This is a genomic window from Gaetbulibacter aquiaggeris (assembly GCF_044003965.1).
Classification (GTDB): Bacteria; Bacteroidota; Bacteroidia; order Flavobacteriales; family Flavobacteriaceae; genus Yeosuana; species Yeosuana aquiaggeris.
The window spans coordinates 288,358-346,028 of the sequence record NZ_JBAWKC010000004.1; the positions used below are offsets into that span (position 1 = coordinate 288,358).

The window sequence follows — 57,671 nt, forward strand, 5'->3', positions numbered from 1 at the left end:
AACTAACTATTAATTTTTTTGATTCAAAACCTTCATAAAATGCTCGACAACAGTCTTTGTCACAATTAATATGAGGAAATCCGGCATCTTGAGCCACGCCTAAAACAGTAATATATTGATTACTATGTTTTGAAGCCTTTTTATACTTTTTTGAATCGCAGCTAACTAATAAAAAACTTAATGTTAAGAAATAAAAAAAAACTCTCATTTGTAAAACTTATATTTACCTAAATATATTAAAAACGTCATGATGTTAAGAAAACTATTCGCTTTTGTTCTCTTTTTTAATTTAATGTCTTGTGCAGAACTGCAACAAGTAGTGAACCAAATGCCACAAGGAAATCCCATTATAAGTAATGCTGATATGGCTGCAGGATTGCGTCAGGCTTTAGATTTTGGAATAGAAAAACAAGTAAGTAAACTTACGCAAACTGATGGTTTCTATAAAAATGAATTAGTGAAAATTTTATTACCGGAAGAACTACAAAAAGTTGATAAAGCCTTAAGAGATATTGGTTTGAGCAGTTTGGCTGATGAAGGAATAAAAGCGCTTAACAGAGCTGCTGAAGATGCCGTAAAAGAAGCCACCCCTATTTTTGTAGATGCTGTCAAGGGAATTACTTTTTCTGATGCTAAAAACATATTACTTGGAAATGATGATGCTGCCACACAATATTTATCGAGCAAAACACAAACAGCTTTATATGCCAAGTTTAATCCTGTGATTAAAAACTCATTCAATAAAGTCGGCGCTGATCAAATTTGGAGCAATTTAATAACTAAATACAATAATATCCCCTTTACAAGCAATGTCAATCCTGATTTAACAGATTATGTTACCAATCAAGCATTAAAAGGTGTTTACACTATGATTGCGGTTGAAGAAAAAGATATCAGAACTAAGTTTAATTCAAGGACAACAGATTTGCTCAAGAAGGTATTTGCATTACAAGATTAAATAACAGATTGCCCTTAAAAGAATAACTTACTCTACATTTTTGTAAAATCTATCAAAAGCTATAGTCACGTCCTTATTATTGCTTATCGTTTCCCATAATTGACGTACAGAACCATCATCGTTTAAAGTCCATGAAATACGATGATAAAATGGTTGCCCTTTTTATCAATTGACTCTTCAGATTGTAAAATCATTTGATCCTCTTTCCCGCTTCCTTTTAAATGCAGGTTCCCTCCCTGATTATCAATCCATAATTGCTCCCACTGATTACTAGTATCATTGTAAAAATTAAAACTAGTTCCAGTAAAATTCCCTTTTGCACTTATCCAATTTTCTTTCAGAATACAATTGTCATGAATTTTTTGAATACTATTTGTACCGGCTAAAGACCATCTTTATTTATAACTTGCCACGAACCTATCCAAAAATCAAAATCATCACGATTTCTTGTGCAACAAGAACAACTAGATTCTTGAGCAAAAAATGAAGCAGAAAAACTTAAGAATAATAAAATAATTAATGAAAACTTCATTTCTTATTAATTGTTTTATTTATGAAATTTATTAAATAACTAACAATACTTATAATAATTAACATAATTTAATACGATATTATTCATTATAATTTGGTTTTATGAAAAATTAATGTATATTTAATTACCTGAAAGTCAACTAGTAAATGAGCAGAATTGACACGATAAAATCCAATCAAGTAAAACTTAATAAGCAATACAAACAGCTTATTGAACAAGCCTACAATGTCCGTCAAACAGATTCTGCCTTAAGTGATATTACTGAATTCAAAGCATTAAAGCTTCTTAATAAACTTAACAGGTTAAAATTCCTTTGCAGAGAACAAATAAATACTCTGATTTAAATTTATCAATTCTTTAACTTTTATATTACATCTGATTCATCTTACTGCTCGTATTTAATATTAAAAAGGATTATGAGCACACAACATTATTGTCGCGTTGGAAAAGTTATTTCAGTAATAGAAATAGAAACAGAATTACATGAGGATCCTATGCTTTTATCAAATATGCCGGATTTGAATAATTAATCAGAAGAGACTTATTAAAGTTGATTAAGAATAAGCTCCATTTGAGTTTGCAATTGCAAGGCTTTTAAACTTGCCTCAGAAGAAAAGTTTTCCTTATTTGAAGCATAAATAATGCTTCTTGAAGAATTTATAAGTAACCCAATATTTTTTGTAATCCCATATTTACACACGTCTTCCAAACTGCCCCCTTGAGCTCCTACTCCAGGAACCAACAAGAAATTATGTGGTATAATTTGTCTTATCTCAACCAGATATTCTGCCTTTGTAGCACCAACCACATACATTAAGTTTTCTGAATTATTCCAAGATTTTGAAGTTGCTAAAACCGTTTTATATAATTCTAACCCTTCAATACTTTTAGTTTGAAAATCATAAGCCCCTTCATTTGAAGTTAATGCTAAAAGAATAGTGTGCTTATTTTTAAAGGCTAAAAATGGCTCCACAGAATCTTTACCCATATAAGGCGCCACCGTGACGCTATCAAAGCCTAAATCTTCAAAAAAAGCTTTAGCATACATGCTACTGGTATTTCCAATATCCCCACGTTTCGCATCGGCAATGGTAAAGATGTCTGGGTAATTATTATTTAAATAGTCAATTGTTTTCTCTAAGGCTTTCCAACCCTTTAGACCATAAGCTTCATAAAACGCGGTATTAGGTTTGTAGGCAACACACAAATGATGGGTAGCATCAATGATAGCTTTATTGAATTCAAAAATAGGATCTTCCTTTTTTAATAAATGTTGTGGAATTTTATTCAAATCAACATCTAAACCAATACAAAGAAAGGATTTCTTTTTATGAATTTCTTTAACTAATTGTTGTGTTGTCATAATTCAAAAAGCCTCAATTAAGAGGCTAAGTATTTTAAATCACATCACTATTTGCTTTCAACTTTTCTGTGTTTTCAGCTAATTGTAACTCGTCAATTATTCTTTGAATATCGCCATTTACAATATTTGATAAATCATAAAGTGTCAGACCAATTCTATGATCAGTGACGCGACCTTGAGAGTAATTATAAGTTCTGATCTTAGCACTTCTGTCTCCCGAAGTTACCATGGATCCCCGTTTTGCAGCATCAGCTTCATTCTTTTTAGCAAGCTCAATCTCATAAAGTCTTGAACGTAAAACTCTAAAAGCCTTTTCCTTATTTTTATGCTGTGATTTTTGATCCTGACATTGTGCTACTAATCCAGTAGGTACGTGGGTTAAACGGACTGCAGAATAAGTAGTGTTTACTGATTGACCACCTGGACCAGAAGAACAGAAAAAGTCTATTCTCACATCTTTTGGATTGATTTCCACGTCAAACTCTTCAGCTTCTGGAAAAACCATAACCGTTGCAGCACTGGTATGAACACGTCCTTGTGTTTCCGTTTGCGGCACGCGCTGCACACGATGGACGCCAGCTTCAAATTTTAACGTACCGTAAACATCCTCACCACTAACCTCAAATTGAATTTCCTTAAACCCACCGTTAGTTCCTTCACTAAAATCTACCACATCAACTTTCCAACCTCTACTTTCACAATATTTTGAGTACATTCTAAACAAGTCTCCTGCAAAAATACTGGCTTCATCGCCTCCAGTTCCAGCTCTTAATTCAACTACTGCATTTTTAGTGTCCTCAGGATCTCTAGGTATTAACAGAAATTTTATTTCATCTTCCAGTTTAGGAATTCTGGTTTTAACTTCATCATATTGCATTTTTGCCATATCGACCATCTCGGGATCACCTCCTTCTGAAATAATTTCTTCGGCTTCAGCCAAATTATCCATCAGTGTCATGTATTCCTCACGCTTTTCAACAAGCACTTTCAAATCTTTGTATTCTTTATTTAAAGCTATATAGCGCTTTTGATCTGTCATGATATCTGGCTGAATGATTAAATCACTTACCTCATCAAAACGCTGCTTTACTATTTGCAATTTCTCTAACATTACTTTTATTACTTGTTGGACAAAAATACGATAATTTATGAATTTTTATAGACTACAAAGTTTGCATTACTACTAATTTTTAAATCCACTATTCTCACTAATATGATTAAAATACTCAGAAAACTTTGAAAAGGATTTTTTAAAAATTATGCACAAAACCAATTGCTAAAATTTGTTTCCATTGAATTTTGGCTCCTGCTTTATCAAATTCTCCTTCAACATCCGTTGGTTTTTTAGTTTTTACATCATCATCATAGATTATATGGGAACCAAAAGTTGCTTTGACGAAATGATTGACTTTAAAATCAAAGTTAATCTGCCAATCCACATCAATGTTTCCAAAGCTGTTAATATAATCTGTATACAAACTAATCAGATTTCTTAAAGAAATATTCTCAACCACAGCCATTTCATAACTGTTTGTGATCAAAATACCAACCTCTTTATGAATACGATTACCGGGGATGATCACATTCCCATCTACATCCAAGACTGCAGGCGTGACACCAAAGGCGCCAGCATTGGCCAGATCTTCATCTAATACAAAGGTTGTTTTTACAGTTAGAGGCGAAAAATAAAAAGATAATTCATCAATGCGTTTACCATATTCCATACCACCGCCAAAAAATAAATATCCTGGAGCCATGAAACCCGAAATTGGTTTACTGGTATCAGGGTATTGATAACCATTGGTCAATTGTGTTTTAAAATTAAGCCTGGCAGAATAAAACCAGTTTGATAATCCATCTGGTCTGTAACCTAAATTTGAATTAATTTCAAATAAATCTTCAGTCTTTCTTAATTCTTGCTCTTGCTGCTTATTGATACCATATCTAATAGTTAGCCTGTTTTTCCAAGAAAAATATTTATCTTTATAATTCATGTTAGATTCCGCATTGGCTAATGCCGAAATGGAATTACTCCCCCCAGAATTCCAGTTAACAAAAGTCACTTCACTGACATCTATTCCTACTTTATTATTTTTAATCCATTCGGGCCGATAAGAAAAATCCTCATCCGGTTTATTTCTCATAAAGACTGAGATTGGCTGAGCCAATAAAGAATGACACAATAAATAAAAAGGGATCAATAAAAACTTTTTCATGCTAATTATTCTAAAATAAATTTAGTACCTAAACTCACCAAACTCACTGTTTATTGTAAGCTCTGTTTTGTTTGAAGGCAGAACGCGTCCAATAATTTGCGCATCCACATTAAAAGATTTTGAAATTTCAATAATATCCTCAGCAATTTCAGAAGTCACATAGAGTTCCATTCTATGTCCACAATTAAAGACCTGATACATTTCTTTCCAGTCTGTTTTAGATTGTTCCTGTATCAATTTAAATAAAGGTGGAATTGGAAACATATTATCCTTTATGATGTGTAAATTTTTTATAAAATGCAAGATTTTAGTCTGAGCACCACCAGAACAATGAACCATCCCATGAACCGAATCACTTTTATATTTTGATAATATTGTTTTTATAATGGGAGCATAGGTTCTGGTTGGTGATAGTACTAATTGGCCCGCATCAATTGGCGAGCCTTCAACTTCATCAGTCAATTTCATATTACCAGAATACACTAAATCTTTAGGCACAGAAGCATCAAAACTTTCAGGATATTTTTCTGCTAAATACTTGCTAAACACATCATGTCTTGCCGATGTTAACCCATTACTGCCCATACCGCCATTATAAGATTTCTCATAAGTTGCCTGACCTGATGAGGACAAACCTACAATAACATCACCAGCTTTTATATTTGCATTATTAATCACGTCTGCACGTTTCATTCTTGCAGTAACCGTTGAGTCTACAATAATTGTTCGCACCAAATCACCAACATCAGCCGTTTCACCACCTGTGGAATGAATAGTAACTCCAAAAGATTTCAAATCTGAAATAAGTTCTTCAGTTCCATTAATAATTGCTGAGATCACCTCACCAGGAATAATATTTTTATTTCTTCCAATGGTAGATGACAACATAATATGATCCACCGCTCCAACGCATAATAAATCGTCAATATTCATAATTAAAGCATCTTGAGCAATCCCTTTCCACACTGAAACGTCTCCAGTCTCTTTCCAATACATATAAGCCAAAGATGATTTCGTGCCAGCACCATCAGCATGCATAATCAAACAATAATCGTCATCATTTGTTAAATAATCAGGAACAATTTTACAAAATGCCTGAGGAAACAATCCTTTATCAACGTTTTTTATGGCGTTATGAACATCTTCTTTTGAAGCTGAAACCCCTCTAAGTGCATAACGTTTACTAATTTCTTGACTCATGAATCTATTTTCTGTTATGAAATGCAAAAGTAAGGATTGTTTACTTTTTACTTTCACTTTTTATAATTGAATTTAATTTATCCATTATAAATTAAAAAGACCTGAAAAACAGGTCTTTTTAATCATTTTCAAAAATTATCTAGCAAATAATAATTCTCTATATTTCGCAAGTGGCCAAATTTCATCATCAACCAACAATTCAAGTTTATCACAATGGTAACGGATATCATCAAATAATGGTTTTACGTTAAAACAGTAAGCATGAGCTCTTTTTTCAATATCAGTCATAGTATTTGCTTTTTTTCTTTCATTAGTCATTTTGGTAACATTGGCATTAATTCCTTCAATATGACCCGAAATTTCTTCAATTAAACCTATCTGCTCTTGAGATACACTATGATATTTTTCTTCAAAAATCTCCTTTAGTCCTTTTACATTTTTGATTAAAACATTTTGATATTTTACCGCTGTTGGCACAATATGATTGCGGGCAATATCTCCAAGGACCCTTCCCTCAATTTGAATGTGCATAATATATTCTTCAATTTCAATTTCATATCGAGCTTCTACTTCCACCTTACTCATAACATTCATCTCCTCAAACAACGCAATGGTCTTTTTAGAAATTCTTGCTTTTAAAGCTTCAGGAGTCGTTTTATTATTGCTTAATCCTCGCTTCTTTGCTTCAATAGCCCATGCTTCGCCATAACCATTACCTTCAAATAAAATATTTCTTGAAGCCTTAATGTATTCTCTTAAAATATTAAAAATAGCTTCATCTTTTTTCAATCCTTTGGAATCAATCAACTTATCAACTTCTATTTTAAAATCCATTAATTGCTTAGCCACAATGGTGTTTAAAACAGTCATTGGATTTCCGCAATTTGCCAATGATCCAACAGCTCTAAATTCAAATTTATTACCTGTAAAGGCAAATGGAGAGGTTCTGTTTCTATCGGTATTATCAAGTAATACATCTGGGATTTTACCAACTACATTTAACTTTAAATCTGTTTTCTCTTCAGGACTTAATTTTCCTTTTGTTACCCCTTCAAGTTCTTCTAATACTTTTGTTAATTGCTGACCAATAAAAACCGAAATAATGGCAGGTGGCGCTTCATTGGCTCCTAATCTGTGATCATTACTTGCAGAAGCAATGGCTGCTCTTAGCAGTTCTTCATTATCGTGAACTGCCTTAATTGTATTAATGAAAAAGGTTAAAAACTGTAAATTACTCATTGGTGTTTTTCCTGGTCCCAATAAATTGATTCCAGTGTCTGAAGACAATGACCAGTTATTATGTTTCCCCGAACCATTGATGCCAGCAAATGGTTTCTCGTGCAATAACACTTTAAAATTATGACGAGAAGCGACACGACCCATAATATCCATTAATAAAGAATTATGATCAACTGCTAAATTAACTTCTTCATAAATAGGTGCCAATTCAAATTGATTAGGAGCTACTTCATTATGCCTGGTTTTGACTGGAATTCCTAAAAGCATACATTCTTTCTCTAAATCACGCATAAAATTCAATGCTCTTGTAGGGATCGATCCAAAATAATGGTCATCCAATTGTTGCCCTTTGGCAGAAGAATGACCTAACAACGTTCTTCCTGTAAGAATAATATCAGGACGTGACGCCGCCAAGGCTTTGTCAATTAAAAAATATTCTTGTTCCCAACCTAAAGAGGAGGTTACTTTTTTAACATTTTTATCAAAATATTTACATACCGCTGTGGCCGCATTATCAACTGCATGAAGGGCTCTTAATAATGGTGTTTTATAATCAAGTGCTTCCCCTGTATAAGCGACAAAAATAGTTGGAATACATAAAGTAGTCCCATATATAAAAGCTGGGGAAGTCGGGTCCCAAGCAGTATAACCTCTTGCTTCAAAGGTGTTTCTGATGCCACCATTAGGAAAACTAGAAGCATCTGGTTCCTGTTGTACCAATTGATCACCCCCAAATTTTTCAACAGACAAGCCGCCGCCTATTGTTTCAAAAAAAGCATCATGCTTTTCGGCAGTAATGCCTGTTAATGGTTGAAACCAATGTGTATAATGGGTCACACCCTTAGATAACGCCCAATCTTTCATTGAAGAAGCTACTTGATCAGCTATATTACGGTCTATTTTAGTACCATGCTCTATGGCACTCTTAACACCTTTATAAGCATCTTTTGACAAGTGCTGACGCATAGCGGTTTCATCAAATACATTTTTTCCAAATAGATCAGATCGTCGCTCTTTTTCCTCTACGGGAATAGGTGTGTGAGACATGGATTCTTTTAACGCGTGAAATCTTAAAATTGACATTTCTTATAAATATTAAAAAGGTTAAAATCGTGCAACAAAAATAAAAATCAAAATCATCATAGAACCAATTTAAAAAAATATCTTATTAACAATTTTGCAATATTTGTACAAAAAACTATATTTTTTATAATAGATACCCTAAATAAATAGGGCATAAATAAAAATAACATCAAATCTTATTAAAATACCCCTATATATTATAGAGAATAAAGAAATAATTTATATTTGCCTCACAAATAATTTTTATATCTATTTAAAATATTCATTATGGCAAAAATAAAACTAGAGTACATTTGGTTAGATGGTTATTTACCAACTCAAAACCTTAGAAGTAAGACTAAAGTTGAAGAGCATGAAAACTTCAAAGGAACCCTTGAAGAAATTGGAAATTGGTCATTTGATGGTTCATCAACAAAACAAGCTGAAGGAGGTTCTTCTGATTGTGTTTTAAAACCCGTTGCTATTTATCCAGATCCGCAACGTATCAATGGCTATTTGGTTATGACCGAAGTAATGAATGCCGATGGTACTCCGCACGTTTCAAACGGCAGAGTAACTATTGATGATGATAATGAGGATTTCTGGTTTGGTTTTGAGCAGGAATATTTTATAATGGATGTGACAACTGAATTACCATTAGGATTTCCAAGAGGTGGATACCCAAAACCACAAGGAATGTATTACTGTTCTGTAGGAGGTTTAAATACACATGGTCGAGTACTAGTTGAAGAACATGCCGATTTATGTATTAAAGCTGGCTTAAACTTTGAAGGCATCAATCAAGAAGTTGCCTGTGGTCAATGGGAATTCCAATTATTTGCAAAAGGTGCGAAAAGAGCTGGTGATGAAATTTGGGTTGCAAGATATTTGTTAGACAGATTAACTGAAAAATATAATTATTATATAGAATACCATCCAAAACCACTTGGTGATACTGATTGGAACGGATCTGGTATGCATGCTAACTTCTCAAACACTACTATAAGAACTAGTGGTTCTGAAGCAACTATAAGAAAAATCTGTGAAGCTTTCAGACCTGTGACCAAAGAACATATTGAAGTATATGGTGCATTTAATGACCAAAGATTAACCGGAAAACATGAAACAGCTTCTATTCATGATTTCTCCTTTGGAATCTCAGACAGAGGTGCTTCAATCCGTATACCTCATTACACAGTATCAAAAGGTTGGAAAGGGTATTTAGAAGATCGTAGACCAGCATCAAATGCTGATCCATACAAAGTTGCAGCTAGAATTATTAAAACTGTTAAGTCCGCAAAAATTTAATAATAACTCTGTAATATTGTTCATAAAAAAAGTGCTGTTGCAAATTGTAACAGCACTTTTTTTATTTATTAGGACAATTTCTCTATTTATGACTGAATATCATAACCATAAAAATACTATACCCTAAAACTAATAGAAACCCTTTAAACTTATTAATTTCATAACGTTTCTTAACATAGGATAACGGCAACAGTATGAGAGCAAACCCCATCATCCATAAAATATCATTGGACAGTATTTGAGGTTCTGTAACCGGTATTGGATGAATCATTGCGGTCAATCCTAATACGGACCCGATATTGAAAATATTTGAACCAATTAAATTTCCTAATGAAATGGCTTTTTCCTGCTTAGCAGCTGCAATAATTGAAGCGGCAAGCTCTGGAACACTAGTACCAACCGCTATTAACGAAACACCAATTACTGCTTCGCTGACACCTACTGTCACTGCTATTTGTTTAGCGCCATCAAGCAACCACTCACTGCCAAAGAAAAGTGCTAATGCACCTATCAACAACCAAATAGTAATTTTAAAATTGGAGACCACTGCCAAAGAATCATCAACTTCATCTGAAATATCGCTCTCTCTAGAATTTCTCATTAAAAAAATAATGAAGAGAATAATTGCTACAAATAATATGAGCCCTTCAGCAAAGCTTAATAGATTATCATTATACAAGAAATAATACAAGGCAAAAGAAAAAATGATCAATGCCGGCCAATTCATTTTATAAAATGATTTATCAACCACAATAGTACCAACCACAGCTGTTAACCCTAAAACTAACCCAATATTAGCAATATTAGACCCTATGACATTATTTATAGCAATGGCTGGAGAACCTGTTAGGGCAGCTTGCAAACTCACAATTAATTCAGGTACTGATGTTGCAAATGAAACAACGGTCATACCGATAACCATTTTTGAAATATTAAACTTAAATGATAAAGCAACTGATGATCTTACTAAAAACTCACCTCCAATTACTAATAATATAAAACCAAAAATCACCAATACTACACTCATAGAAAAATATTTTTTGCGAAGATAACATATTTCTTTTCTAAGGTTTAAAAATATTAAATTACCAAATTAAGATTAACACTAATAACCTTTTAAAACTTAAAATTTAGTTAAATAACTATACTTATAGTTGTATAACTAAAAATATAGTTATATGTTTAACTCGAAGTTAAAAAGTATATATTACTTTCATTTCATTATATGCTAAACTATGTCTATGGAAAAATTAACAAACAAAGAAGAAGAAATCATGCATATTTTATGGAAACTTGAAAAAGCCTTTGTAAAAGATGTATTAGCAGAGATAAAAGAAGACAAACCCCATTACAATACCTTATCTACCATTATTAGAAATTTAGAAGAGAAAGGATATGTTAGCTATAATGCCTATGGCAAAACCCACCAGTACTTCCCTATTGTAAGTAAGGAAGATTATAGAAAACGATTTATGACTATCGCTATAGATAATTATTTTAATAACTCCTATAAAAATATGGTTTCCTTTTTTGCGAAAGAAGAAAAAATAAGCGTTGACGAGTTAAAAGAAATTATTGCACTCATTGAAAAAAACAAATAACCATGGAATATTTACTTAAAGCCAGTGCGGTTACCATTATTTTTTATGTATTCTATAAAATATTCTTACAAAGGGACACCTTTTTTGAATCAAATAGATGGTTTTTATTGATTGGATTAATAACGTCCGGTTTCATTCCTCTTGTTGTCATCCCAATTTACATGGAACAAACACCGGTTTCATTAGATTATTTTGTTTTTACAGAAGATCCTGTTACAACAAATAATAATAGTCCCTTTAATTTATTATCACTTTTAAAGACTATTTATTTTTTAGGAATGATAATTTTCGCTTTAAGATTTACGCTTCAGTTGAGGTCATTAATACCTCTATTAATCAAAAGTGAAGCTCATCAATTAGGACACTTAAAGTTATTAAAAACTGATGAAAATATTTCCCCTTTTTCATTTTTCAATTACATCGTTTATAATCCAAACCCATTTAATGAAACGGAATTGAATCAAATTATTACACATGAAAAAGTTCATGTACAACAATATCACACCATCGATGTTATGTTGGCACAAATAGCCTGTGTTGTCTTTTGGTTTAACCCTTTTATTTGGCTTTATAACAAAGACCTAAAACAAAACCTAGAATTTATTGCTGATAAAACCGCTATAAACTATACTCACTGTAAAAAAAGTTATCAATACACTTTATTAAAAACAAGCTTGCCAAATCATCAATTGGCATTAACCAATAATTTTTATAATTCATTAATCAAAAAACGAATCGTTATGTTACACAAATCAAAATCCAAAAAAATCAATTTATTGAAGTACGCCTTAATCATTCCTGCTTTAGCTTTATTTTTAATGAGCTTTAACACCAAGGAAGTGATTATTGAGAAGGAAATTAATCCTGTTAAAACAGAGTTCCAAATTGCAAAAAAGTTAAAGACCAATTCAATAGAAGTTGTTATTACAAAAGATTATTCTGATAGCGACTTTGAAAAATTAAAAACAAAATTTAAAAATGAAGGTCTTACTTTAAAAATCAAAGGCATTAAACGAAACCAACAAGGTGAAATTACAGCTATAAAAATAGATGTAAGTTCAAAATCATCAAATGCAAACTATAGTATTGATGCTGATGAAGCAATAAATCCTATTAAAATTAGTGTAGATGAAGACGGAAAAAATATATCTATTGGAAATGCACATTTAAAAAAAGAACATAACATGGTTTTTATATCTGAAGATGGACAAAAACATGAAATAAATAATTCGGATTCTGATGATCATGTATTTGTTATTTCAACAGATGATGGCAGCGAAGAACATATAAAAATTAAAAAATTCATTGTTAAAACTGGTGACTCCCTTCATGTTAAAAAAATCCATAAAAGAATGGATGGAGATGAGAAAGTCATTTTAATCACAAAGGATGGAGACGACAAAAAAAATCATAAACTTATAAAAATAAAAACGGATGGGAATGACGATGATTTAACCTGGACTATGGAAGAAGAAGATGAAGAAATTGTAATGATTGCAAAAGATGATGATGCCGTAAAAAAACATAAAGTGGTTAAAATAAAAACTGATGGAAAAGACCCATTATATATGGTTGATGGAAAAGAAATTACCAGAGAAGAAATGAACAACATCAGTCCAGAAACCATTGATAAAGTGGAGGTTTTAAAAGGAGATAGTGCCACAGAAAAATATGGTGATAAAGGAAAAAACGGCGTGATACTTATTACTACAAAAAATAAAAACTAAGCGAATTAATTAATACTTGTTTTAAAGGTTGGGCCCTATTGCTCAACCTTTATTTTTTTATATTATTTGATAATAATTTTTTTTAAGCTTGATTGACGGTCAGAGGTTATTTTTAATAAATACATCCCTGCTGATAAATTATAATTGACATAGATGTCTTGATCTACTTTGAAGGATTTAATTTTTCTGCCATCAATAGAAAATAAATCTAGTACCGTTTCATTTTGAATGCCCTTAAGATAAAATCCATCCTGAGTCGGATTTGGAAAAATTTTTATCTGAGTTTCATAATTATCGGATAAACCTAAAGACGCACTCCAGATATCACCAACGTGAATTCCCCACAAAAACTCTACTAAATCAGGCTCATCAATAAAAGGGTTTCTATTGTATTGCCAGGTATAAACCACATTATTTCTATTCATCTCGTAATCATCTGGCGGATCATTTCTATGCCATTCCAATAACGTTGCTAAATCACCAAACTGACCTGTTAACCCATCTGGATAACCATTAACAACATCTAATCCATTATAACGTACAGCCATATAAAAGATACTTCTAGCGACATCTCCTTTAAACTTTCCTAAAGTACCAGATGGCCCAGTATACTCGCCATAAAACTGATTTCCTCTACTGCTATTTTCTGGACCGTCAACAGCACGCAAAGCATGAGCATCAGAATTACCATGACGTAGAGAATCTGCCGTTGTATTCCAGTATACCTCTTTTCCGTCAGCAATATCGTCTAAGTCGATACTATTAAAACCACCACGCGACCTTGGAAAGGTATGCTCTCTATTCCATTTATCAATATTACTTGAAGTAAATTGATAGTCTAGTTTTGCTCTTCCAATTTCTTTATAAACTAACCAAACCTGATTACTATTTGCAGGATTTTGATCAGCTTCCTTTAAAATATCTACAATATCGGCATAGGTTTGTGTTCTAACCACGCCTTCTTCCGCAATAATATTTTGTATAGCCTGTTTTAAGGCAGCATCAGACTTATTATCAAGACTGTCATAATAGCCAATTGGTTGCGTGCTTATAACAATACCATAGGTTGGATTTATTGGTGTTCCAAAAGCAGCGATTTGAAAATCATCATCGACCACCCTGATGCGCAAATTATTATTTAATGAATTAAATGTGGTAGGAAGACCTGACAACTTAATAATCATCTCTTCATCTCCTTCATCAAAACTATCATCCACTAAAGTTATATTTGTTGATGTGGTATTGGTGCCATTAGGAATGGTAATAGCTGTATTTCCTGTATAGTCTGCATTATTGAATGTACCATTATTAAAGACAATGGTAAAATTAAGATCTGAAGTGACACTTTGTTCCGAGGTAAATACAATATCAAAAGTATCCCCTTCATTATAACTAATCTGAGACAATGTTATTAAGATACCATTAAGCACTATGCCACTCCCATCATTTAGCTGTCTTGGTGTTGGCGTTTTCACAGTATAAGAACCATCTGTATTTCTTTGAATGGAGTTTGTATTATTTCCAGAGCCTTCATTAATGATTTGAATGCTTGGATTAAAAGCTGAAAATATAGGGATTAATCCCGTACCGTCCGTATCGGTTGTTTGATATAACAATACATCAACAAGCGTATCGTCTACATAAGCCGTGGTTGGCTCTTCAAAATCTAAGTCATCAGCTTTATAAATAGCAACAGCATCTGCTCCGTTTTGAATCAGATTTGGCGCAATTACATATTGAGGAAATGGCGTAACCGTTGTACTTCCAATTAATAATAACCCATTAATATCTGTTTCGTAGCCATCTAAATCCAAAGCCAAATAGCTTTGGTTTGCTCCGGATGCTGAGCCATTAAAAAAAACCACTACATAACCATCTAAGGGAAAATTAGCAGTGTCTGATAATAACTCTACAAATTCCTTATCGTCAACTCCAGGTGTATCACAATCTAATTCATTAATAACAATTTGACTAAACACAATTGGGCTAATTAATAAAAATAGTCCAAATAAAAATTGACTTTTCATTAAAAATATTTTTACTAATGTACGTTAGTATATTGTAAAATTATAAAGACTATTTCTTTAATATTTTAAAGTTAAGTTAGATTTAGAAAAAAGTAAAACCAGTAGGACTAAGTCTAGAATAAGTTTTATTAATTTTGTGAAATGAAAAAACAACTCTTTAAAACCTTAGCCAAGATAAACAAGGTGGTATTTCCCAGTTATTCTAAAAAACAATTAGATTTATCAAAAGCCACAAAATTTCAATTAATAATTATTGGCTGGCGGTATTACATAACGGCCCGAGCCTTAGATTAATTTATGTTTTAAAGGAAGAATCATGTAACTGTGTTTCAAAAAAAAAAAAGAGAACTATCCTTTTGTAGAATTACTCCCTTTTTTTTGTTATCAACCAACCAATAAATAACATTACAAATAAACGTTATGTTTATCTTTTAAAACATGACTTTTGTTAGGTTTTAAAGAAAAATCTATTTTTTTAAAAATTATTTTTTGATAGTACCTTAATAATCAGTAGTTTTTTGTAATAAAAAAGGGCTGATAAAATCAACCCTTTTTTATCTATATTGTATTTGTTTAACTCCAAAAGGAGGCATATAAAGCTGCCACAATCAGCATGACTGCAAAAGCGCCAATATTAAATAACGGACTGGTTTTAAATGATTCTTTGGTAATTGGAATTCCTTTTTCATCATCTGCACCCTTAAGTTGCATATAACTAACCAGTGCAATAACACCCATAGTTAATATTAAAGTATATCCCATTTGATCCATAAAAGGGGACATCAACAAAAAACGAACTGGTAGACCATCCATTTGGTGCCACTTTAAAATATAAGGCTATTGGAATAGAGACCAAGGCACCAATAATAGCTGCTTTATTTGTTGTTTTCTTCCAGAATAATCCTAACATAAATACCGCTAAGATACCTGGGCTTACAATACCTGTATATTCTTGTATAAATTGAAACGCCTGGTCTATGCCCCCTAAAAGTGGTGCCATAATACCTGCTATCACCAAAGCTACTGCTGCAGATATTCTTCCAACATTTACAGTTGTTTTATCATTCGCCGTAGGATTGATATATTGTTTATAAATATCCATGGTAAAAATAGTTGAAGTTGAATTCAACATAGAAGCCAATGAAGACACAATAGCCGCAGCAAGAGCCGCAAAAGCAATTCCTTTCATTCCTGTTGGTAAAAATTGTAACAACCATGGATAAGCCTTATCTGCTTGTTCTAGTGATGGTAAATTATGCAAGGATGAATCTCCTAATCGTGCCATAATTTCAGGATCATTAATCATAACATAGGCTGCAATTCCAGGAATGACTACTATTAACGGAATGATCAACTTTAAAAATGCCGCTAATAAAATCCCTTTTTGAGCCTCCTTTAATGATTTGGCTGCCAAGGTTCTTTGAATGATGTATTGATTGAATCCCCAGTAATATAAATTTGCAACCCACATACCTCCTAATAAAACACCTATACCCGGCAACATATCGTAGTAGGCATTCGATTCATCAAAAATCATTGCAAATCGCTCTGGAGTGGCATCATACACTGTTTTTAGTCCAGCCATAACACCAGCTCCATCTGAAACCGTATTTAAAGCAATATAGGTAGTCACCAAACCACCTAATACTAAAAATATCACTTGGATAACGTCGGTCCACGCTACTGCTGACAAACCTCCATACAAAGAATAGGCTGCTGCAAACAATGCTAATCCTATAACGCCATACATCATTGGAATTCCCATAATAGTTTCTAAAGCTAAACTACCTAAGTAAAGTACCGAAGCAAGGTTTACAAACACATATAATGCTATCCAAAAGACTGCTAAAATGGTTTTTAAATTAGTCGAAAATCGTTTTTCAACAAATTCAGGAATGGTATATAGCCCTTTTTCAATAAAAATGGGTAAAAAGTATTTACCAACAATTATTAAAGTGATTGCAGCCATCCACTCATAAGATGCAATGGCCAGTCCTAATGCAAAACCAGAACCAGACATGCCTATAAATTGTTCAGCTGAAATATTTGCCGCGATTAGTGAGGCTCCGATAGCCCACCATGGTAATGATTTGCTAGCTAAAAAATAATCTTCAGCATTTTTTTGATGTCCTTCTTTATCTCTTGATACCCATAAACCAACACCCAATATTAAAACGGCATAAGTAATAAAAACAAAGTAATCCCAAAATTCAAAATGTGTAGTCATAATTAGTTTGATGTATAATTAAGTTAGTTAGTCATATTTTATTCCCTAATTGTAATTCAAAGAATGTAAATCTAAATATTATTTTTAATAATTAAAGTATTAATGAAAAAATAAAAACGCTAACAAAGCCTGTTACAGAAAGTATTGTTGTCATCAGCGTCCAGCTTTTAAATGTTTGTGTTTCATTAATACCCAAATATTTACTCACCAGCCAAAAACCACTATCATTAACATGTGATAGTATGGATGCACCGGAAGCAATGGCAATGACCAATAAAGCTTTATCAATTTCTGAGATATCTGCGGCCAAAAGCGGAGCTGTAATTCCCGCAGCCGTAATCATAGCGACCGTAGAAGAGCCTTGCAAAACCCTCACAATGACTGCCGCTAAGAAAGCAAACAGTAAAATACTAACCCCTTCATTAGCAAAATAATTTGCTAACATTTCACCAGTGCCGGTATTCACTAATACCTGTTTAAAAACACCACCGGCTCCAGTAAGTAAAATGATGATTCCGGCAGGCTCCATTGATTTTGTGGTGATTTTTAATAAGTTCTCTTTTGTAAAATTTCTTCTGGTACCCAACACATACCAAGCCACCATATTAGCAATAATTAACGCTGTAAATGGATGCCCTATCATTTTAAGCCAGGATTTCACTTCAAAAGGGATAAGACCTTCACTAAATAAGGTACTGTTAAGAACGGTGTTGCTGACAATTAGTAAAATGGGTATGCCAATAATTGAAAAAATAACGCCGACGGGAGGAAATTCTTCGCTTATTAATTTATCAAGAGTTAGTTGAGGAGCCTCAACAAAAATTTTATTAGCAATATATTTTCCAAAAATAGGACCACTGATGACGGCTGTAGGAATTCCTATAATAAATCCAAATAATATAACCCATCCTAAATCGGCTTTTAAAATATCAGCGACTGCAACAGGACCTGGAGTTGGTGGAATAAATGCATGCGTTATAGCTAATCCGGCAAGAAGTGGTATACCATAAAGTAAAAGAGATTTCTTCGTTTTCCTTTGAAGCGAATAAATAATAGGCACTAGAATAATAAAGGCCACATCAAAAAAAACAGGAATAGCAATAAAAAACCCGGCAATAACTAACGCCCAGGAGGCATTTTTTTCTCCGAATTTATTGACTAAAAAATTAGCTAATGCTTCAGCGCCACCTGAATGTTCCAATATAGCGCCAAACATAGCACCTAATCCCACCACCATAGCTACAAAACCCAAGGTATTGCCCATCCCTTCTTGCATGGTTTTAATAATCTCTGAAGGATTCATCCCGGAAATAACACCAACAGCTATACTAGCAATAAGTAAGGCAATAAAGGCCTGAACTCGCAATTTTAATATCAAAAACAGTAAAACAATAATACCTATGACAACTGCGGAAATGAGTGTATAATCTATCATTTTTCTAACCAGTTTGTGTGATAAAAACTTAAAAATGAGTCGTTCTTTCTTTGGTAGGTATGTGCACCAAAATAATCACGTTGTGCCTGTATTAAATTTGCAGATAAATTTTCAGTAGTTATAGAGATCCAATAATTATAAGCAGCCCAAAAGACATCAATCGGAATGCGATATTTTAGACTGTAAGAGATACACTCTGTTATGCTACTTTCTGAAGACATCAGACTTTGAAAAATTGTTTGATCCTCAAAATAATTCTCATATGACTTAAAAGTGTCAACAGATTCTTCCATAAAGTGAGACCTGATAATGCAACCATTGGTCCAAATCCTTGCAATTTCAGAAAGATTAAGTTGCCATTTATAATCTTTTGATGCCAAACGCATCAGTTCAAAACCTTGATGGTGGTTAATGATTTTTGCAAAACGATAGGCCTTTTCCAAAGCTTTTATATTAAGCTCTTCTATTTCTTTTTTATCCTTTTTTAATAGAGCGGATAGTGTTTCTCTTTTCTGTTTAAAGGCTGACAGATACCTTGCGAAAACGGCTGAACTCATCATAGTATTTACGGAGCCTAGATCAAAAGCAGCCTTGCTTGACCATGAGCCCGTACCTTTATTGCCAGCGGTATCTAAAATGCTGTCTAAAACATATTGATTTCCCTCTTTCTTTTGAAGAATATCAATGGTAATTTCTAACAAATAGCTTGATAAATCTGTTGATTTCCAATCGGATAAAATTTGAGCTATTTTCTCGTTATTCATGGAAAGCCTCATGATGGCATACACTTCAGCCAGCAATTGCATTTCAGCATATTCAATACCATTATGAACCATTTTAACAAAATGACCTGCGCCATCTGGACCTATATAAGTACAACATGGTTTACCGGTTGTATCTTTAGCAGAAATTGCTTCTAAAATTGGGGCTATACTTTGATAACTCTCCCAGGAACCACCCGGCATCATGGAAGGTCCTTTCCTGGCTCCTTCTTCTCCTCCGGAAATGCCACATCCCACAAAATATAACTCTTTGCCCGCCAAATAATCGCTTCTTTTTGCGGTATCCGTATAATGTGAGTTACCGCCGTCAATAATGATATCTCCTTTTGATAAAAACGGTATTAATTGATCAATAACCGTGTCAATAGCCTTTCCCGCCTTTATAATGATCAATATTTTTCTTGGGGTGGCCAAAGAGGCTACAAATGGCTGTAAATCAGTAAATCCTAAAATATTTTTAAACGCATGATTGTCTTTAAGAAAATTTGAAACGACCAGCTCTTCTCCATACTCTGCTCTGTTATATACAGAAATATCAAATCCCTTTTCGGCAATATTTAAACTCAGGCTTTTACCCATAACACCTAATCCAATAACACCAAAGACTGATTGATTCATATGTTTTAATTTTGAATTGATACCTTTAATAATGTCATCAATACTATTCTCAATATTCACATGCAAGCCATAATTTGGAACTTCTAATGTATCAAACTGAGATTGTAAAAGAGCGCTTTTCATGTAATGATTACGTCTTTTTTTAAGCCTATTACTAATCAACTCCAAAGTACCCGATAGAAAAACCCATAAAATGTTTGATTGTTTAGAAGCTAAAATAGCTCTATAGGATTCTTTTAAGGCCGAACACGCTAAAACGGCGCCTTCATTGTTTTCCCATTCATGAATTTTTTCTGCCAGGGTATTTAGCCATGGTAACCTGTCTGAATCATTTAAGGCCAGGTTATTTTTCATTTTTTCAATATTAGCCTTAGGATGAAAATCATCAGCATCAAAAAAAGGCAGACCTTGTTCTAAAGCTAGTTGCTTACCAATGGTTGTTTTTCCACAACCACTCACACCCATGAGAATAATTATCATGAAAATTTGATTTAAACTACTGCAATATTGTTAAAAATGTTCAATACCTAAAAGAAATCTCAAATTTATTGGTAATAAATAAAAATCAAACGATTCTATTAGTTGTGAAATAACTAAAAGTAATATCTTTATTGTTTACTTTATTTTTTTTAAAAAATTAATATTATGAGCTATTTGGCAAACCCCAACAGATATGAAAACATGCAATTTAATCGCTGTGGAAAAAGCGGTTTACTTTTACCAAAAATTTCTTTAGGGCTATGGCATAACTTTGGCCACGTTGATGTTTATGAAAATGCAAGAAGAATGGTCCTTAAAGCATTTGATTTAGGCATTACGCATTTTGACTTAGCTAATAATTATGGACCACCTCCTGGTTCTGCAGAAAGCGTATTTGGTACTATATTAAAATCAGATTTAAAAGCATACAGAGACGAATTAATAATCACCTCAAAAGCTGGTTATTTGATGTGGCCAGGGCCATACGGAGATTGGGGTTCAAAAAAATATCTAATTTCCAGTTGTGATCAAAGTTTAAAACGCATGGGACTTGAATATGTTGATATATTCTATAGTCACAGACCAGATCCAAATACGCCTATTGAAGAAACCATGATGGCTTTAGACCAAATTGTGCGCTCAGGGAAAGCCCTTTATGCTGGTATATCATCTTACAGCCCCAAAGATTCACAAACTGCCATTGACATTCTTAAATCACTTGGAACACCTTGCCTGGTGCACCAACCATCCTATAGTATGTTTAACAGATGGATTAAAGATGGATTGCTGGATACTTTAGAAAAAAATGGTGTAGGTTCCGTTGTTTTTAGTCCACTTTTTCAAGGGTTATTAACAGATAAATATTTAAATAATATTCCGGAAGATTCAAGAGTAGCTAAATCTCATGGGTTTTTGAAAAATTCAGATTTAACTCCTGACAAAATTGAAAAAGTTAAACTCTTAAATGAGATGGCGATAAAAAGGGGTCAAAAATTATCACAAATGGCATTGGCTTGGGTTTTAAGAGACCCACGAGTTACTTCAGTAATCATTGGAGCCAGTAAAGTTTCACATATTGAAGACGCTGTTGGTATTCAAAATAAGCTAGATTTTACCTCAGAAGAACTCAATAAAATAGATTCCATATTAAAAAATTAAAATGGTTAGCATCTTTCAATATTGATAAGTTAAGAAGTCCAAAAAAATTATTATTTATTTTCACAATTCAATAGGCATCATTATTAAATGAATAAAAACCTCTTTTTAAAATTAAGCTTTCTATTAATTACCATAGTTTTTATTTTTTCGTGTAAAGAAAAAACGAAATATGAAAGTGTTAATCAAAAGGAAAATGTTTTTATTTCTGCCAAAGAAATTCCAGACAGCTATTTTTTAGGCGATAACAATTGTAAAGAATGTCATCAAGAAGAATTTAAAGACTGGCAAGGCTCTCACCATGATAAAGCAATGCAGAAAGCAGATAGCTTAACAATATTGGCCGACTTTAACAATAAGACATTTACAAGCCAAGGCGTCACTTCCCTATTTTATAAAAGGGGTCAAGATTATTTTGTTAATACAGAAGGTCCTGACGGAACCAATCAAGATTATAAAATCATCTATACCTTTGGGATCACACCACTGCAACAATACATTGTGGCATTTCCTAATGGCCATTTTCAATGCTTAAGAACGGCCTGGGACACCCTAAAAAAGGAATGGTTTGATCTGTATCCTGATTTTAAGGTGGTGCATTCTGAATGGCTGCATTGGTCCAGAGGCGGCTTAAACTGGAATAATATGTGTTCAGATTGCCACTCAACCAATGTGAGACAAAATTATGATGACAAAACAGATCGTTATGATACAAAATATGCCTTAATCAATGTAAGTTGTGAGGCTTGCCACGGACCCGGAAAGCAACATGTAGAAGATGTAAAGCGATTAGGAGATGACTATAAGGCTACTGGAACCATGCATATGACATTAAAAACATCTCCTAAAGAATTAGTTGACCAATGTGCTAGGTGCCATATGAGACGAGAACAATTTTCTGAAGTTTTTAATTTCGAAGGTACGATGGTAGATCATTATTTTCCTCAGTTAATTGAAGAACCTATTTATTATCCAGACGGACAAATCTTAGATGAAGATTACGTGTATGGGTCATTTGTGCAAAGTAAAATGTATCGCAACAATATAGCCTGTAATAATTGTCACAACTCGCATTCATTAAAATTAAAATTTGACGGTAATGCCTTGTGTGCACAATGTCATATTCCTGCAAAATATGACACATCTGAACACCACTTTCACAAACAAGACACAGAAGGCGCTATGTGTATCAATTGTCATATGCCAGGCAGGTATTATATGGGGAACGATTTTAGAAGAGATCACAGTTTTAGAGTCCCAAGACCTGATTTAACTTTAAAGTATGGCACACCTAATGCCTGTGCTGGCTGCCATAAAGATAAAAGTAATCAATGGGCCTGGGACGAATTTAAAAATTTATTTGGAACCGTTGATTCCATACATTTTTCTGATAAACTGGTACCAGGAATTATAGGCGAACCAGGTGCCGATAAAGGGTTATTTGAATTGATAAATGATATGAAACAGCCGGAAATTGTGAGAGCTTCTGCTGTAAAGGCCTTATCTAAATACGATTCGGAAGACTTAATAAATAAATTCATTCTTTTATTGAACGATGACTCACCTATAGTTAGAGGAACTACCTTAGATGTTTTAAGCCAAATAAATACCACGGATTATGTAAATTATTTTTTACCGCTTTTAAATGATAGCAAAAGAAGTGTTAGAGTCAAAACATTTTATGGGCTTGCTGGTTTAACAGAATCTCAAATACCTGAGAAATATAAAGAGTCTTATCAAAAGGTGAAAAAGGAATTTTTTGATTACCTCAATATTAATTTAGATTTTCTTGGTGGACAAGTAAAAAGAGCCAATTTTTATTTAAAACAAGGCAATCTTCAAAAAGCGATAGAAGGCTATGAAAAAGCTTTGAAGATTGATAATATTAATAATCAAGTTCGCTTAGATTTGGCAAACTTATATTATAGGAACCAAGACTATCAAAAAACAGAAGATGCTTACAAAACGGTTATTTCTCAAGAACCAAAATATGGTCCCGTTTATTATTCATTAGGTTTATTATATGCTGAACTGGAACGAACAGAAGAAGCTATTGAACAAATGAAAAAAGCCAATAAATTGATGCCTGAAAACATTAGAGTGTACTATAATTTAAGTTTATTATACAGTAAAAATAAAGAAAGTTTAGAAGCAGAAAAAACACTTTTAAATGGATTAAAAATTGATGCAAATAATGAAAATTTACTATATGCACTGGCCTTTCAATATGCCAATATAAATCAGGTGGACAAAGCGAAAACTATTTTAATCAAGCTCATTCAATTGTATCCTAATAATACTGATTATCAACGGTTTTTACAACAAATATCTTTAAACAAAAATAACTAATCTAAAAAATAGGTCTTTTATGTTTCTTTGGCCAAAGGCTGATACCACTTATTTTCAGGCACAACTTTAGGTATATCAGGATCATTTCTATAAGATGGTGTCATAATTTGCACATCATTTTCATTAAAAACATCCAGAATATTGTCATGTAATTTTGAGTAAATGCTTTTTATATTTGACACGTCTTTACAATATCCATTAATTTCAAAACTAACAGCATAATCATCTAATGATTTTTTTAGTACAAACGGAGGAGGTTCCTTTAAGATGCCCTCTGTACGATCTGCTGCCAGTTTAAGCATGGCATCAACTAAGCGCCACGGCGTTTCATAGCCAATACCCACCGTTGTATGAATAAGTATTCCTAAACCATCCGCCTTTACCGAATAATTCATTATTTTACTATTGATCAAAATAGAATTCGGAATAATAATTTCTTCATTTTTAAGAGTTCGTAAACGGGTAACCTGTAACTTTTGTTCCTCCACAAATCCCATTTGATCATCTACTTTAATAAGGTCGCCTTTTTTAAAAGCGCCTCTATAAATCATAGAATATCCGGCCATGGTATTCCCTATAAGGGAAGAAGACCCTAATGAAACCAGAACACCCATAAAAACAGAAACGCCTTTAAAAGCTACAGATTCAGAACCAGGGATATATGGATATGAAATGATTACGGCAAATGCGATAATAAATAATTTGATGATCTTAAAGGTTGGTATAGACCATTCAGGTCGGAAATCCTTTAAAACAATGCCTCCCTTTTCAACCCCAATAAAAAATAATTTTAATAATTTTAGGATGTATTTGGTAATAAAAAATATAACTATAAGAAATATTAATTCCGGTAAATAATTAAACAATTCAATTGCAATAGTTTTTAGTGGATCTAAAATTAATTTTAAGGCATAAATTGAAAAAGATTTGGTCCATGGAAATAATTTGAGCACATAATCAATAAAAAAGATACTGGCGACTGCTATTAAAATTATTTTGAGTGACTTAAATAATGCATGGAAAATATTCCAAATCTGATTGGATCTTATCAGATTAAATGAAATATTTTCAACGGCTTCAATCCTTGCTTTAATCCTTTTTTGAATGCTTCTATCAATTCTTTTTATAATCCATAAAAGCACTAGCAAAATGATGACCATCACCACAGTTGCCATTACTGCATGTATAGCGTTATTTCTTATAACTGGAGCACTTCGCTCATATCTGTAGGTTGTAATTGCTTCAATTATTTTTAAATGTATTGATTTTGCAACCAATTTATAACTCACCCCTTCTAAATCACCGTCTGGCTCGTATAATTGCACAATGATGTCATTTCCTGCATAAATTGAAACATGATCATCATTTTCAACAATTCTAACATCTTCTATTGAGATGTCCTCATTTGAAGCAGTAATTTGAATACGTTTGCTAATATTATCAGCTCTCTTTTGTGCCGGTAAGGCAGAGATTCCCCTCACTTTAAATAAGTTAACCCCATCAACGGTGACCCATGCCACATCATAAATTGATTGTTGTACATTCAGGTCTGCGCTATTAGATTGTTGCGAATAATTGTTATTAGTAAACCCAATAAGCATCAATACAGACAATAAATAGTTAAAACCCTTCTTACTGCCTTTTAACCAAAATTTTAACTTTTTTTTCATAGAAATGAAATTAAGGAATTTAGTACAATATTAAAGATAGTAACTGCTTCTAATTTGGTTGCTATTTGTATTAAAATTTATCACTTGAATGTAAAAATTAAAATTGATATATATATTTCAATTCAACCAATTAATAGCGCCTTTACCATAATTTTTTATACTTCGAGAAAAAACATTTGCTGAAACATTCAGTTTCTTTATTAATTTGGTCGGGATAATTCTTACTTCACCTGCATCATACCTCGGTGCATCAGGAATAAATACGGTGCTCAATTCAACTCCTTCTTCAACTAAAAATGCAAGGTTCCAAGAGTTCTCGTCTTTTATTAAAATTGGTGTCATTTTATGATCAATTTGTTCACCAATAGAATCTGCCGTAATAGACTTGATCAAGGCGTATCCCGGAACATAATCAAGAACATTTTCTTCTAATTTTACAATATTTTTTTTAACCCATGATGAACGAAATAATAAGCCGCTTATAAAACAAATAATAATTAGTAAAAAAAGGGTTATGATGATTGCACCTTTCAATCCAAAAATAATCGTAGGTAATTTATGAGAAATAGGTTCTGAAATCTTTAAAATCACATTGAAAACTTTATTGAATAAAATGATTAATAAACCTATGGGCAGTAAAAACAAAATGCCACCTGTTATTGTTGTTCTAATAAATAAAACTATAGTTTTCATATAATTAAAGGTTTTTCTATTAACTGTTAATGAGACGTAAATCCCTCACATCCCAGTACAAATTAACAAAATTTAACCAATTAACATAAGGGAATTAATATATTGATGTGTTTTATTTTATTAGAGAATGCCTTAATTTTATGTTTATTAAAACTAAACAAAATTCCCTTTTATAAAATTATAAATTAAAAAGTGTAACCCACTGAAATGCCATATCTAAAGGAAAGTGTTGAAAATTTAGATCTCAGCCTATTATCATTAAATTTAAAATCTGCATTAATAAGATCTAAAATACTGTATTTATTAAGTGCCTCATTTAAATCATCATAAAATTCGTCAGGTGGTGGGATAATATTCTTCAACTTAAAATTATAAGATCCTGAACCTGGACCTGCTATTAGTAAATCGATATTAAAGTGTTTTGAAACGGGTAACTTATAACCAATCATTAAACCAATAGAAGTAACGGTAATATCTCCCTTATATTTAAAGAAATGCGAAACATCTTGACTATCAATATAGGTCCCTTCAAGATCAGAACCAAAATCTGAATATTTTAAATAAGCTCCAAAATAAAAACCATTGAGCATGGCACCATTAGTTCATTCATGAAGATAATATCTAAATTCTGGTATTAATTTATAACCAGAATAGGTAATATCATTTGTTTTTATTCTATCAGAATCAATACCTGAAAATTTTATTAATCCATCATCAGATTTAAGACCAAGGCCTAAACCCACTGAAATGTGTTTACCAATGACGCGTTCATAATTAACCGAAAAAAATGCGGTCGGCAAGTCAATTACTTCAAGGCTAACTTGGTTTTTTTGCTGCTTCGTTCCCTTGTCTTCTTGAGCCATAAGAGGCAAAGACAATAAATAAATAAATACTAATAGAACTGAATTTTTCATAAGAATTAGAATAATTAATTTTTGCGTATTAAATATATAATACAAATGCGAGGTTACTTATAATCACAATAAAAAACAAAAAACAACCTTTATAAAATAAAGTTCTGAATTAACTCTTTTGACATTAAAAATTTATGTGAATAAATACAATATTTAATCCTTGTCTAATCTGAATACTAAACCACCACTAATACTTCCAAGAATGACGGTTGAACCCGTACTAATACCTGCACCACCGGGTCCTACATAAACTCCGGCCCAATTTACCGGGAAAAACAAATCTCCTTGCAGATTGAAGCCAACAGCTTTCGTAAACATGATATTTACACCAGCCTTAAAGCTAAAAGCAAATTTTATTGAACTACTAATATTATTTATGATATCGCTGTTTTCATTTTTTGGAGAAACCACCACAAAACCTAGACTACCTCCTGCAAAAGGCTTCACTTTGCCTTCCTTGAAATATCGTGAAGCACCAATAAGAAACCAATCGGCGTTAAGGTCTGAAATTCTCGTTTCAACAGGAGCATAAAACACATCCCTAAGCCTTAGTTCCGAACTCATATTTACATAAGAAAACTCAGCCATAAGACCAGAATAGGTTTCTACGCCAAGTGTGATCCTAAATTGGTCGCTAGACTTCATTTTCAAGTAATTGGGACCGTAACCTAATTTAGCCCCAAATTGATAACCATAAGAAGGGGTGAGTTCAATGACTTGTCCAAAACTTGCCAATGAATACATTAATGCTACAATAAGTACTATGTTAAATTTATTTTTCATATTTTTTTTTTAAAAAGCCAAAATAATAATTAAACTATTAACTGGTATGATATTTAATTAAAAAACGATAGACCACCCAAAACCGAAGACCTTTAAATGTGTTTATGTTCTAAATATTCTCTGACAGTGGCATGGGTTCAGATATAAATTAATTGCAGTAGTATAAAATGCTATAACGATTTGATTAACCCTAAAATAAAAATAATTAGTAAAATAAAATTCAGTTCTATTAATATTTACAACATTTTACTAACCCCTAAATTAATAGACCAAGTACTGTATTCCTTCTTAAAGTCATAATTAACAGCAGGAAAAAGACCCCAGTCATTACCTAATTCAAGCTCGTATTCAGTGCTCGCTCTAACAATAAAAATATTTTTGTTTTTTTCAAATTCTACACCAGGACCCAATAAGAAGACCCAACGGGGTGCTAATTCATAACCCACTAAAACCCCTGTAATTACAGGTCTTTCTCTCTCTAACTCTTCTGTATTAAAATCTACTGTATAATTTGCGAATTCTAAATCTATTACCGCTCCAATTCCCCATTTTTTAGTGAATTGATAAAAATAATCAAGACCAATTGTTGGAGCGTAAACTGATTCCCTTGAATGACCATCTATAAATGCCGCCGGAATATGTGTATATCCAAAAACTAAAGCTAATTTATGTTGTTTCACTTCTTCAACTTCCTCTTTATTTGCCTCCTGGGCATAGCTACTAATGGTTAAACATAAGGTAAAACCAAATAAAATAATATTTTTAATCATGATTTTAAAAATACAGAAGTTAGTAATATTGCTCTCCTCTAGAACCTATGTAAAAATAAAATATTTCGCAGACTTCTACTTATTAATAATTGAAAATTTTAATATGAAATAGAGCATTTATTTGTCTCCATATTAGCAATATTGCAAATACCAAATCTAAAGAAAATGCCTGTGTTATATCCAATTGGATTTTAAATATCAACCCTTATTGTTTTAATAGATTATAGTTACAAAACAAAGCATGCCCAATTATCGTAAAAACTAATGTTTTTGATATCTTTGATGTCTAAGGTTAAATAATATTTATTGCGAAATAAAAAATTAATTGCCTGTTGATACTATTTTATATTTGAACAATTGAACACCAATTAATGAGTTTTGATTCTAATGCTTTTTGTGATAGAATTAATTATAATTATTCATGAAGAATAAATACTCTTGCATATTTTCTTTTAACTGGAATCCTCCTGCGTTACTCTTTTTACTGTTAATATCTATTAGCCTTTTTTCTCAGACGCCTAAAGATTCTATTGAAACTTGTGAAGTAAAATCACTGCCAGACCTATTTAAAAAGAAAGATTCCTTACTCACCATAAAATCTCAAATAAACAAAACAAGTTTTTTTTTAGTGATTCCAATCATAGGGTCCTCTCCAGCTACCGGGTTTTTATATGGTGGCGTAGCACAATATACATTCAAAGGTAAAAATGCTAAAGATAAATACTCATCATTTAATGTTGGTGCGACCTATACAACTAACGAACAATTACTTGTAAATATTAAAAATAATTTGCTACTTAATCACAACAAAATATACTTAAGTGGTGACTGGAGGTATTATATTTTTTCACAAAATAATTATGGATTAGGTACAGACATCATTCCTTCATTTAAAGAGGATAGTGATTTTGTTTTAGAATCCTTGGCAGAACCAATGAACTATAATTATTTTAAGTTTCATCAAACTGTTTCATTTAATGTGGTAAGTGACTTTTATATTGGTGCTGGTATTCATTTAGATGGATATACAGATATTTTTGACAAGCAACTAGATGTCACTAACAACCTATTTACAGCACATTATGAATATAGTAATCATTATGGATTTAACACTTTTGAATATTACGTTAATGGTCTAAGTCTTAATACTGTTTTTGATTCAAGAGACAATCAAGTGAATGCGAATAACGGTTGGTACGGTAATATAAATTACAGAATAAATCCTGCTTTTGGAAAAAATCAAGCCTCCAGTTCTGTACTGTTTACAGAATTTAAATATTATATTCCTTTAAGTGAAAAAAACCTACAACATGTTCTGGCCTTTTGGACTTATGGACAGTTTTTGACTCATGGTAATTTACCCTATCTTAATTTGCCATCTATTGGATGGGACAAAACAAGCCGAGGCGGCAGAGGTTATACTCAAGGTTTATTTAGAGGACAAGATTTAGTTTATATGGAGACTGAATATCGTTTTCCCATTACCTGCAATCAACTAATCAGCGGTACCGTATTCGCCAATTTTACAACTGCTAGTGATAAGGATAGACAAGTAAAACTTTTTAATGCTATACAGCCAGCTTTTGGTATAGGTTTAAGAATATTAATTGATAAAAGCACCAAAACTAATCTCATATTAAATCAGGCATGGGGCAAACATTCAAAAGCTTTTTACCTCAATGCTGGTGAAACTTTTTAAATATTCTACAGAAATTAAATTGATTACTAAATTTCAGATACTTACATTTTTAAGTTTGTTGTAATTTCTGTTTTTGATCTTTTCTATCTGCTATATTATTTATTTTAGTTTCTCATTTAGGTTACTCTATTTCTTCTGGTAAAGGTGAAATCATTATATGCGCCCTATGTGTTCCAGGATTCATAATCCAAGGATGGTTTGGAGCCATCGGGGTATTTGGTAAACCAGTAGATTCTGATGTCGCCCATGGCAAATATACCACATAGCGCAGTTGAGCACCCTCTACTTTTGAGGATTCCGGGTCATACACCGTTTGTGCACCGTAGTAAATGTGCAAAGTTGATCCAGGAGTTATTTTAATTTGACCCGATTTCATTTCAGCTTCACGGATAGCAAAAATTTCCTGTCCAGTCTTTCCTTCTTCTCTCAAGGCTCTTCCTCTTGCCATAAAGGGTTCAAGGTCTTTATGATAACATGCTGCATTAAATCCATCCTGATTAGGATTGTCTGCCAGAACAATAAATTGATTATCCCCTTCTCTCAGCGTCACAAATTCACCAGCCATATTATATCCAATAACTTTACATCTCGATCTGCTTTCTGCAGGAGCAGCCATTAATGCTGTTGCAATTAAAGCTTCATCAGTATCAATAGCCTTTAATTGTTTCTTGACATCATTTGATGAACTGTCTTTTGCAGTTTCTGTTATGGAGGATTCCTGTATTGTGTTTTTAGTTTTGTCTGATGAATTACAAGAAATTAAAATTACTGTAAAAACCATTGCTGTGATAATACTTTTCATTTTTTGTCTAATTTTAAAATTAATTTTATTGTGAAACTATTGATTAATCAAAATGAGGCACAACAGTTAGTTTACTAGCAGTTGCAACATTTACCCATTTTACTGTCTAAAATTCTGAAATTCCTAGTACCTGTAAGTTGCATGATTATATACATTTTTGTAAAAACATTATTTGTAATATCTAAAAGGCATTTTCTTTATTAAATTCCTCTATCATCTTTTGAGCACTTTCATAGTCAGAATTGTACACATATAATTCCACGTCATTTTGTGTGGTTCCAAAACCAGCCAATCTAGCAGATTCAACGTTGTCTTTGATAAGTGTTGCGATATTCTTTTGATCTAACAGAAAAGCAATTCGATTAATAATAATTGAACTATTCGTTAATATTTTTACGTGTTTATCCATATTTGTTATTTAAAGTTTTACAACGTTTATATGTAGGAATAATGCCGTTTTGTGTATAGTTTTAATTCTCTTTGCTTTTATCAGTAAATGAATGGGATTCAGCTACATAATATGTTTGAATTTTTATTGATTTAAATTCAATTTCATTTTCACTTACAACGTTATATTCGTAAATATCTGTTTTATAACCATTGCAGTGCTCATAAAAAAAACCTTGTTTTGTCCACCAATGACCTTCTTCAGTTCTTTCAGAGGTATAATCAGGATAATGGGTCTTGAAATTGATAATATAGGTCCCATCTTGATTTCTAATCATTTCCCATTCACGTTTTGTAGCTTTATTTTGAACTCCTATTTCTGAACCGACCCAAGTACCAACTAAAGATTTGTCAATATGCTTTAATTGCCGCTTACTTAATTTAGAGCTCGTCATACAAGAACTCATAAAGAGGGTAAATATTAGAATAATTAATCTAATTTTCATCGGTCTTATTTTGTTTTTTTGTTTCAACTACTAACAAAAATAGAATATATCAGCACTTTAACACTAATATATTAAATATTTTAAAGGTACAAAAACTCTTACCAGGTCATACATCAAGGACAAATAGGAAATAACGAAAGCACAACAGCATTATCTTTGGAAGGTTTGTGAGATCATTTTGAAAATTATAAAAACACCAAATAGAACACGTTGATAGGCTATTGACCTGAAAAGAGATGTTTATTTGAGTGTTAGTTAATTATTAGTACAGAACCTCTAAATTCTTATAAGTATATTGAACTTGTCTACGCTCTTCTATCAGAGCCTTGAGCGAAAGCTACACAAAACAAAAGCGACAGGCATATTTATTCTTTATCAAAGTATTTTTCTTCTTTTTATTATTTTTTAAGTAATTCAGTTATTCTGATCTAACTAAACTCAAAAATTCATAATTGTTATTGAATGTTACCTGCCAATCACTTATTGTTTTATAACCACTTCTTGACATAGAATATCCTCTGACAAAAAAATAAAAAGATACTATAGAGTCTTTTGGAGTGCCAATAATAGATTTCCTTATTGAATCAAATTTCATTGCTTCACTTTTAAATTGTTCTGCTCTTTTTATATGCACTTTGGCTTGGGCTAGTTTTGCTCCTGCTAAAGAGTCATTATATTTCTCGTACATTTCTTTACTTTTATTTAGTGATTCAAAGTACTGTAATGTCTTTTCTGCCAAATCGCTATTACTTTGAATTGTAGTTAGATATAAATCAGATAATTTAAGAGTGTCCCTATCTATTTTTATTAACTCAAATGAATTTGGATCTGCTAACTCCTCCTTTATCTTCTCAATAGCTAACTCTTCATAATTTGGAGTTTTTTCACAACCAATAATTAAAAAAAATGTAAATACAATAACTATCTTTTTCATAATTTAATTTATTCTTTATCGAAATATTTACTTCACTTCTTATTGTTTTTTCTGCAATTCGTTTAAAATATCTTTCAGCACTATATCTATTTTGTTTTGCTTTTCTACAATCTTATTAAGATTAAAATACCATAATACTACAGAACGAAAGATAAGAAAGATTGTTAAGAATGCTACAAAAAGAATTATTAGTGCCAAGGGTAAGCAAATGTTGATGCATCATTCATATTAAATATTTTAAAGTTAGTATTTAAAAATACAATTATGATTGTAGGTATTAAATGATTTTCGTTAGGTTAAGAATTGTAAGTATAGAGCAAAAAAAAAGAGAATCATCCTAAGCAGAACAATTCTCTTTATAGCTATTAACCAACCACAGTGAATAACACTACAAATAAAGGTGAATTCTATTGATTAGAGCACAACTTATAATATCTTGTGCTTATATGCTTATCGATATATCTTATTTTATTTTTCTTACATTAAATTACTCAAATTGAGTATTGTAAATTTCACTCTTAATGGCTAATATTGTAATGCTATCAACCAACCAACCGTTAATAACTTGATTATGTCTAACAGGAAGAAATTCCTTTTAGGCATATTTTTTTGCTTTTTATTGATCTAAAATAGCGTAAAACTTCATGTAATTATTATACTAACTATAATTAAATCAGATATTGATATATTGTAGATGTTAGGCGTGTTAAAACAAGTTGATTTCGTAGTTCTGACAAGGCTTTAGTGTGTTTTGGCAGTATGCTTAAGCCGCCCATCGAGCGTAAACGTTCCAAAACAATAGTTATTGTAATTTGATTATGTTCTATTTGTCTTTTAATTTATTTGTGAATAAATTCACATAATATAAAACCCAGAACGAAACTCCACATAGCAGGCGTTAGAACCAATAAAATAGATGAGTAAAATATATGTTTCTATAATAATAATGGTAATAAGTTTTTCCTGCAGCAGGAAACAACCAGAATTAAAATTAATTGACAAGCAAAACTTTTCAAGAGTAATTGAAAACAAAAAGGTTAATTTGTTTACTTTAAAAAATAAATGCGGGCTTACTGCTCAAATCACCAATTATGGTGGTCGTATAGTGAGTTTGTGGATACCTGATAAGAATGGTAACTTTGATGATATTGTATTAGGTTATGAAACCTTGGAACCCTATTTAAAACCAAAAGGACGGTATTTTGGTGCCTTGATAGGACGTTATGCCAATCGCATTGCCAAAGGGAGGTTTACCCTTAATGATAGTATCTACACCTTAACTGTTAACAATGGTGCCAATCATTTACATGGTGGAAAAAACGGGTTTCATAATGTAGTTTGGAATGCCAATCAATTATCAGATTCAGAATTAAAATTAGAATATCTTTCTAAAGATGGTGATGATGGCTATCCAGGTAATCTAAATGTTACGGTTATTTATAAACTAACCGATACCAATGAGTTAGAAATCAACTATACAGCAACTACTGATAAGTCAACTCATGTTAACCTTACTAATCATTCATTTTTTAATTTGTGTGGTGCTGGCAAAGGCAGTATTAATGATCATTTATTACAAATTAATGCAGCATACTACACTCCGATAGATGAAGAACAAATTCCAACAGGAAAACATAAAGAAGTTAAAAATACAGCATTTGATTTTACTGCACTTAAACCAATAGGAAAAGATATAGATGCCAATAGCCAACAATTAAAATTTGGCTCTGGATACGATCATAACTATGTTTTGGATGGTTCAGGATTAAGAGTGGCAGCAAAAGTAATTGAACCGAAATCGGGTCGAATAATGGAAGTCATTACAGATGAACCAGGGTTGCAGTTCTATGGAGGTAACTTTTTAGGTGGAAAAAATATTGGGAAAGGAAATTTATCTTATGAATATAGAACTGCCTTTTGTTTAGAAACACAACATTTTCCAGACAGTCCAAATCAAACAAGTTTCCCTTCAACTATATTAAACCCTGATGATGAATACAATTCTACCTGTATTTATAAATTTACCATCAAATGATAAAAAAAAGAATTATAGATACAGTTTTCAAATTAAAAAAGTTCAAACCGCCGATATCAATCAACTGCTTCTAAAAATATCCAGTGTTAATAAGAGTTTTGGAGCATCATAGGGTTCAAACCTATAACAGATTTTATAGGCCATAGTTAAGTTTTAATGCTTCGAAAATATTTTGGTGAAACAATAGCGAAATGTCAATTTTTCATTACCACCTCAGATATAGTTTTTTTTAAATATTTATAAAAAATATTACAAAACAATTAATTCTTCTTAATTATTAGGAACTATATCAGATTTTTAAGTCAGACTTTATTTATATGATTTGCAAATATTCCAGTAAAATAATATCGTCATGTCAATACTATGTAACATTTGTTACTAAACCTGACTTTTGTCATAAAATATTTCGTTTATAGATATTACATTTAGCAAATTTAACTATTTCAACAACAACTTTAACTAAACAATAAAATGAGCAAATTATTTGTAATTATATCGGCTATATTCGTTGGGAACTTAGTTTTTTTATCAACGACTATATTAAAGAATAGCGTCCAAGATCCTTGGGAAGTACCAGCTAAATACCAAAAATTAGAAAACCCTTTTGCGTCTGACGCAGATGCAGAAAATATTGGTAAAACATTATATAATAAACATTGTAAATCTTGTCATGGTAGTGAAGGTAAAGGTGATGGTCCAAAAGCAGAAGGCTTAGATACTCCCACTGGTGACTTCACCGAAGCTTCTTTTAAAGAACAAACTGATGGTGCTTTGTACTATAAAACTATTTTTGGAAGAGACGATATGCCAAGTTTTGAAACGAAAATTACAGAAGAAAAAGATCGTTGGTTACTTATTAATTATTTAAAGAGACTTTAAGGCATAATTTTTAATTTTTAATAAATTAACAACTAAACCTTTTAATTATTTTTAATGAAAAAATTCTTACGTTATATAAGTATTTCACATATAACAGCCACGGTTACCCAAAGAGCACATTACCAGTTTTCAAATGAACAAATAAGTGGTTTTGTAAACGTCCTGCGAAAAGAATTTAATGATCTTTCAGGTATCATTGTTTTGGCTACATGTAACAGAACCGAACTCTATTTTGAGTCTGTTAATACTTCAGCAAGCGCAATTAGAGACTTTTTATTAACATTTAAAGGCCATCAAGAATCAAGCTTTGGCAAAAATCTATTCTATTTAAGCGATGATACCGAAACCACTGTGAACCATTTACTGGAAGTATCAGCAGGATTAGAGTCTTCTGTACTGGGTGATGCAGAGATCATTCATCAAATTAAAAAAGCGCATCAATTTGCAGTAGCCCATCATATGCAGGGTTCCTTATTGGAACGTGCCATACAAGCGGTTTTTAAATGCCATAAGCGTATTAGTAATGAAACGCAGTTTAGAGATGGTACCACCTCTTTAGCCTATAAATCTCTGAAAATTGCAAGAGATGCCTTTGAAAAATCAACGGTAAAAAACAAACGTATTTTGTTTGTTGGGGCCGGCGATATTGTACAACAATTGTTTAAGTATAACTCTAAATTCAATTTCAAAAATATATACATCACTAACCGAACAGCCCAAAAAGCCATAGACCTATCTATAAAACACCACTGTAAAGTATATGACTGGAATAAGGTTCTGGAAAACAAACTAGGTGATTTTGATGTGATCATCAGTGCGGTAAGTAATTACCAGCATCTTATTAAAACAATACCTGCTACCAAACAAAAAGTGCTACTTATAGATCTAACTGTACAAGGCAGTATTGACAGAGCATTGGCGCATCTTGAACATATTAAATTTTATGATCTAGATACGATCTCTGAAAATCTTAAAGAAGCCAAAGAAAAACGGTTTTTGGCAATTGATCAAGTGAGTGAAATTATAGCTGATGAGCTATCAGAATATTGCACCTGGTTACATGAAGCACCTTTAAGAGAGGTATTGCACCAATATAAAATAGCCATAACCAAAGAGGTTAATTTATATTTTGAAGCCGATAAAGAAGCAGAAGAAATTAAGGATATTACCAATCAGGTTATGCGAAAATTAATGAGCAACCCCGAAGATCTGATATCATGTTCAAAACCAGATAAACTTATTGCTGAACAAGTTTCTAAATTCTGTGTTGGATATTTTATTTAAAATCTTACTCTTACCCAACCGGAAAGAAGAGGGTGATCAATAGATCACCTTCTTTTTGATTAATTATTAAAACTCAATAAGGCCCCAGGTCAATGGATCTCCAATAAACGCAGCATCTGGCCAGTAAACCTGTTGTTCCAAAGGATCACTTAATTTAAAGGCTATTTTTAATTGCTCACCTTTTTTAGGAGTTATGTTTAGTTTGGAAAAGCTAATCTTAAATTCCATATTGTTGTTACCATTTTTAAAAGGAAAGGTATTGGCTATCCATCCCGTTGGTTCTGTGGTGCAATTGTCCCAATAATAATACTGCCCAATAGCAGAACAATTACCATAGGACGAATGGAACCAGTAACAATGTTCACCCCAGGTAGACTCTTTAGTATTGGTATTGATCAAGACTTCCGCATTAAAATTAATATTTTGCGAATCGGTTAAATTTCTAAAGGCTATATATAAGTTATCCGTATCATATTTTAATAAAACACTCACTTCTCTATCCGTTATTCCTTTTATTAAAATTTCCTGAGCATTGAGCCATTCCTGTTCAGCCAGTTCTCCATCAATAATCACCGGAACATTTTGGCTTTCAATAAGTTTTACAAAATTATTTTGAGCATGGTTTTTAATAAAAAAACAAGACATAATAATAAAACAATATAAAGCCTTCATTCGTTTGAAATTAGAATAACATTTTTTTTAAAATTAAATTATGAGCACAACAAGCTACAAATCTTTAATACTGCAATTTAAAATAATTCAAAATCAATGAATATGACAATTATCAGAGAATTATTTAAAGTATTCCTATAAATTTGTTTAGTTACTGGTATCTGTTCCAAAGTGAATACATATTCAGGAATAACGCTTTTACATGAAGCTATTGTCTAAAACATATGGTACAATCCTGTTTTCAGTGTTACTTCTCTTTGTATTACAAAAGAGTCAGGCACAAGACACCACCTATGTTGATGTCCTTGATTTTTACGCCACCAATACGGTAAGTTGGGTCAATCAAATCCCACATTTAAAAGAAGACCTTAAAAAATCCAACAAAGGCTGGTTCAAACGTTTGCTCCTTGGTAAAAATGAGGTAACCACCTTGCAAAAACCTGTTGATGTCATTGGTTTTGACCACGGAGACTGCATCATTTTCGATCAGGGTAATGGTACCATATTTATTTCTGAAGACAATGATCTGGAAATCCCAAAATTTCTACGAAAAGATGAAACCTATTATCCCTCATTGGTTGGAGCCTGTATTCTAACGGATCAACGGATTTTGTTCACGGATTCTAAACTTAATAAGATTTTTATCTTTTCAGCAGACAGAAAACAAGTGACAGAACTTAACAGCAACTTAGAGCTTACCCAGCCCACCGGTATTGCCTTTAATAACAGTACCAACCAGATCTGGGTGGTAGAAACAGGCGCTCATCGCATATCTATTTTAGATATTACGGGTAAACGCATTAAAACCTTTGGGCAACGCGGGAGCGTACCAGGGGAGTTTAACTACCCTACGTCTATTTGCATTGGCTCTGATGGAAATACCTACATTGTAGATGCGCTAAATTATCGCATTCAGATTTTTGATGCTCACGGCAACTTCATTTTTGAGTTTGGTGAAAATGGCAACGGTACCGGCTTTTTTGCCAGCCCAAAAGGGATTGCGACCGATAGTTATGGTAACATTTATGTGGTAGATGCGCTATTTCATACGGTTCAAATTTTTGACAACAAGGGTAATTACCTGTATAATTTTGGTGCCCAAGGGCGTGACATAAATCAGTTTTGGATGCCTTCAGGTATTTTTATAGACAAAAATAATCACATCTATATTGCAGACAGCTATAATTCAAGAATACAGATATTTGATTTAAACTATATTGAATGAAACGATTGATCCTTTTAATAATTGGTTTAGTTATTTTTCCTTTAAACCCAGTATTGGCACAAGGGAGAGTAGATCAGTCGCGACATAATTTATCTACTTCCGGAAAAGGAAATATCAAATCGTTGGATGATTCCAGAGTGTGTATATTTTGCCATACATCACATTCTGCAAATCCTAAAGCACCCTTGTGGAATCGCAAAAATTCGGGAAGAATATATACCTTATACGACAGCTCTACACTCGATGCCAAACCAGGGCAACCCGATGGTAGTTCCATGCTATGTCTGTCTTGCCATGACGGGACCGTGGCCCTAGGAAATACCTATAAAAACCCGAACAGCATGTCTTTTGCCCATAGTATGACCAAACGGGGTAATCTGGGTACAGATCTGTCTGATGACCATCCTATTTCATTTATATACGATGCCTCACTGGCGGCAACCGATGGGCAACTTAAAGACCCGGTAACTTTGGATCGCGATATTCTGGATAGTAACAGCAAACTGCAATGTACCTCCTGCCACGATCCTCATAAAGATATGGAAGGTAATTTTTTAAAGCATACCAATGAGTTTTCCGAGCTCTGTTTTACCTGCCATGATACCAATTATTGGGGTAACAGCAGCCATAATACTGCTACGGTTAGCTGGAATGGCATTGCGCCAAACCCATGGTCACATATGGATGCGCCTTATAATACCGTAACACAAAATGGATGTTCTAATTGCCATGATACCCACAATGCCAATGGTAAAGAACGCTTACTCAAACGGGAAGCCGAAGAGGATAACTGTCTTGATTGTCATAATGGGAATACCGCTAAAACCAATATACAGGCAGATTTAACCAAACCCTACCGTCATGATGTATATGCCTATACCGGTATTCATGATCCTGTGGAGTCCAATTTGAACAAAACCAAGCATGTGGAATGCGTGGATTGTCACAATGCCCATGCTACCAATGAATTATTGGCCCAGGCACCTTTTGTAAGTGGAGCCAATGCCAGTGTTAATGGCATTAGCCAGTCGGGTATGGAAATATATCCCGCTGTAAACGAATATGAGATCTGTTTTAAATGTCATGCTGATAATCCTGTAACACCGCAACATACCCAACGTTACTTGGGCTCAGCAAATACACGTTTGGATTTCGATCCAAACAACATTTCTATGCATCCGGTTATACAGGAAGGCAATAACCCAAACCCAAGAGGTTTAATAGCACCTTACAATAGTAACAGTAAAATTTATTGTTCGTCCTGTCATGCCAGTGATGGAAAAAACGCACCCGCAGGACCCCATGGCTCCATATACCCCAGAATTTTAAAGGCCAATTACAATACCGAACGAACCCCGCTATTGGGTAAAAGCTGGCCATCACTCATACAGGCTAATTTCACCTTATGTTTTGAGTGTCACGAAATCAATAGTGTCACCAATATCCATACCCAAATGAGTGAAGGTCATTTTATGGAAACCATAGGTTGTAATGCCTGCCATGATCCCCATGGTTATGAAGGCGGTACCTTGAGCGAAAACGCCTATGGCATTAATTTTGACCAAAGCGTCATACAGCCCAACCCTTTAAATGGCCGTATGATCGACCTCGACCAGAAAAAGTGTTTTATGACCTGTCACGACCCTCATGGTGTGGTCAATTATACCCATAGCGCCGAGGGCGATGATTATTAATTGAACTGTCATTGAGAGCCTGAGTTTATACTGAGCGTAGACGAAGTATGGCAATCTGCCTATCGTTAAACGTCATCGCGAGCCCTTTTGGGTGAAGCAATCTTATGAAAAGAACCGTCATTGCGAGCGAGGCGAAGCAATCTCACAAAACGGAACTCCAAATAAACAGACTGCCACGTCGCTGTACTCCTCGCAGTGACGTTATTGGTCATTGCGAGCCCTTTAGGGTGAAGCAATCTTATGAAAAGAACCGTCATTGCGAGCCCTTGAAAAAGGGCATGGCAATCTCATGAATCAGAACACCCCATTATACAGACTGCCACGTCGCTGTACTCCTCGCAGTGACGGAAAGGAACCGTCATTGCGAGCCCTGGAATAGGGCGTGGCAATCTCATGAATCAAATCTCCAAACAGACTACGCCCCTTTTGGCACCTCAACTTAACAGTTTTTTATCTCTTTTATACATTAATTTTACAACCTAACAAGTTGATTATAATTACAAAAAAACTTTTTACCTAAATTAACTTTTTCCAAAACTTTTGGGCCAACTAAAAGAATTCACCCATTTTTTGGCTTAATTAAATTCATTATAAATAATGCAATTGACTGCATATCAATGCTTTATGATTTTCATAAAAAAAAGTGTCGCCATAAATAAAAAAAATGTCGCTAAAAGGTCCGCTTTCTAACCGTGTATTATATTGTTTTTCAACATGTTATATTTTTACACAACTAATTATAACAAAATATAATCATATATAAAAAAGCTAACAAATGTCATGTTTTTTTTAGAGACATCTTGTTATTTTTATAAACAATTAATAAACAATTAATTAACCATTTTTTAATCTATATATAATCAACAATCTTAAATTTAAGTATTATGAAAACAACAAAAAATTTATTAACTCTTGCTTTTGCAATGTTCGCGACATTTGCATTTGCTCAATCAGTTGTTGGAACTGCACATGATTTATCAGGTGCAACTTGGAATACTGGTACTGATGAAGTCTGTATCACTTGCCATACCCCACACAATGCTATATCAGCAAACGGACCATTATGGAACCATACTGAATCAGTAGCAGATTACACTTTATATTCAAGCACAGTATCTTCTACTTTTGATTCTGACGCTACTATAACACAGCCAGCGGGCACATCTAAATTATGTTTAGGATGTCATGATGGTACAGTGGACTTAGCAAATTATGGTCAAACTACTGATGCAACTGGAAACGCCATAACTGGTACTGCACTTCTAGGCACAAATCTAACAACTCATCATCCTGTGTCTTTTACCTATAATACTGCTTTATTTACTGCTGATGGTGGATTATATGACCCTGCTGTAACAACTGCAGTTTCAACTTTATTATTTGGCGATAATGTAGAATGTGCTTCTTGCCATAATGCTCATGATGATACAAATGGTGCTTTTTTAGTAATGAGTAATTCTGCAAGTGCCCTATGTTTAACTTGTCATAACAAATAATTACATCTTATTAATTAATAAAAAAAAGGCAAATGGTATTTGCCTTTTTTTTATGCTTTATAGACTTTAAAATTAAACGTTGGTAGACGCTTATTACAGGCAAAAAGTTGATATATATCATACTTTTCCAGATAGGGAATAAATACCTTTACAGTTAAGCATCACTGCGTAATCTTCGAGCGCTCATTAAATTATAAGTATGAAAACTAAACTGATTTTTTTTAAATATTGTCTATTAGGGACGTGTATGTATATTTTCGCATTCTCATGTGCACCAAAAATAGCAGATGTTAAGCTAACCCAAACCAAACCCATATTTTACCCTCAGGAACCTGATACGGCTCGTGTACAGTTTTTAAGAGCATTTAGCAAATCGACCGATATTGAAGCGGTACAGTCAGCATTTAAATCTTCCATTGTGGGCGAACAAACAGTTTTAAAAGTTGAAAAACCCTATGGTATTGCTACTGGTAAGGGTAAAATTTATATTTGCGATTTGGGTAACAATACCATAGACATAATTGATCTGGAAGCTAAAAGTTTTAAAGTGCTACAGCCAGAACTAAAAAAAGGGGTGGCCCAGGCCATTAACACTGTTGTTGATAGTGAGGGGTTTATCTATCTTGCAAATCCGCTGCAACGTGTGATCTCTGTTTATGATACCGATTTTAATTATATGACAGAATTTGGGAAAGAGGTGAATTACAGGCCTATTGACGTCGCTGTAAAGGGCGATAAAATTTATGTGCCCGATATACAAAATAACCGCGTCAACATCTTTGATAAAACGACTAAAGAATTTTTAAGCTATTTTCCGGACAGTGTGGCCGGTAATGACGACTGGCTCTACTCGCCCACCGCCATAAGCATCTCCAATAACAACATTTACATTACCGATACAGGTGATTTTACGGTAAAAGTCTACTCCCTTAAGGGTGAGTTCTTAAAAAAAATTGGAGCCCTTGGTAAAGGATTTGGCCAATTTACACGGCCCAAAGGGAATGCGGTGGATAAGGAGGACCATGTGTATGTACTGGATGCGGCCTTTGAGAATGCACAGCTTTTTAATAAAGACGGTGACTTATTGATGTTCTTTGGCGGGCCCTATAAAGGTCCTGGCGATATGTATCTGCCTGCACAAATTACCATTGATTATAGCAACACAACCTATTTTGAAGATTTGGTAGATCCGCGCTATACCTTACAGTATTTAATACTGGTGACCAACCAGTATGGCCCTGATAAAGTTTCTGTATATGGAAGAATTGAACTTAAGAAATAGTGACGTATTGAGTAGTGCTGTTATAACATAATAATAGCTGCCATGCTTATAAAAGCATAACCAGGTGTACACCATGATTAAAAATGTATATACCATAGTTTTCAAAGTTCTTGTTTGCACACTCCTTATGATGTCATGCGGCCCTAAAAGCAGTTATAATGTCAAATCATTTTTTTTTGATGGAGTACCAGATCCTTTAAAAGGAAACCAATTAGATATTAAAAATATTGATTCAACCGGATATAAAAAACGGGATAGTATTTTACAAAAAGTAAAAGTAATCTATCATCAACCTTTTCAGGAAAAAAAATGCAATACTTGCCATCAAAAATTCACAAGAGGTCAGACAATGGCTAAAAACAAAGCCTTATGTTACACCTGTCATGATGCCTTTGAAAACCAGTATCAGATCTTACATGGCCCGGTAGCTGTAGGTTATTGTTCGCAGTGCCATAATCCTCACAAATCGAAAAATAGAGCACTTTTATTAAAAAACGATAACGAGTTGTGCTACAACTGTCATAATAAAGAGTATATAGAAGCTACTAATATCCATAAAACCATTGCCGATAAGCAATGCTTAACCTGCCATAATGCACATGGCGGTAGCACGTCTCATTTTTTAAACAAAAACAGTTGTTTTGAATGCCATGACAATTATAATACCAACCACACTTATGTACATGGCCCTGTAGCGGCAGGCTTATGTGCCTCCTGCCATGAGAGTCATAACTCCAAACAAACGCATTTATTAAAAATAACGGGGAATGGGCTGTGTATTGATTGCCATAATCAGAAAGATATAGATAAGAGTACAGCACATACAGAGGCAAGAGCGCAACAATGTACAGACTGCCATAACCCACATGGCAGCAATAAAACGTTTCTTTTAACCAAAACAGATAAGCAGTGAAACCGTTAAGAGTGACCATACTAGGTTTAATGTTTATCTGTAGTACTTATGCACAGAATGTGTATCAGCCTGCCTTCTGGAACCTGATGGACCTTAATGGCAAATTGGAACTATTAGGTACGTATAGAAATACCGGTTCTAAAACAGTGGGTACCGATAATGAAACTGAAAATACATTTTGGTCAGGCAGACTGGATGTGAATGCCAGATCGTATTTCTGGCATCCCAATTTTATCGTCTTAGATGTGGGGGGTACGTACTTTCCTGGTGCCGGGCAAAACAATTCCATTTTACAGCCCGATTATGCTCTGGAATCGGTATCCAGACAATTACGATTGGGCACCGCTATTTTTAGAAAAAAACGATTGAATTTTCGAACATTTTTAAATCTTATGAATTCCTATTCCAATGCTGAAGCTATTAGTGAAACTAAAAATAACAGCTTAGATTTTGGAGGTGAAATCAATTTTAGGAACAAATTTGCACCTTTACACTTAAGATATTTAAATTTTGACAGGCAACAGGAGCAACAGCCCTTTAACCGTACCTTTACAAATAAAGGGGATGAACTTATCCTAACCACAAAAACGTCTTTTAGCGATTTTGATACCCATGATTTAAAATTTTCACAGCGAAGTTTTACTAATGCCCTTTTAGGGGTTTATACTAATGCGTTAAGTACCACAACACTAAATTTAAGCGATCGCATTTATTTTGACAGGAAGAAGGATAAATCACTTAACTCTTATATATCAAATATGGAAACTACAGGGTTCAACCCCTATAAACGCTTTAGTGTAAATGAAAACCTGAGGTATGCTTTGCCATACAATTTAGACTTTGCAGGTATGTTTAACTTTAATAAAATTGATCAAAATAATCAAAAGATTGATAATATCAATTATACCGGGACCTTAAGGCATAAACTCTATGAGAGCTTAAACTCTTATATTGCTTATGAATCCAGAAACACAAAACAAACGGCGTTTAAAGAACTATCAAACTTTTTAAGGGCTGGCTTTATATATACCAAGACACTCCCCTATAAAAGTAAACTTTCCTTATCCTACAATTATGCAATTAATAAACTGGACAGGGATAGTAAACCAATTGACATATCCTATTTTAATGAATCTTTTGTGCTTAACGATGCCGAAGTGACCATCATACCTTACCCCAATGTGCTTGAAGAGACCATCGTGGTAAAAGATATTACGGGAGCCTTAATTTATCAGGAAAACCTGGATTATATTCTCATAAATAACAATAACTTTTATGAAATACAGCGCTTACCAGGAGGGCTGATCCCAAATAACACCCAGGTTTACCTCGATTTTACAAGCCAAAGCCTGGAAAGTTTCAGTTTTACATCAACAAACCATCAGTTTAATTCACAACTCAGTGTCTTTAATAATTTAGTTAATGTGTACTACAGGCATTTTAATATAGATTATAAAGATGTTAATGTCACGAATACCGATATTTTAAATTATACCAATCAAAACCTTATTGGAATACGGCTTCATTATGACGGCATAGAGTTGGGTGCAGAAAAAGACCACTATAATTCTACCATTGTCCCTTATAAACTGAACTCCTATTTTTTAAATATCAATGGCAGACTAAATAATAAGTTGAGCTATGTCATCAATGCCAATGTTAAGGATTATGATATGATTGGTGAGGAAGACAGAACCCAGTTATTTATCAGTGCTTCGGGAAATTTGGCCTATCAGTTCAATCGCACTACCAAATTGATTGCCACAGCGGGTTACAGAAAACAGGAGGGCGTGGGCATTGACCTGGATCTATTTACCTCAAGGGCAGAATTTTCCACCTCATTCAACAAATTAACTATAGCCCTATCGTTAGATCTTTACAGAAGAGAATATTTAATTACTGAAGACTATAATTTTAATGCTATTAACCTTAGAATCACTAGAAATTTTTAACTTTATATATAATTCCTAAAGATTATGAAAACTACAACAACAAACTGCCGGCATGTCAATAAAATACACCTCATAGGAACAACCGTTCTGGCTTTTTTTCTGTTGTTTAGTCTGCCTTTATTGGGTCAGAATGGCAGTACAGACAATTGTACCACAAACTGTCACAAACGCACCATAAAAAAAGACATCTTACACGGGCCTGCGGCTACCGATTGTACCAGTTGCCACGAGCCCAATGGAAAAGAACACCCAGTAGAAGATGTGTCGGCATTTAACTATTTTGCCGAAGGGGCCGACCTCTGTTACTCCTGCCATACAGAGCATAAGGAAGCACACAGCTTAAAATATGTACACAAGCCTGTTAAAAACGGCGAATGTACAACATGCCATGAAGTACATAGTTCCAATAATGAAAAGCTGGTGTTTACTTCAGCTCCTGACATGTGCTTTTTCTGCCATAGTGATATGGATAAAGATAGGGCCACGGCAAAATCGGTACATACCGCATCTTTTGAAGAAGGCGCCTGTTTACAGTGCCATGAGCCACACGCTTCAGCCGAGAAAAAACTATTGGTAGACACTGGCAGGACATTGTGCCTGAACTGCCATAACAAAATACTTAAAAAGGAAGACGGTACGCTCATAGCCAATATTGAAAAGCACCTCAGCCAAAGCAGCTATGAACACAGGGCCCTAAATTCAAAATGTACCTCTTGTCACGATCCGCATTTATCAGCAAGAGAAAAACTATTAACAGAAGACTATACTGCAGGTATCTATGTTAAAGGAATTGAAGATAATTTTGCCTTATGTTTCCAATGTCATGACACCGATCTGTTTAACCTGGAAACCACCAGTACAAGTACGGAATTCAGACAGGGAGATCGTAATTTACACTATGTACACGTCAATAAAGAAAAAGGACGTAATTGTACATCCTGTCATGATATCCATGCGGCCAACAATACCAAGTTAATTGCCACTACGGTTAAATTTGGACGATGGGATATGCCTTTAAATTATATTGAAAATGAGAATGGAGGTACCTGTGCCACAGGTTGCCATAAAGAACAAAGTTATGCCAGATAGTAAAGCAATGGCAATTATAAAGGTTTCAAAATGATATGGTTTTAAAAAGACCGGCTATATATGCCGGTCTTTTTATTTTGATCCTAATAAGTTATTAATGCTTGTTTTTGATTTAAATTATTTAACTAAAACAGCATCTTCCATAATAACCTTATAGAAGTATCCTGCTCCAAAATCTTTATTTATTGCAATAACCCCTTCAAAAACTACCACATCACCTACATTTAGGTTTTCCTGACTGGTAATCATTAAATCGTAAGCCCCATCAAAGGCAGTACCATCCTGAAAATGGATCCAGTTTTTACCCATGATACTGGCAGTGAATTTGGTGACTTCGCCAACAATTTTTACTTTCTTTCCTGCATATTGTTGTGTGTTTTCGAATAAGTTACCAATACGAATTCCACCATCAATAGCATCTATATTTAATTCTAACTGATTAAGAGTGGGTTGTTTGGCGGGTATAACGTCTTCCTTTGGTGCATTCGGGTCGACCATACCTTCCTCAAGGTTTATGGCTTCGGCGCTGGTAATAGCGCCTAAAAAAAGAACAGAATCAAATGTTCTGTTAAGTTCCGTACTATGAAAATCAGGCATCGCCATACCTCCTTTATAATAGTAAACCTCCCCTATACTGGCCTCCATGGTGGGGACAGCAAGCCATGTTTTTTCTTCACCTTCCAGTACATTCAAATAGGTATAAGAAGATACTTGCAGCACTTCCTGAACGATGACCTTTTTTAAACCGGTTTCGGCATGCGGGTCCTGTGCCGTGGCACAAAAGCCAAATAGGGATAGCGTTACAACGAGTACTAATCTTAAAAGTTTCATATGTTTTATTTCAATATTATTTTATAATGCTGGCATTTTCTATAATAATGTTATAGATATAACCTGCGCCAAAATCCTTGTTTAAAGCTACTTTTCCTTCTATGGTAACAACATCTCCAATCTGTACGGTTGCTGTAGTGGTAACGGTAAGATCAAATTCACCATTGTACTCGGTACCATCCTGCATATGCAGCCAGTTAACATTCATGATAGCCGGGTTATATTTGGTAACCTCTCCCCTAAGCCTAACCACCGTATTATTATAAGCTTCTCTGTTTTTAAATAATTCTGCAATACTGATAGTTCCCTCTGAAGAATTAACCTTAACATCCTTTTTATCGATCGTAGGTTTAGCAGCCTCTGTAGTGGCTGATTGCTGATTGGGCACCATAGGTAAAGGATGCGGGTTGGCAGTTAATGGCGATTTTACATCGTCTTCAGTGGCACTTATTTTTTCAATGAAATAAATAGTCTCAAAGGTTTTGTTTAACTCTTTACTCTCAAAATTTTGCATCTCCATGGGTTTACCATAATAATAGGTTTCTCCAACTTTTACATCGGTTGTTGGTGCGGCAATCCATTTTTCAATACCGTCTTCCAAAACGCGTATGTAAGTATATTGATTTACTTGAAGGACTTCTTGTGCAGTAGCTTTATGTATACCCTCAGTATTTGCTGTTTCGGTTTTTGTCTCATTTTTACAGGACACAAGTAATAACAAAATCACAAGTGCTAAACTTAAATAATATTTCATGGCTAATAGGTTTAAATCTCTAGTTTATATAGCAAAAATAGAGTAAATATAGCTATGATAACCTGATAAATATCATTAAAATCAAAAGTGGTTTATGCTACTTTTGTTATTATATATCAGGATAAATACATCAATTATGAAAAAACTATTAAAAATAATTTTCTCTCCAAGAACCACCCTAGGCTTACTGGTAATCTTTGCAATTGCCATGGCTGTGGCAACTTTTATAGAAAATTCTTATGATACAACAACGGCCAAAATATTAATTTATAATGCTAAATGGTTTGAGCTTTTAATGCTCTTGATGATTCTTAATTTTATTGGGAGTATCCCACGTTATAATTTGTTAACAAAGAAAAGATTTTCAGGCTTTTTGTTTCACACTGCTTTTATCATCATCATTATTGGAGCCGGTGTAACAAGATATGCAGGATTTGAAGGAACAATGCACATCAGGGAAGGAGATAGCTCCAATTATATTTTTAGTGATCAAACCTATTTAAATGTAAGAGCTAATGACGGTGTACAGGATTATTCCATTGATCAGTTACTGACTTTTGGAATGCTCACTGATAATTCGTTTAAAGTAGACCTTAAAACAGCGAATAAAGGGACTGTAGAAATCAGTTATAAAAATTATCTAAAAAAAGCGCAGGAAACCTATGTGGAAGGAACGGAAAATGGTTTTACCATCCTGTATTTAACGGTTAGTGATGACGGAGGACATCAGCATGAAATTCAGTTAAAAGAAGGAGAGATTAAAATGATGCATAATACGCCTTTAGCATTTAACAACAATCAACGTCCTGACGCTTTAAATATAACAGAGAATGCGGATGGATTATTTATAAGCTATCCTGCCAGCATTATAACAGCGGCTATGCCTGCCATGACAGAAGGTCTTATTCAAAAAGATAGTTTAGGAGCATTTACACCCATGGTGCTGTACCAGCCTGAGGGGTCAGGAATAGCTGTTGTAATAACCAAAATAACGCAACATAATACTGTAAAATATGTGGAAAGCACAACGGAAGAAAATTTACCTGGGGCCTTAATTTTAGATGTGAAGCATAATGGCGCATCACAAGAAGTTACCATTTTAGGAGGCCCGGGATATATTGATAATTTTCAAGAAGTACCCTTGAGTGATATTTCACTTAAATTAGCCTATGGAGTAAAAAAAATAGAGCTACCATTTTCATTACAGCTACGCAAATTTGAATTGGAACGTTATGCAGGCTCCATGAGTCCATCGTCATATGCCAGTGAAGTGACCCTAATTGATCCAACTAAAGGTATTAAACAAGACCACCGTATATTCATGAATAATGTTTTGGATTATGGTGGCTATCGTTTTTTCCAGTCATCTTATGATCAGGACGAAAAAGGAACCGTGTTATCAGTAAACCATGATTTTTGGGGCACATGGATTACCTACTTAGGATATGCTTTAATGATTATTGGGTTTGTTTGGACGCTCTTTAATAAAAACTCCAGATATTGGGAATTAATGGGTAAGATAAGGAATCTCAGAGCGCAAAGAAAAGGGCTGACCTTGTTATTGGTAGTCTTACTATCCACCTCGTCACTTTTTGCACAGCAACAGCAAGCGCATGAACATCAAGTAAACCCTTACTCGGTAAGTAAGGAGCATGCCAATAAATTTGGCGAATTGATTGTGCAAAATTATGAGGGCCGATTTGCACCTGTACACACATTGGCAATTGATGTGATGCATAAAATTGGGAGAAAAGATAAATTTGTTATTCCAGGTAGAGGGGAAATGTCAGCGATGCAGGTTTTTTTAGATATGCCTATCAATGCTGACTTCTGGAAAGCTCAAAAGATTATTTATGTACGTGAAAAATCGGTTACAGATGTTATTGGTATTACTGGTAAATATGTAGCTTTTAGCGATTTTTTCAATGATAAAGGCGCCTATAAATTACAATCATTTGCTGAAACTGCTTTTAGAAAACCAGATGCTGAACGCAATACATTTGATAAGGAAATTATAAAGGTGAATGAGCGGTTGGAAATATTTATGATGACTTTTCAAGGGCATATGCTCGATATTTTTCCAGTTCAGAACTCAGAAAATAATAAATGGGTAAGCTGGGAAGACCAACTCGCACAACAGCCTCTCACAGGACCCCTTAAAATTATTAATGACGATCTGCAATTACCAGTGCTGAATTATAGTGGTATTATGCGCTCCTATTTTATAGAGCTTATTGAGGCCGCCAAAACTGCTGATTATAAAAAGGCTGATAAATTATTGGGATATCTTAAAAGTATTCAACGGCAGAGTACTGCGGCAGATATTATTCCTTCAGTAACCAAAATAGAAAAGGAAATAAGTTATAATAAATCCAACATTTTTATCAATTTAAAAAATGTATATGGTTTGTTAAGTGTTTTATTATTATTCCTAGCCTTTGTTGATAATTTACGCACAAAGAAAAGTAAGATTCTGACTTGGTCTTTAAATACATGTATAGCCCTGTTGGCTGTAGGTTTTCTTTACCATACTTACGGTATGGGCATGCGTTGGTATTTGTCAGGGCACGCACCTTGGAGTAATGGTTATGAGGCCTTAATTTTGGTGTCCTGGGCAAGTTTACTGGCCGGATTCAGTTTTATGCGCTACTCAAAAATTACTTTGGCAGCCACCGCATTGTTAGCGTTCTTTACCTTAATGACTGCCAGTCATAGTAGTTATGACCCGCAATTGACCAATTTACAGCCTGTTCTTAAATCGTATTGGTTGATCATACATGTAGCAACATTAACCATTAGTTATGGCTTCTTGGGTCTTGGTTTTGTATTAGGTTTATTTAATATGGGTATTTATTTGTTTAAAAATCCTAAAAATTCAAACCGTCTTTCTTTGATCACCAAAGAACTCACGCACATCAATGAAATGAATTTGACCATCGGGTTATTTTTAGCCACAATAGGCACTTTTCTTGGAGGTGTCTGGGCTAATGAATCGTGGGGTCGCTATTGGGGCTGGGATGCCAAAGAAACATGGGCACTGATCATTACTGTTGTGTACACCATTATATTGCACATGAGATTAGCACCGAAAATTAAAGGTGAGTTTATCTTTAATGTGGCGGCCATATTTGGTTTTGCATCGGTATTAATGACCTTTTTAGGAGTGAATTATTACTTTACGAAAGGCATGCACTCTTATGCCAATGGAGAAACCCCTGTCTTCCCTATATGGGCCTGGATAACCATAATAATGATAATCATTTTTATTGTCATCGCAGGCATTAAAGAACGAACTAATAAAATGTACAATGTAAAAGAATAATCATTGGTTTTTTATTAAAGACTAAAAGCCTTGTTCTATATTATGAGCAAGGCTTTATTAGTAAAAACGCTTTAAGTGAGTACTATTTAATTGCTAAAAACTTATACTTTAGTAGTGCTTTTGTAAAATAACAATACTCTTAATTGGCCAACCACTGTGCAAGATTTTGAGCCAGTTCGTAATTGTTTTCTTTTAGAAACATATTTTGGAATATGGCATCGTCTGAAAACACAACGAACTCACCCAAACCAAAAGTACCGACCACAATAGTTGCAAAGGATTGCTGTGCATCCGCTTTATTATCACCATTTAGGTCTATCCAAGATTTAGTACTGGTTTGTGCCACTACATGGCCATTCGAATTGGTTGGTAACAAAGCCCATCCACCATAAACGGTAAAATCATTCAAATTGTTAGTGAGTTCATGAATGTTTAAATTCACTACCTTAAAATCGATATCATTTCCAATGATCAAATTTCCGGTTTCATGAATAACTCCGTTAGAAATAGAAACATTCACATTATGAAGCAAGGCTGCAACCGGTGGTCCAATATGTAACATTACAGCGAGTTTTCCACCCTTCTCAAGAAAACGTTTAATCACTCCTATTTCATTTTGGGTAATTGATTTAAACGCACCAGTAATAACTAAGGCATCTATATCATTAAGAAGTTCATCTGTAATTTCTGAATTGGAAGTTTCAACAGTCCAGGCATCATTCTGAAAGATGGTTGATAGTTTAGAGAGGCCAAGATTTTTTGAATCAATAATTTTAAAAAGCTGACCATGTCCTTCTTCGAATAAAACTGTTTTCTTGTCATTTTTACATGAAATAAGGCTTAACAAAAAACAAACTACAAGAAGATACCTTGTAAAATTTCTATAATGGGCTATCATAAAAAATTAGTTTTATTACCAGCAAGTTTTACCATTTCCACAATGTCCTGCTGAACCTTCTGCACTATAGGTTATTGTATTAACCATAGTACCCCCATTACTCCACCAAAGCGGTCTAAAATAACTTTCACCATCTACGTGAAAAGAAGTACCATATGTGCCTTGTAAATTAGGAGAAGCATCGCTACCATTAGTTGCATTGTGGCACCAGAAACATTGCACATGACTCCAGCCATTACCTGAAAGGTTTTGGCTATTTGAAATATGAGCTCCTCTTGTATGGCTATCAAATGGAGGCACATCACCTGTTCCAGTAACAGGACCAGCTACAGTATTTGTTATGGTATAGTCCGGTTCCATATTACCGGCCGCGCCATGACAACTATTACAAGCTGTTAGTGTTCCTGCATTCCAAACTGGAGTAGTAATGTAAGTTGCCTGTTGTGGGCCAACTGTAGAACTCCATTCAAAAGCACCTGTTGGATTTGTTGATGAATTCCATGGATTAGTAGCGAAATCAGCTTCCTGACCACGATGAGAAGTTCTACCATTACTATGGCAATAAATGTTGCTACATGTTTTATTTCCATTGAATACAGGCGTATTTGCATCCTGACCATTCCTTGTGGCCATTCCATTTGGATCAAAAACAATATTTATGGTTCCGCTTGGATGAGAACCTTCTGAAGTACCCCCACTACCATGTCCGAAATGACAGGTTGCACATGCATATTTATCTTTATGGGTAACATGCACTGCTGAAAGAAATGTTGGTGCCGTAGATTCATGACATGAGGTACAACCACCTCCTGAAGGCGAGAAATTGGAGCTATGTGGATGGCAAACGGTACAGTTTTGTCCAGGTATTCCTGCACCTTGACTCGTATGATTCTGATCACTGGCAGTACCTGTATTATTAAAATGCGTGGTTGAAGTATGACAAACTTCACATACACCATTATAGGTTGCATTACCATCAGCAAACGAGTTAGTACTGGTTTCAGCGGTGAATACTACAGTTTTATTACCACTATTAGGGGTTGTAATAGTATTTCTCACCATATAGATGTTTCCTTTGTTTGTATTATGGGTTTGGTGGCAATCCAGACAGTCCATACCATTATGCGTACTATAAGTATGGCAATCGGTACATAATGATGCATCGTTAGTAGTTCTTAAAAGGTTACCATTGGCTGCCAACCCCAAAGACCCCGTCACATCATGGACACCATGACAGCTGGAACATTCCACTTTTGAATTTATTAATTGGGTATTGGTTGGAGCGGCATTAAATCTTGAATCGCCTCCATTATAGGTTATACCAACGGGGTGGGACCCTTTATTGGTTGATGGAGCATCACTATAAATCCCTACATTTCGAGCAGAGTGGCAATCCTTACACATAGCATCGCCTACATTACTTGCCCTCAAATGAGGTGAAGCCACTGAAGTATTGTGCTGGTCATGGCATGTAGAACATATGATTTGACCCGAAATAACCCTAAGCGCCATTTGAGAGTTACTAGGTAAATTGGTTTCCTTAGAAGCATTCACGGCATTGACATTCCAGGGATGAGAATCACCGGTAGCTGGAAAAGTATTGATATTATCAGCAGCGGTAAAAGGTTTAGCACTGGCCGCACCTGTAGAGGTATGGCAGCTCTGACATAAATTATCATTACCAGACACATTGGTCAAACTCATTCCAGGAGCGCTATGCGTAATATGACAGGACGAACAATTATAATAGGTATGATTTGTTGCCACTGAGATGACGACTGTTTTTGATCCGGATGCACTGGTACCACAGGTGTTTGTTGCAGTAACCGTAATATTAGCAGCAGCTTGGGCAGGGCCTGAACTGACAGTGATTTGACTTGTTCCCTGTCCTGCAGTAATTGTAAATCCAGAAGGTACAGACCAGGTGTATGATGTTGCTCCACTGGCTGAGGCCGAATACTTGAAACCCGTACTGTTTTGCGGCACTGTGGCATTCCCATTAACAATTGGTGTTGGTGGAATATCATTTACATCAATAACTAAAGCATATCCTATACTGGAGTATCCACTAGTTGAATTTTTTACTTTTAATGTCCCATAATATTTAGCTTTTGGAGCTGCAGCAGGCACAGTGATAGAAATAGGACTTGCGGGTAAAGCGGCATCAACAACATTTGAGAATCCTGCAGCCAATGCTGTACTGTTAAAAGTGATGCTATACAGATCAGGATTATCGGTAGTTGCCGTATAAGGCAAGTTGGCCGCTGTGGTTCCTTTACAGATTTGTGCAATGGCTCCTAATGTAATGGTGGGCGGACTTGCGGCTGTAGTAGAAGTGACAGCCAAAATGGAGGCTGCACTGGTTCCGCAAACGTTAGTAGCTGTAACTGTAATATTTCCATTTTGCCCATCAGCTCCCGAAGTCACAGAAATGGAAGTCGATCCTTGCCCAGAGTTAATAGCCCATCCTGAAGGTACTGTCCAAGTATAAGATGTAGCATATGTAACAGCTGAAATGCTATAGACGTACCCCGATGTACTTGGAGTCGTGTCTGGCTGTCCTGAAATTGCTCCCGGTATATCTGGTATGGGTGTTACCAATACTCTTACTTGGTTTGAAGCCAAGCTTTGGGTCGTATTGCTCTGTCCACAACCATTATCTGAAGCGTAACCTACACAGAAATAATAACGATTTCCTGCCTCAGAAATGGACGTATCAGGCGTATAGGTTTGCGAAGTGGCACCTGCCAATAGGGTAGCCGAACCAATATTATTGCTATTACTGGTATTATAATACCATTGATATTGTATCGTAGGAGTTCCGGAACCTCCAGAACTTACAACAGAAGCAGTTAATAAGGTAGCAGGGTCACCAACGCATAAATTTTGAAATGTATTAGGAGCTACAGAGGTTGATGTGGGACAATTTATAGCTTCAGAAGTTACAGCTAAGGTGGTCGTCGCACTGTTGCCACAGGTATTTCCTGCATATACAGAAATATTACCGTTTTGACCGGCTGCTCCTGAAGTCACAGAAATGGAATTGCTATTTTGTCCTGAATTTATGGTCCAGCCTGCAGGAACACTCCAGGTGTAAAACGTAGCATTAGGCACTGCTGTAACACTATATATCAATCCACTAGTATTTTCTGATACTGTAGGTGATCCGCTTATAGCACCGGGTTGTACGGGTGCAGGAGGCGTTACCGTTACCTGAACCGCATTGGAAGCTAAAGTCTGGTCAGCATTGGTTTGGCTACAACCATTGTCAGTAGCATAACCCACACAGAAATACCAACGATCACCAAGGGTGGTCACATCGGTTGGAGGAGTATAAGTAGAAGCCGTTGCCCCAGAAATTAGGGATGCCGTACCTACAGTATTGCTATTGCTTGTATTGTAATACCATTGGTATAATAAGGTTGGGGTTCCAGAACCACCGGAAGTTGTGATGTTTGCTGTTAATTGGGTAGCTGCGACATCCTGACACACCGTTTGAATTCCTGATGGACTCACTGAAGTGGATGTGGGACAATTACTTGCAACAGTCACTGTAACCGTTAAGCTAGCGATAGGTCCATCCCCGCAACTATTGGTTACATAGACCGTAATATTGTCTCCGCTTTTTGATCCAGTAGTTACCGTAATGGAATTAGTACCTTGACCTGAATCAAGTGACCATTGGCCGGGATTCCCAGGTACAGTCCATGTATAATTGGTTGCGTCAGGAACCGCCGTAATACTGTATACGTATTGAACGCCTTCTGATACTGTTGTTGGGCCTGTTATAGTAGGCAATGAAGGAACATCTTTTACTGTGATGCTTACTGTAGAGGATGATGGCGTACAAGGTGCATTGGAAATGGTCCATTGCAAAACATAATCACCGATTCCACCTGCAGGAGTAA

The 57,671-nt window shown here is 34.1% G+C and carries 46 protein-coding genes and 1 pseudogene (2 of these 47 only partly in view); 20 read left to right on the forward strand and 27 right to left on the reverse strand.

The genetic code is table 11. The annotated features are described in order from the left end of the window. Positions 1-208, reverse strand: the beginning of a protein-coding gene (locus V8G56_RS13105; RefSeq protein WP_395438904.1) for an MBL fold metallo-hydrolase. The gene continues 740 nt to the left of window position 1, outside the view; the window shows 208 of its 948 coding nt (coding positions 1-208); it begins with the start codon at positions 206-208; its stop codon lies beyond the left edge, outside the window. Between the two features lie 42 nt (positions 209-250). On the opposite strand from V8G56_RS13105, the gene V8G56_RS13110 reads away from it, so the two are divergent. Further along, the gene (locus tag V8G56_RS13110) at positions 251-958 is read left to right on the forward strand and encodes a DUF4197 domain-containing protein (RefSeq protein ID WP_395438976.1); all 708 of its coding nucleotides are present in this window, start codon (positions 251-253) and stop codon (positions 956-958) included. Positions 959-1,340: 382 nt separating this feature from the next. On the opposite strand, the gene V8G56_RS13115 is transcribed toward V8G56_RS13110, so the two are convergent. Next, positions 1,341-1,490, reverse strand: a complete 150-nt coding sequence (locus V8G56_RS13115) for a hypothetical protein (RefSeq protein ID WP_395438905.1) — start codon at positions 1,488-1,490, stop codon at positions 1,341-1,343. 146 nt (positions 1,491-1,636) lie between these two features. On the opposite strand from V8G56_RS13115, the gene V8G56_RS13120 reads away from it, so the two are divergent. Next, the gene (locus tag V8G56_RS13120; RefSeq protein WP_395438906.1) at positions 1,637-1,834 is read left to right on the forward strand and encodes a Lacal_2735 family protein; all 198 of its coding nucleotides are present in this window, start codon (positions 1,637-1,639) and stop codon (positions 1,832-1,834) included. A 200-nt stretch (positions 1,835-2,034) separates the two neighbouring features. Here the strand turns inward: V8G56_RS13120 and pyrF are convergent, their stop codons facing one another. The 5 genes from pyrF to V8G56_RS13145 all read right to left on the reverse strand — a co-directional run bounded on the left by pyrF (position 2,035) and on the right by V8G56_RS13145 (position 8,591). Beyond that, positions 2,035-2,853 (reverse strand): orotidine-5'-phosphate decarboxylase, encoded by an 819-nt coding sequence (gene pyrF / locus V8G56_RS13125; protein WP_395438907.1) that lies wholly within the window; start codon positions 2,851-2,853, stop codon positions 2,035-2,037. Positions 2,854-2,887: 34 nt separating this feature from the next. Next, the gene (gene prfA, locus V8G56_RS13130; RefSeq protein WP_395438908.1) at positions 2,888-3,964 is read right to left on the reverse strand and encodes a peptide chain release factor 1; all 1,077 of its coding nucleotides are present in this window, start codon (positions 3,962-3,964) and stop codon (positions 2,888-2,890) included. A 139-nt stretch (positions 3,965-4,103) separates the two neighbouring features. Continuing rightward, entirely contained in the window at positions 4,104-4,997 is an 894-nt protein-coding gene (locus tag V8G56_RS13135; RefSeq protein WP_395438909.1) for a DUF3078 domain-containing protein, read from the reverse strand. Positions 4,998-5,090: 93 nt separating this feature from the next. Continuing rightward, entirely contained in the window at positions 5,091-6,269 is a 1,179-nt protein-coding gene (locus V8G56_RS13140; protein WP_395438910.1) for an AIR synthase related protein, read from the reverse strand. A gap of 135 nt (positions 6,270-6,404) precedes the next feature. After that, positions 6,405-8,591, reverse strand: coding sequence for a glutamine synthetase III family protein (locus V8G56_RS13145; protein ID WP_395438911.1), 2,187 nt, complete (start codon positions 8,589-8,591; stop codon positions 6,405-6,407). Between the two features lie 267 nt (positions 8,592-8,858). Here V8G56_RS13145 and V8G56_RS13150 point away from each other — a divergent pair, with 267 nt between their 5' ends. Beyond that, positions 8,859-9,878 carry a glutamine synthetase beta-grasp domain-containing protein gene (locus tag V8G56_RS13150; RefSeq protein WP_395438912.1) on the forward strand — a complete coding sequence of 340 codons (1,020 nt, stop codon included), beginning with the start codon at positions 8,859-8,861 and terminating at the stop codon, positions 9,876-9,878. A gap of 82 nt (positions 9,879-9,960) precedes the next feature. Here V8G56_RS13150 and V8G56_RS13155 read toward each other — a convergent pair whose 3' ends face one another. Beyond that, a complete protein-coding gene (locus tag V8G56_RS13155; protein ID WP_395438914.1) occupies positions 9,961-10,905 on the reverse strand; it encodes a calcium/sodium antiporter in 945 nt (314 codons plus the stop codon). A 214-nt stretch (positions 10,906-11,119) separates the two neighbouring features. Here V8G56_RS13155 and V8G56_RS13160 point away from each other — a divergent pair, with 214 nt between their 5' ends. After that, entirely contained in the window at positions 11,120-11,479 is a 360-nt protein-coding gene (locus V8G56_RS13160) for a BlaI/MecI/CopY family transcriptional regulator (RefSeq protein WP_395438916.1), read from the forward strand. 2 nt (positions 11,480-11,481) lie between these two features. After that, on the forward strand, positions 11,482-13,206 hold the full coding sequence (locus tag V8G56_RS13165; RefSeq protein WP_395438917.1) for a M56 family metallopeptidase: 1,725 nt from the start codon (positions 11,482-11,484) through the stop codon (positions 13,204-13,206). A gap of 62 nt (positions 13,207-13,268) precedes the next feature. On the opposite strand, the gene V8G56_RS13170 is transcribed toward V8G56_RS13165, so the two are convergent. Next, positions 13,269-15,233, reverse strand: a complete 1,965-nt coding sequence (locus tag V8G56_RS13170; protein ID WP_395438918.1) for an endonuclease — start codon at positions 15,231-15,233, stop codon at positions 13,269-13,271. A gap of 141 nt (positions 15,234-15,374) precedes the next feature. Between V8G56_RS13170 and V8G56_RS13175 the strand changes: the two genes are divergently transcribed. Then, on the forward strand, positions 15,375-15,527 hold the full coding sequence (locus tag V8G56_RS13175) for an SsrA-binding protein (protein WP_395438919.1): 153 nt from the start codon (positions 15,375-15,377) through the stop codon (positions 15,525-15,527). A gap of 279 nt (positions 15,528-15,806) precedes the next feature. Here V8G56_RS13175 and V8G56_RS13180 read toward each other — a convergent pair. The 3 genes and pseudogenes from V8G56_RS13180 to gndA form a co-directional block, all read right to left on the reverse strand. After that, positions 15,807-17,460 (reverse strand): annotated as a pseudogene (locus V8G56_RS13180) (sodium/sugar symporter). A gap of 91 nt (positions 17,461-17,551) precedes the next feature. Beyond that, entirely contained in the window at positions 17,552-18,895 is a 1,344-nt protein-coding gene (locus tag V8G56_RS13185; RefSeq protein WP_395438920.1) for a GntP family permease, read from the reverse strand. Beyond that, complete coding sequence (gene gndA, locus V8G56_RS13190; RefSeq protein ID WP_395438921.1) at positions 18,892-20,775, reverse strand: NADP-dependent phosphogluconate dehydrogenase; 1,884 nt, start codon at positions 20,773-20,775, stop codon at positions 18,892-18,894. Before gndA ends, V8G56_RS13185 begins: the two co-directional genes overlap by 4 nt. A gap of 165 nt (positions 20,776-20,940) precedes the next feature. Between gndA and mgrA the strand changes: the two genes are divergently transcribed. After that, complete coding sequence (mgrA, locus tag V8G56_RS13195; protein WP_395438922.1) at positions 20,941-21,933, forward strand: L-glyceraldehyde 3-phosphate reductase; 993 nt, start codon at positions 20,941-20,943, stop codon at positions 21,931-21,933. A gap of 87 nt (positions 21,934-22,020) precedes the next feature. Next, positions 22,021-24,279 (forward strand): tetratricopeptide repeat protein, encoded by a 2,259-nt coding sequence (locus V8G56_RS13200; protein ID WP_395438923.1) that lies wholly within the window; start codon positions 22,021-22,023, stop codon positions 24,277-24,279. Positions 24,280-24,296: 17 nt separating this feature from the next. On the opposite strand, the gene V8G56_RS13205 is transcribed toward V8G56_RS13200, so the two are convergent. The 6 genes from V8G56_RS13205 to V8G56_RS13230 all read right to left on the reverse strand — a co-directional run bounded on the left by V8G56_RS13205 (position 24,297) and on the right by V8G56_RS13230 (position 29,109). Continuing rightward, positions 24,297-25,949 (reverse strand): mechanosensitive ion channel family protein, encoded by a 1,653-nt coding sequence (locus V8G56_RS13205; RefSeq protein WP_395438924.1) that lies wholly within the window; start codon positions 25,947-25,949, stop codon positions 24,297-24,299. Positions 25,950-26,066: 117 nt separating this feature from the next. Continuing rightward, complete coding sequence (locus tag V8G56_RS13210) at positions 26,067-26,642, reverse strand: hypothetical protein (protein WP_395438925.1); 576 nt, start codon at positions 26,640-26,642, stop codon at positions 26,067-26,069. A gap of 185 nt (positions 26,643-26,827) precedes the next feature. Beyond that, a complete protein-coding gene (locus tag V8G56_RS13215; RefSeq protein WP_395438926.1) occupies positions 26,828-27,232 on the reverse strand; it encodes a DUF3575 domain-containing protein in 405 nt (134 codons plus the stop codon). Positions 27,233-27,244: 12 nt separating this feature from the next. After that, a complete protein-coding gene (locus V8G56_RS13220) occupies positions 27,245-27,556 on the reverse strand; it encodes a hypothetical protein (RefSeq protein WP_395438927.1) in 312 nt (103 codons plus the stop codon). A 153-nt stretch (positions 27,557-27,709) separates the two neighbouring features. Next, positions 27,710-28,339 (reverse strand): hypothetical protein, encoded by a 630-nt coding sequence (locus V8G56_RS13225; RefSeq protein WP_395438928.1) that lies wholly within the window; start codon positions 28,337-28,339, stop codon positions 27,710-27,712. A 236-nt stretch (positions 28,340-28,575) separates the two neighbouring features. Then, a complete protein-coding gene (locus V8G56_RS13230) occupies positions 28,576-29,109 on the reverse strand; it encodes a hypothetical protein (protein WP_395438929.1) in 534 nt (177 codons plus the stop codon). 421 nt (positions 29,110-29,530) lie between these two features. Here V8G56_RS13230 and V8G56_RS13235 point away from each other — a divergent pair, with 421 nt between their 5' ends. After that, positions 29,531-30,808, forward strand: a complete 1,278-nt coding sequence (locus tag V8G56_RS13235) for a BamA/TamA family outer membrane protein (protein WP_395438930.1) — start codon at positions 29,531-29,533, stop codon at positions 30,806-30,808. A 121-nt stretch (positions 30,809-30,929) separates the two neighbouring features. On the opposite strand, the gene V8G56_RS13240 is transcribed toward V8G56_RS13235, so the two are convergent. The 4 genes from V8G56_RS13240 to V8G56_RS13255 form a co-directional block, all read right to left on the reverse strand. Continuing rightward, positions 30,930-31,610 carry a hypothetical protein gene (locus V8G56_RS13240; RefSeq protein ID WP_395438931.1) on the reverse strand — a complete coding sequence of 227 codons (681 nt, stop codon included), beginning with the start codon at positions 31,608-31,610 and terminating at the stop codon, positions 30,930-30,932. A 181-nt stretch (positions 31,611-31,791) separates the two neighbouring features. Beyond that, positions 31,792-32,019 carry a putative signal transducing protein gene (locus V8G56_RS13245; RefSeq protein ID WP_395438932.1) on the reverse strand — a complete coding sequence of 76 codons (228 nt, stop codon included), beginning with the start codon at positions 32,017-32,019 and terminating at the stop codon, positions 31,792-31,794. A gap of 61 nt (positions 32,020-32,080) precedes the next feature. Beyond that, on the reverse strand, positions 32,081-32,503 hold the full coding sequence (locus V8G56_RS13250; protein ID WP_395438933.1) for a hypothetical protein: 423 nt from the start codon (positions 32,501-32,503) through the stop codon (positions 32,081-32,083). A gap of 418 nt (positions 32,504-32,921) precedes the next feature. Further along, entirely contained in the window at positions 32,922-33,437 is a 516-nt protein-coding gene (locus tag V8G56_RS13255) for a hypothetical protein (RefSeq protein ID WP_395438934.1), read from the reverse strand. A gap of 916 nt (positions 33,438-34,353) precedes the next feature. Between V8G56_RS13255 and V8G56_RS13260 the strand changes: the two genes are divergently transcribed. From V8G56_RS13260 to V8G56_RS13270, 3 genes are all read left to right on the forward strand, one after another. Further along, entirely contained in the window at positions 34,354-35,472 is a 1,119-nt protein-coding gene (locus tag V8G56_RS13260; protein ID WP_395438935.1) for an aldose epimerase family protein, read from the forward strand. Between the two features lie 471 nt (positions 35,473-35,943). Further along, on the forward strand, positions 35,944-36,351 hold the full coding sequence (locus V8G56_RS13265; RefSeq protein ID WP_395438936.1) for a c-type cytochrome: 408 nt from the start codon (positions 35,944-35,946) through the stop codon (positions 36,349-36,351). A gap of 54 nt (positions 36,352-36,405) precedes the next feature. Further along, positions 36,406-37,635, forward strand: coding sequence for a glutamyl-tRNA reductase (locus V8G56_RS13270; protein ID WP_395438937.1), 1,230 nt, complete (start codon positions 36,406-36,408; stop codon positions 37,633-37,635). Between the two features lie 66 nt (positions 37,636-37,701). Here V8G56_RS13270 and V8G56_RS13275 read toward each other — a convergent pair whose 3' ends face one another. Next, complete coding sequence (locus tag V8G56_RS13275; RefSeq protein WP_395438938.1) at positions 37,702-38,307, reverse strand: DOMON domain-containing protein; 606 nt, start codon at positions 38,305-38,307, stop codon at positions 37,702-37,704. A 202-nt stretch (positions 38,308-38,509) separates the two neighbouring features. On the opposite strand from V8G56_RS13275, the gene V8G56_RS13280 reads away from it, so the two are divergent. The 7 genes from V8G56_RS13280 to V8G56_RS13310 all read left to right on the forward strand — a co-directional run bounded on the left by V8G56_RS13280 (position 38,510) and on the right by V8G56_RS13310 (position 47,958). Next, on the forward strand, positions 38,510-39,532 hold the full coding sequence (locus tag V8G56_RS13280; protein WP_395438939.1) for a 6-bladed beta-propeller: 1,023 nt from the start codon (positions 38,510-38,512) through the stop codon (positions 39,530-39,532). Then, positions 39,529-41,226: a cytochrome c3 family protein gene (locus V8G56_RS13285; RefSeq protein WP_395438940.1), complete on the forward strand. Its 1,698-nt coding sequence runs from the start codon at positions 39,529-39,531 to the stop codon at positions 41,224-41,226. Before V8G56_RS13280 ends, V8G56_RS13285 begins: the two co-directional genes overlap by 4 nt. Positions 41,227-42,110: 884 nt before the next feature. Then, complete coding sequence (locus V8G56_RS13290) at positions 42,111-42,722, forward strand: cytochrome c3 family protein (protein WP_395438941.1); 612 nt, start codon at positions 42,111-42,113, stop codon at positions 42,720-42,722. A 199-nt stretch (positions 42,723-42,921) separates the two neighbouring features. Continuing rightward, the gene (locus V8G56_RS13295) at positions 42,922-44,004 is read left to right on the forward strand and encodes a 6-bladed beta-propeller (protein ID WP_395438942.1); all 1,083 of its coding nucleotides are present in this window, start codon (positions 42,922-42,924) and stop codon (positions 44,002-44,004) included. 73 nt (positions 44,005-44,077) lie between these two features. Further along, entirely contained in the window at positions 44,078-44,917 is an 840-nt protein-coding gene (locus tag V8G56_RS13300; RefSeq protein WP_395438943.1) for a cytochrome c3 family protein, read from the forward strand. Beyond that, entirely contained in the window at positions 44,914-46,869 is a 1,956-nt protein-coding gene (locus V8G56_RS13305) for a hypothetical protein (protein WP_395438944.1), read from the forward strand. The genes V8G56_RS13300 and V8G56_RS13305 overlap by 4 nt, the downstream gene beginning before the upstream one ends. Positions 46,870-46,893: 24 nt before the next feature. After that, positions 46,894-47,958, forward strand: a complete 1,065-nt coding sequence (locus V8G56_RS13310; RefSeq protein WP_395438945.1) for a cytochrome c3 family protein — start codon at positions 46,894-46,896, stop codon at positions 47,956-47,958. 117 nt (positions 47,959-48,075) lie between these two features. On the opposite strand, the gene V8G56_RS13315 is transcribed toward V8G56_RS13310, so the two are convergent. Together V8G56_RS13315 and V8G56_RS13320 are read right to left on the reverse strand one after the other, a co-directional pair. Continuing rightward, positions 48,076-48,789 (reverse strand): hypothetical protein, encoded by a 714-nt coding sequence (locus V8G56_RS13315; protein ID WP_395438946.1) that lies wholly within the window; start codon positions 48,787-48,789, stop codon positions 48,076-48,078. A 16-nt stretch (positions 48,790-48,805) separates the two neighbouring features. After that, complete coding sequence (locus V8G56_RS13320; RefSeq protein ID WP_395438947.1) at positions 48,806-49,543, reverse strand: hypothetical protein; 738 nt, start codon at positions 49,541-49,543, stop codon at positions 48,806-48,808. Positions 49,544-49,679: 136 nt separating this feature from the next. On the opposite strand from V8G56_RS13320, the gene ccsA reads away from it, so the two are divergent. Further along, the gene (gene ccsA / locus V8G56_RS13325; RefSeq protein ID WP_395438948.1) at positions 49,680-52,865 is read left to right on the forward strand and encodes a cytochrome c biogenesis protein; all 3,186 of its coding nucleotides are present in this window, start codon (positions 49,680-49,682) and stop codon (positions 52,863-52,865) included. A gap of 139 nt (positions 52,866-53,004) precedes the next feature. On the opposite strand, the gene V8G56_RS13330 is transcribed toward ccsA, so the two are convergent. Next, positions 53,005-53,763 (reverse strand): DUF4350 domain-containing protein, encoded by a 759-nt coding sequence (locus tag V8G56_RS13330; RefSeq protein WP_395438949.1) that lies wholly within the window; start codon positions 53,761-53,763, stop codon positions 53,005-53,007. A 15-nt stretch (positions 53,764-53,778) separates the two neighbouring features. After that, a protein-coding gene (locus V8G56_RS13335) for a glycine-rich domain-containing protein (protein ID WP_395438950.1) crosses the window boundary here: on the reverse strand, positions 53,779-57,671 show its 3' portion. 1,459 nt of this gene lie beyond the right edge of the window; the window shows 3,893 of its 5,352 coding nt (coding positions 1,460-5,352); its start codon lies off the right edge, out of view; the stop codon is at positions 53,779-53,781.

Bases quoted from the DNA above. Each gene is read 5' to 3' on its own strand.
- V8G56_RS13110 (WP_395438976.1), top strand. From the start codon at position 251: ATGTTAAGAAAACTATTCGCTTTTGTTCTCTTTTTTAATTTAATGTCT.
- V8G56_RS13115 (WP_395438905.1), bottom strand. From the start codon at position 1,490: ATGAAGTTTTCATTAATTATTTTATTATTCTTAAGTTTTTCTGCTTCA.
- V8G56_RS13120 (WP_395438906.1), top strand. From the start codon at position 1,637: ATGAGCAGAATTGACACGATAAAATCCAATCAAGTAAAACTTAATAAG.
- pyrF (WP_395438907.1), bottom strand. From the start codon at position 2,853: ATGACAACACAACAATTAGTTAAAGAAATTCATAAAAAGAAATCCTTT.
- prfA (WP_395438908.1), bottom strand. From the start codon at position 3,964: ATGTTAGAGAAATTGCAAATAGTAAAGCAGCGTTTTGATGAGGTAAGT.
- V8G56_RS13135 (WP_395438909.1), bottom strand. From the start codon at position 4,997: ATGAGAAATAAACCGGATGAGGATTTTTCTTATCGGCCCGAATGGATT.
- V8G56_RS13140 (WP_395438910.1), bottom strand. From the start codon at position 6,269: ATGAGTCAAGAAATTAGTAAACGTTATGCACTTAGAGGGGTTTCAGCT.
- V8G56_RS13145 (WP_395438911.1), bottom strand. From the start codon at position 8,591: ATGTCAATTTTAAGATTTCACGCGTTAAAAGAATCCATGTCTCACACA.
- V8G56_RS13150 (WP_395438912.1), top strand. From the start codon at position 8,859: ATGGCAAAAATAAAACTAGAGTACATTTGGTTAGATGGTTATTTACCA.
- V8G56_RS13155 (WP_395438914.1), bottom strand. From the start codon at position 10,905: ATGAGTGTAGTATTGGTGATTTTTGGTTTTATATTATTAGTAATTGGA.
- V8G56_RS13160 (WP_395438916.1), top strand. From the start codon at position 11,120: ATGGAAAAATTAACAAACAAAGAAGAAGAAATCATGCATATTTTATGG.
- V8G56_RS13165 (WP_395438917.1), top strand. From the start codon at position 11,482: ATGGAATATTTACTTAAAGCCAGTGCGGTTACCATTATTTTTTATGTA.
- V8G56_RS13170 (WP_395438918.1), bottom strand. From the start codon at position 15,233: ATGAAAAGTCAATTTTTATTTGGACTATTTTTATTAATTAGCCCAATT.
- V8G56_RS13175 (WP_395438919.1), top strand. From the start codon at position 15,375: ATGAAAAAACAACTCTTTAAAACCTTAGCCAAGATAAACAAGGTGGTA.
- V8G56_RS13185 (WP_395438920.1), bottom strand. From the start codon at position 18,895: ATGATAGATTATACACTCATTTCCGCAGTTGTCATAGGTATTATTGTT.
- gndA (WP_395438921.1), bottom strand. From the start codon at position 20,775: ATGATAATTATTCTCATGGGTGTGAGTGGTTGTGGAAAAACAACCATT.
- mgrA (WP_395438922.1), top strand. From the start codon at position 20,941: ATGAGCTATTTGGCAAACCCCAACAGATATGAAAACATGCAATTTAAT.
- V8G56_RS13200 (WP_395438923.1), top strand. From the start codon at position 22,021: ATGAATAAAAACCTCTTTTTAAAATTAAGCTTTCTATTAATTACCATA.
- V8G56_RS13205 (WP_395438924.1), bottom strand. From the start codon at position 25,949: ATGAAAAAAAAGTTAAAATTTTGGTTAAAAGGCAGTAAGAAGGGTTTT.
- V8G56_RS13210 (WP_395438925.1), bottom strand. From the start codon at position 26,642: ATGAAAACTATAGTTTTATTTATTAGAACAACAATAACAGGTGGCATT.
- V8G56_RS13215 (WP_395438926.1), bottom strand. From the start codon at position 27,232: ATGCTCAATGGTTTTTATTTTGGAGCTTATTTAAAATATTCAGATTTT.
- V8G56_RS13220 (WP_395438927.1), bottom strand. From the start codon at position 27,556: ATGAAAAATTCAGTTCTATTAGTATTTATTTATTTATTGTCTTTGCCT.
- V8G56_RS13225 (WP_395438928.1), bottom strand. From the start codon at position 28,339: ATGAAAAATAAATTTAACATAGTACTTATTGTAGCATTAATGTATTCA.
- V8G56_RS13230 (WP_395438929.1), bottom strand. From the start codon at position 29,109: ATGATTAAAAATATTATTTTATTTGGTTTTACCTTATGTTTAACCATT.
- V8G56_RS13235 (WP_395438930.1), top strand. From the start codon at position 29,531: ATGAAGAATAAATACTCTTGCATATTTTCTTTTAACTGGAATCCTCCT.
- V8G56_RS13240 (WP_395438931.1), bottom strand. From the start codon at position 31,610: ATGAAAAGTATTATCACAGCAATGGTTTTTACAGTAATTTTAATTTCT.
- V8G56_RS13245 (WP_395438932.1), bottom strand. From the start codon at position 32,019: ATGGATAAACACGTAAAAATATTAACGAATAGTTCAATTATTATTAAT.
- V8G56_RS13250 (WP_395438933.1), bottom strand. From the start codon at position 32,503: ATGAAAATTAGATTAATTATTCTAATATTTACCCTCTTTATGAGTTCT.
- V8G56_RS13255 (WP_395438934.1), bottom strand. From the start codon at position 33,437: ATGAAAAAGATAGTTATTGTATTTACATTTTTTTTAATTATTGGTTGT.
- V8G56_RS13260 (WP_395438935.1), top strand. From the start codon at position 34,354: ATGAGTAAAATATATGTTTCTATAATAATAATGGTAATAAGTTTTTCC.
- V8G56_RS13265 (WP_395438936.1), top strand. From the start codon at position 35,944: ATGAGCAAATTATTTGTAATTATATCGGCTATATTCGTTGGGAACTTA.
- V8G56_RS13270 (WP_395438937.1), top strand. From the start codon at position 36,406: ATGAAAAAATTCTTACGTTATATAAGTATTTCACATATAACAGCCACG.
- V8G56_RS13275 (WP_395438938.1), bottom strand. From the start codon at position 38,307: ATGAAGGCTTTATATTGTTTTATTATTATGTCTTGTTTTTTTATTAAA.
- V8G56_RS13280 (WP_395438939.1), top strand. From the start codon at position 38,510: ATGAAGCTATTGTCTAAAACATATGGTACAATCCTGTTTTCAGTGTTA.
- V8G56_RS13285 (WP_395438940.1), top strand. From the start codon at position 39,529: ATGAAACGATTGATCCTTTTAATAATTGGTTTAGTTATTTTTCCTTTA.
- V8G56_RS13290 (WP_395438941.1), top strand. From the start codon at position 42,111: ATGAAAACAACAAAAAATTTATTAACTCTTGCTTTTGCAATGTTCGCG.
- V8G56_RS13295 (WP_395438942.1), top strand. From the start codon at position 42,922: ATGAAAACTAAACTGATTTTTTTTAAATATTGTCTATTAGGGACGTGT.
- V8G56_RS13300 (WP_395438943.1), top strand. From the start codon at position 44,078: ATGATTAAAAATGTATATACCATAGTTTTCAAAGTTCTTGTTTGCACA.
- V8G56_RS13310 (WP_395438945.1), top strand. From the start codon at position 46,894: ATGAAAACTACAACAACAAACTGCCGGCATGTCAATAAAATACACCTC.
- V8G56_RS13315 (WP_395438946.1), bottom strand. From the start codon at position 48,789: ATGAAACTTTTAAGATTAGTACTCGTTGTAACGCTATCCCTATTTGGC.
- V8G56_RS13320 (WP_395438947.1), bottom strand. From the start codon at position 49,543: ATGAAATATTATTTAAGTTTAGCACTTGTGATTTTGTTATTACTTGTG.
- ccsA (WP_395438948.1), top strand. From the start codon at position 49,680: ATGAAAAAACTATTAAAAATAATTTTCTCTCCAAGAACCACCCTAGGC.
- V8G56_RS13330 (WP_395438949.1), bottom strand. From the start codon at position 53,763: ATGATAGCCCATTATAGAAATTTTACAAGGTATCTTCTTGTAGTTTGT.